This is a genomic window from Merdimmobilis hominis (genome assembly GCF_900104615.1).
GTDB classification, from domain to species: domain Bacteria; phylum Bacillota; class Clostridia; order Oscillospirales; family Ruminococcaceae; genus Merdimmobilis; species Merdimmobilis hominis.
This window is the reverse complement of the sequence record NZ_LT629939.1, coordinates 454,290-499,495: the sequence shown is the minus strand read 5'-3', so window position 1 is coordinate 499,495 and position 45,206 is coordinate 454,290. Positions and strand designations below refer to the sequence as shown.

General features: G+C 56.2%; 44 protein-coding genes. 32 read left to right on the top strand and 12 right to left on the bottom strand.

Translation table 11 applies throughout. The annotated features are described in order from the left end of the window. The 11 genes from BQ5353_RS12975 to BQ5353_RS02325 form a co-directional block, all read left to right on the top strand. Positions 1-484 (top strand): chromate transporter (locus tag BQ5353_RS12975; protein ID WP_162273101.1); only part of this gene is annotated, 484 nt, incomplete at its 5' end. 1 nt (position 485) lies between these two features. After that, positions 486-1,049: a chromate transporter gene (locus BQ5353_RS02370; protein ID WP_054330895.1), complete on the top strand. Its 564-nt coding sequence runs from the start codon at positions 486-488 to the stop codon at positions 1,047-1,049. Between the two features lie 347 nt (positions 1,050-1,396). Continuing rightward, positions 1,397-2,269: a MurR/RpiR family transcriptional regulator gene (locus BQ5353_RS02365; protein WP_071427250.1), complete on the top strand. Its 873-nt coding sequence runs from the start codon at positions 1,397-1,399 to the stop codon at positions 2,267-2,269. Beyond that, positions 2,269-3,504 (top strand): BaiN/RdsA family NAD(P)/FAD-dependent oxidoreductase, encoded by a 1,236-nt coding sequence (locus BQ5353_RS02360; RefSeq protein WP_071427249.1) that lies wholly within the window; start codon positions 2,269-2,271, stop codon positions 3,502-3,504. The genes BQ5353_RS02365 and BQ5353_RS02360 overlap by 1 nt, the downstream gene beginning before the upstream one ends. 31 nt (positions 3,505-3,535) lie before the next feature. Further along, positions 3,536-4,216 (top strand): (d)CMP kinase, encoded by a 681-nt coding sequence (gene cmk, locus BQ5353_RS02355; protein WP_054330897.1) that lies wholly within the window; start codon positions 3,536-3,538, stop codon positions 4,214-4,216. After that, positions 4,200-4,808 (top strand): lysophospholipid acyltransferase family protein, encoded by a 609-nt coding sequence (locus tag BQ5353_RS02350; RefSeq protein ID WP_071427248.1) that lies wholly within the window; start codon positions 4,200-4,202, stop codon positions 4,806-4,808. Before cmk ends, BQ5353_RS02350 begins: the two co-directional genes overlap by 17 nt. Further along, positions 4,801-6,762, top strand: coding sequence for a bifunctional 4-hydroxy-3-methylbut-2-enyl diphosphate reductase/30S ribosomal protein S1 (locus BQ5353_RS02345; RefSeq protein WP_054330899.1), 1,962 nt, complete (start codon positions 4,801-4,803; stop codon positions 6,760-6,762). Before BQ5353_RS02350 ends, BQ5353_RS02345 begins: the two co-directional genes overlap by 8 nt. 99 nt (positions 6,763-6,861) lie before the next feature. Further along, a complete protein-coding gene (locus tag BQ5353_RS02340) occupies positions 6,862-7,836 on the top strand; it encodes a hypothetical protein (protein WP_071427247.1) in 975 nt (324 codons plus the stop codon). A gap of 161 nt (positions 7,837-7,997) precedes the next feature. Continuing rightward, a complete protein-coding gene (locus BQ5353_RS02335; RefSeq protein ID WP_071427246.1) occupies positions 7,998-8,582 on the top strand; it encodes a DUF4358 domain-containing protein in 585 nt (194 codons plus the stop codon). 148 nt (positions 8,583-8,730) lie between these two features. Then, positions 8,731-10,107: an MBOAT family O-acyltransferase gene (locus BQ5353_RS02330; protein ID WP_071427245.1), complete on the top strand. Its 1,377-nt coding sequence runs from the start codon at positions 8,731-8,733 to the stop codon at positions 10,105-10,107. A 15-nt stretch (positions 10,108-10,122) separates the two neighbouring features. Beyond that, positions 10,123-11,247 (top strand): DHHW family protein, encoded by a 1,125-nt coding sequence (locus BQ5353_RS02325; RefSeq protein WP_054330903.1) that lies wholly within the window; start codon positions 10,123-10,125, stop codon positions 11,245-11,247. 148 nt (positions 11,248-11,395) lie between these two features. Here BQ5353_RS02325 and BQ5353_RS02320 read toward each other — a convergent pair whose 3' ends face one another. The 3 genes from BQ5353_RS02320 to BQ5353_RS02310 form a co-directional block, all read right to left on the bottom strand. Beyond that, positions 11,396-11,932 carry a hypothetical protein gene (locus BQ5353_RS02320; RefSeq protein ID WP_083386351.1) on the bottom strand — a complete coding sequence of 179 codons (537 nt, stop codon included), beginning with the start codon at positions 11,930-11,932 and terminating at the stop codon, positions 11,396-11,398. Between the two features lie 67 nt (positions 11,933-11,999). After that, entirely contained in the window at positions 12,000-12,599 is a 600-nt protein-coding gene (locus BQ5353_RS02315; protein ID WP_054330905.1) for a J domain-containing protein, read from the bottom strand. After that, entirely contained in the window at positions 12,592-13,467 is an 876-nt protein-coding gene (locus tag BQ5353_RS02310; RefSeq protein WP_071427243.1) for a DUF5685 family protein, read from the bottom strand. The genes BQ5353_RS02315 and BQ5353_RS02310 overlap by 8 nt, the downstream gene beginning before the upstream one ends. Positions 13,468-14,140: 673 nt before the next feature. Between BQ5353_RS02310 and BQ5353_RS02305 the strand changes: the two genes are divergently transcribed. Continuing rightward, positions 14,141-14,719, top strand: a complete 579-nt coding sequence (locus tag BQ5353_RS02305) for a manganese efflux pump MntP (RefSeq protein WP_321164279.1) — start codon at positions 14,141-14,143, stop codon at positions 14,717-14,719. A 42-nt stretch (positions 14,720-14,761) separates the two neighbouring features. Beyond that, complete coding sequence (locus tag BQ5353_RS02300; RefSeq protein WP_054330906.1) at positions 14,762-15,697, top strand: mechanosensitive ion channel family protein; 936 nt, start codon at positions 14,762-14,764, stop codon at positions 15,695-15,697. Positions 15,698-15,878: 181 nt separating this feature from the next. Here BQ5353_RS02300 and BQ5353_RS02295 read toward each other — a convergent pair whose 3' ends face one another. Next, the gene (locus tag BQ5353_RS02295) at positions 15,879-16,658 is read right to left on the bottom strand and encodes a ZIP family metal transporter (RefSeq protein WP_071427242.1); all 780 of its coding nucleotides are present in this window, start codon (positions 16,656-16,658) and stop codon (positions 15,879-15,881) included. 315 nt (positions 16,659-16,973) lie between these two features. On the opposite strand from BQ5353_RS02295, the gene BQ5353_RS02290 reads away from it, so the two are divergent. Further along, positions 16,974-18,398 (top strand): amidohydrolase, encoded by a 1,425-nt coding sequence (locus BQ5353_RS02290; protein ID WP_071427241.1) that lies wholly within the window; start codon positions 16,974-16,976, stop codon positions 18,396-18,398. A gap of 212 nt (positions 18,399-18,610) precedes the next feature. Then, positions 18,611-20,029, top strand: a complete 1,419-nt coding sequence (locus tag BQ5353_RS02285; RefSeq protein ID WP_054330910.1) for an amidohydrolase — start codon at positions 18,611-18,613, stop codon at positions 20,027-20,029. Positions 20,030-20,077: 48 nt separating this feature from the next. Here BQ5353_RS02285 and trmB read toward each other — a convergent pair whose 3' ends face one another. From trmB to BQ5353_RS02255, 6 genes are all read right to left on the bottom strand, one after another. After that, a complete protein-coding gene (gene trmB, locus BQ5353_RS02280) occupies positions 20,078-20,755 on the bottom strand; it encodes a tRNA (guanosine(46)-N7)-methyltransferase TrmB (RefSeq protein WP_074026298.1) in 678 nt (225 codons plus the stop codon). Between the two features lie 83 nt (positions 20,756-20,838). Then, the gene (locus BQ5353_RS02275; RefSeq protein WP_083386350.1) at positions 20,839-21,693 is read right to left on the bottom strand and encodes a hypothetical protein; all 855 of its coding nucleotides are present in this window, start codon (positions 21,691-21,693) and stop codon (positions 20,839-20,841) included. A 32-nt stretch (positions 21,694-21,725) separates the two neighbouring features. Further along, the gene (locus BQ5353_RS02270) at positions 21,726-22,178 is read right to left on the bottom strand and encodes a PH domain-containing protein (protein ID WP_054330913.1); all 453 of its coding nucleotides are present in this window, start codon (positions 22,176-22,178) and stop codon (positions 21,726-21,728) included. Positions 22,179-22,206: 28 nt separating this feature from the next. Then, positions 22,207-24,930, bottom strand: a complete 2,724-nt coding sequence (locus BQ5353_RS02265) for an N-acetylmuramoyl-L-alanine amidase (protein WP_071427240.1) — start codon at positions 24,928-24,930, stop codon at positions 22,207-22,209. Between the two features lie 24 nt (positions 24,931-24,954). Next, entirely contained in the window at positions 24,955-25,173 is a 219-nt protein-coding gene (locus BQ5353_RS02260) for a hypothetical protein (RefSeq protein ID WP_054330915.1), read from the bottom strand. Between the two features lie 186 nt (positions 25,174-25,359). Continuing rightward, positions 25,360-26,499 (bottom strand): nucleoside recognition domain-containing protein, encoded by a 1,140-nt coding sequence (locus BQ5353_RS02255; RefSeq protein ID WP_162273100.1) that lies wholly within the window; start codon positions 26,497-26,499, stop codon positions 25,360-25,362. A 125-nt stretch (positions 26,500-26,624) separates the two neighbouring features. On the opposite strand from BQ5353_RS02255, the gene BQ5353_RS02250 reads away from it, so the two are divergent. From BQ5353_RS02250 to BQ5353_RS02190, 14 genes are all read left to right on the top strand, one after another. Then, positions 26,625-26,930, top strand: a complete 306-nt coding sequence (locus BQ5353_RS02250) for a YabP/YqfC family sporulation protein (RefSeq protein WP_054330917.1) — start codon at positions 26,625-26,627, stop codon at positions 26,928-26,930. Positions 26,931-26,942: 12 nt separating this feature from the next. Further along, positions 26,943-28,127 carry a sporulation protein YqfD gene (locus tag BQ5353_RS02245; protein WP_071427239.1) on the top strand — a complete coding sequence of 395 codons (1,185 nt, stop codon included), beginning with the start codon at positions 26,943-26,945 and terminating at the stop codon, positions 28,125-28,127. A 207-nt stretch (positions 28,128-28,334) separates the two neighbouring features. Then, a complete protein-coding gene (locus BQ5353_RS02240; RefSeq protein WP_054330919.1) occupies positions 28,335-29,273 on the top strand; it encodes a PhoH family protein in 939 nt (312 codons plus the stop codon). 30 nt (positions 29,274-29,303) lie between these two features. Continuing rightward, positions 29,304-29,804 (top strand): rRNA maturation RNase YbeY, encoded by a 501-nt coding sequence (gene ybeY / locus BQ5353_RS02235; RefSeq protein WP_054330920.1) that lies wholly within the window; start codon positions 29,304-29,306, stop codon positions 29,802-29,804. After that, the gene (locus BQ5353_RS02230) at positions 29,801-30,265 is read left to right on the top strand and encodes a diacylglycerol kinase family protein (RefSeq protein ID WP_071427238.1); all 465 of its coding nucleotides are present in this window, start codon (positions 29,801-29,803) and stop codon (positions 30,263-30,265) included. Before ybeY ends, BQ5353_RS02230 begins: the two co-directional genes overlap by 4 nt. A 140-nt stretch (positions 30,266-30,405) precedes the next feature. Continuing rightward, positions 30,406-31,302, top strand: coding sequence for a GTPase Era (gene era, locus BQ5353_RS02225; RefSeq protein WP_054330921.1), 897 nt, complete (start codon positions 30,406-30,408; stop codon positions 31,300-31,302). 255 nt (positions 31,303-31,557) lie between these two features. Next, the gene (recO, locus tag BQ5353_RS02220; RefSeq protein ID WP_071427237.1) at positions 31,558-32,310 is read left to right on the top strand and encodes a DNA repair protein RecO; all 753 of its coding nucleotides are present in this window, start codon (positions 31,558-31,560) and stop codon (positions 32,308-32,310) included. 42 nt (positions 32,311-32,352) lie between these two features. After that, the gene (locus BQ5353_RS02215) at positions 32,353-34,749 is read left to right on the top strand and encodes an endonuclease MutS2 (protein WP_071428392.1); all 2,397 of its coding nucleotides are present in this window, start codon (positions 32,353-32,355) and stop codon (positions 34,747-34,749) included. 179 nt (positions 34,750-34,928) lie between these two features. After that, positions 34,929-35,408, top strand: a complete 480-nt coding sequence (locus tag BQ5353_RS02210) for an MATE family efflux transporter (RefSeq protein ID WP_082398485.1) — start codon at positions 34,929-34,931, stop codon at positions 35,406-35,408. Between the two features lie 2 nt (positions 35,409-35,410). Beyond that, positions 35,411-35,851, top strand: coding sequence for an MATE family efflux transporter (locus BQ5353_RS02205; RefSeq protein WP_054330923.1), 441 nt, complete (start codon positions 35,411-35,413; stop codon positions 35,849-35,851). A gap of 394 nt (positions 35,852-36,245) precedes the next feature. Continuing rightward, complete coding sequence (locus BQ5353_RS02200; protein ID WP_071427236.1) at positions 36,246-37,481, top strand: MFS transporter; 1,236 nt, start codon at positions 36,246-36,248, stop codon at positions 37,479-37,481. A gap of 186 nt (positions 37,482-37,667) precedes the next feature. Further along, positions 37,668-37,793 (top strand): hypothetical protein, encoded by a 126-nt coding sequence (locus BQ5353_RS13370; protein ID WP_267888271.1) that lies wholly within the window; start codon positions 37,668-37,670, stop codon positions 37,791-37,793. A 222-nt stretch (positions 37,794-38,015) separates the two neighbouring features. Further along, positions 38,016-39,299, top strand: a complete 1,284-nt coding sequence (locus BQ5353_RS02195) for a hypothetical protein (protein WP_054330926.1) — start codon at positions 38,016-38,018, stop codon at positions 39,297-39,299. Further along, positions 39,296-39,958 (top strand): DUF6320 domain-containing protein, encoded by a 663-nt coding sequence (locus BQ5353_RS02190; RefSeq protein WP_071427235.1) that lies wholly within the window; start codon positions 39,296-39,298, stop codon positions 39,956-39,958. Before BQ5353_RS02195 ends, BQ5353_RS02190 begins: the two co-directional genes overlap by 4 nt. 61 nt (positions 39,959-40,019) lie before the next feature. On the opposite strand, the gene BQ5353_RS02185 is transcribed toward BQ5353_RS02190, so the two are convergent. Beyond that, positions 40,020-40,784 carry a PDZ domain-containing protein gene (locus tag BQ5353_RS02185; protein WP_071427234.1) on the bottom strand — a complete coding sequence of 255 codons (765 nt, stop codon included), beginning with the start codon at positions 40,782-40,784 and terminating at the stop codon, positions 40,020-40,022. Positions 40,785-41,063: 279 nt separating this feature from the next. Between BQ5353_RS02185 and BQ5353_RS02180 the strand changes: the two genes are divergently transcribed. The 3 genes from BQ5353_RS02180 to BQ5353_RS02170 all read left to right on the top strand — a co-directional run bounded on the left by BQ5353_RS02180 (position 41,064) and on the right by BQ5353_RS02170 (position 44,610). Next, positions 41,064-41,567, top strand: coding sequence for a hypothetical protein (locus BQ5353_RS02180; RefSeq protein ID WP_054330929.1), 504 nt, complete (start codon positions 41,064-41,066; stop codon positions 41,565-41,567). A 320-nt stretch (positions 41,568-41,887) separates the two neighbouring features. After that, entirely contained in the window at positions 41,888-42,958 is a 1,071-nt protein-coding gene (locus BQ5353_RS02175; protein ID WP_071427233.1) for an AbrB family transcriptional regulator, read from the top strand. A gap of 332 nt (positions 42,959-43,290) precedes the next feature. Beyond that, positions 43,291-44,610 (top strand): cation:proton antiporter, encoded by a 1,320-nt coding sequence (locus BQ5353_RS02170; RefSeq protein ID WP_071427232.1) that lies wholly within the window; start codon positions 43,291-43,293, stop codon positions 44,608-44,610. Between the two features lie 299 nt (positions 44,611-44,909). On the opposite strand, the gene BQ5353_RS02165 is transcribed toward BQ5353_RS02170, so the two are convergent. Beyond that, positions 44,910-45,206, bottom strand: a 297-nt coding sequence (locus tag BQ5353_RS02165; RefSeq protein ID WP_143117253.1) for a LysR family transcriptional regulator substrate-binding protein, incomplete at its 5' end; no start/stop codon positions are given.

Sequence of the window (45,206 nt, the reverse complement as noted above, 5' to 3'; positions counted from 1 at the left end):
CGTGCCGTTGATGAAGGAGCGGTTTGTAGACGACTACCACTGGATTGATGAGGAGGAGATGATGGATCTGGTGGCCATCAGCCAATCCTCCCCTGGGCCGCTGGCCATCAACGCCTCCATCCTGGTGGGCTACCGGATGGCCGGAGTGGTAGGGGCGCTGATCACCATCCTGGCGACGGCGTTGCCGCCCCTGGTGATTATCACCATCGTCTCCTATTTCTATGAGGCGTTCCGCTCCAGCCCCATCGTGGACGCGGCCCTCAAGGGGATGCAGGCGGGGGTGTCCGCCGTCATCCTCAACGTGATTTACACCATGGCGGGCAATGTGATCAAACAAAAGGATGCCCTGGCCATCGGCATCATGGTGGCGGCGTTTGCGGCCACCTACATCTTTAAAATAAACGTTATGTTTGTGGTGCTGGCCTGCGCGGCGCTGGGGGTGGCCCTCTCGCTGTCCCGCAAGCCGGGAAAGGAGGGGGAATAAGATGGTTTTGCTCAAATTGTTTTGGAGTTTTGTCCAGATTGGCCTGTTCAGCATCGGGGGAGGCTACGCCGCCCTGCCGTTGATCCAGCAGCAGGTGGTGGATATCCACGGCTGGCTGACCATGACCGAATTTGCCGATGTCATCACCATTGCAGAGATGACCCCAGGGTCCATCTCCATCAACTCCGCCACCTTTGTGGGCACCAAAATCGCCGGCATGCCGGGGGCGGTCATCGCCACCATCGGCTGTGTGCTGCCCTCCTTTGTCATTGTGTTGACCTTGGCCTTCTGCTATTACAAATACAAGAATTTGACGGTGGTACAGGGGGCGCTCTCCTGCCTGCGGCCGGCGGTAGTCTCACTGATTGCCAACGCGGGTTTGGCTATTTTGCTGCTGGCGGTGTTTGGGGGAAAGACCTTCTCTGGGCAGGTCAATCCTGTCGCCATCGGCATCATTTTGGTCTGCCTGTTCTGCCTGCGCAAATGGAAGCTTTCCCCCATTCAGATCATCGCCGGCTCTGGCGCAGCGGGAGTGGTGATCTATTACCTGATGGGGATTGCGTAGGGGAAATGTGGATTCGGCGCCCTGCCTGCCGAACGGGGGCGAGTAAAAAACTGTGGATGATTGGGGAGGGGGACTGCGCGCTCCCTCCCCTTTTTGCGGCTAGGCGCAGGAAAAGCGCCATTTGAAGATTTTCCAGGCAAAGTATGCACAGGATGATACAAAAATAACAAGAATGCCGCCGCACACCCATTTCTATGGAGATTTTTTCCATTTTTAAAGGGATGAGAGACCATTTGTGCAGGAAGTCTAGCGAAATCCTGCAATTCAACTTGCATTTTCCGGTAGATTGGTATAAGATAGGGATACCACCCCACAAATGGGGAACGACAGGTACAGGAGGATCTTGTATGAGCAAAGATTTACTCTCGTTGATTGAAGATCGGATGCCCGAATTCTCCAAAGGGCAGAAACTGATCGGAAAATTCATCGTCAACCATTATGATAAGGCGGCGTTTATGACCGCTTCCAAACTGGGGACCACCGTCGGGGTCAGCGAATCCACTGTGGTCCGCTTTGCCTCCGAAGTGGGGTACAAAGGCTATCCCCAGCTGCAAAAGGCCCTCCAGGAGCTGATCCGCAACCGGCTGACTTCCGTCCAGAGGATGGAGGTCACCAACGAACAGCTGGGGGAGTCGGATGTGCTCTCAAAAATCCTCTCCTCCGACATCGAAAAAATCCGCAAAACCATGGAAGAGATCTCCAAGGAGGAGTTTGAGGCAGCAGTGGAGTGCATTGCCGGGGCGAAATCGGTGTACATCATGGGCAACCGCTCGGCTTCGGCTTTGGCCAAGTTCATCCACTTCTACTTCAATCACATCTTCGACCACGTCAAGCTCATCGAAACTTCGGGCACCAGCGAGATGTTCGAGGAGATTTTCCGCATGGGGCAGGGGGATGTATTTATCGGCATCAGTTTTCCCCGGTACTCCAAGCGGACGGTAAAGGGGATCAAGTACGCCAAACAATGCGGCGCCAAGGTGGTTGCCATCACCGACTCCACCAGTTCCCCCCTGGCGGAGAACGCCGACCACCTGCTTTTGGCCCGCAGCGACATGGCTTCCTTTGTGGATTCCCTGGTGGCCCCTTTGAGCCTGATCAACGCCATGATTGTGGCGGTGGGGATGAAGCGCAAGGAGGAGATCAGCCAGACCTACGCCAAGCTGGAACGGATTTGGGACGAGTTTGAAGTCTACGAAAAAGCAGAGGAGAACAACGCTTAATGGCAAACCACTTTGATGCTGTGATCATCGGCGGGGGAGCTGCCGGCCTGCTCTGCGCCGGTTTTGCCGCCCGGCGGGGGATGCGGGTGGCGGTGCTGGAGAAAAACGGCCGGCCCGCCCGCAAGGTGCGGATCACCGGCAAAGGCCGGTGCAATGTCACCAACAACTGCGACAACAACGATTTTATCCGGGCGGTGCGGGGCAACGGCCGGTTTTTGTACAGCGCCATCGCGGCTTTTTCCACCGCCGATACCATGGCGTTTTTTGAAGGGCTGGGCGTCCCCCTCAAGACTGAGCGGGGCAACCGGGTGTTCCCGGTCTCCGACCAGGCCACTGACATCGTTGACGCCTTGGTGGGTTTTGCCAAGGATGGCGGGGCTAAAATCTTCACCGGACAAGCGGCGAAGGAGGTCCTCGCCGAAAACGGGCAGGTGACCGGCGTGCTGCTGGAATCGGGGGAGGTCATCCCCTGCACCCGGGCGGTAATCGCCACCGGCGGCAAGAGCTACCCCCTCACCGGCTCCACCGGGGATGGATACCGGATGGCCCAGCAGCTGGGCCACACCATCGCGCCCATCAAGCCTTCTTTGATCCCCATTGTGGCCAAGGAGGGCTACTGCGCCGCCATGATGGGCCTTTCGCTGCGCAATGTCACCTTGAAGGTGTTGGATTCCGGGAAAAAGAAGCCGGTGTTTGAGGAACTGGGGGAGATGCTGTTCACCCACTTTGGGGTCAGCGGCCCCCTGGTGCTCAGCGCATCCAGCCACATGACCGGGGACCTCTCCCGCTACCGGATGGAGATCGACCTGAAGCCGGGCCTCACCGCCCAGCAGCTGGATGCACGGCTGCTGCGGGACTTTGAGGAAAACCGCAACCGGGACTTCGCCAACTCCCTGGATGCCCTCCTGCCCCGGAAGATGATCCCGGTGGTGGTGGAGCTGTCGGGCATCCCGGCGGGGGAGAAGGTTCACCAGATCACCAGGGAGCAGCGCCAGGGCCTTTGCATCCTCATCAAAGCCTTCCCGGTGACCCCCAAAGCCTTCCGGCCCATCGAGGAAGCGATCGTCACCTCCGGGGGGATCAAGGTGGGGGAGATCAACCCCAAAACCATGGAATCCAAACTGGTGGAAGGGCTGTTCTTCGCCGGGGAGGTCATCGACGTAGATGGCTACACCGGGGGGTACAACCTGCAAATCGCCTTTTCCACTGGGTATCTGGCGGCCCAAAATCTGTAGCTGCCTATTTTGTTGTGGGAGGAATTGTTCAGTGACTGCAATTGCAATTGACGGCCCCGCAGGCGCGGGAAAGAGCACCATCGCCAAACAGCTGGCAAAAGACCTGGGGTATATTTATGTGGACACCGGAGCGCTGTACCGGGCGGTGGGGTATTATATGGACAAGCAGGGCGTCGACCTCGGGGCGGAGGACCAGGTGGTTCCGCGGCTGGGGGAGCTGACGGCTGAGCTGAAATACATCGACGGGGAACAGCGGGTGCTGGTGAACGGAGAGGATGTCACCCAAAAGATCCGCACCCCCAAAATGTCCATGGCGGCCTCCAAGGTGTCTGCGCTGCCCGCAGTGCGGGATTTCCTCTTTGAGCTCCAGCGCAAAATCGCCCGGGAAAATGACGTGATCATGGACGGCCGGGACATCGGCACAGTGGTGCTCCCAGACGCCCAGGTGAAAATCTACCTCACCGCCTCTCCCCAGGAGAGGGCCCGCCGCCGCCATGCAGAGCTGCTGCAAAAAGGGGAAAAGGCCTCTTTCGAGGAGGTCTTGGCTGACATCGTTGAGCGGGATTACAATGACTCCCACCGCGCCGTCGCCCCCTTGCGGCAGGCCCAGGACGCCATTTTGGTGGACACTACCCACCTGGATTTGGAGAAATCGGTGGAGCGGATTCACCAGCTGATAAAGGAGAGACAAAGCCATGTGGATCGCCTATAGGTTCTTTTTGTTCTGCGTCTCGGTGGGGCTGCGGTTCTGGTTCTCCATCCACTTTGAAGGCCGGGAGAACATCCCCCATGGGGGCGGCTATATTATCGCCAGCAACCACACTTCCAACATCGATCCCCTGTTGCTGGCCATGGGGGTGCCCCATCCCATCAACTACATGGGCAAAGCGGAGTTGTTCCAAAACCCCATTTTAGGGGCGCTGTTCCGCTCTATCCACGTGATCCAGGTGGAGCGGGGCAAAGGGGACACCGGCGCGGTGGAGGAGTGTGCCAAACTGGTGGAAAACGACCATGTGCTGGGCATTTTCCCCGAGGGGACCCGCTATAAAATAGGGGAGCCGGGGCGCCCAAAATCCGGCATGGCCCTCATCGCCAAGATGACCCAGGCGGACATCCTGCCCTGCTGCGTGCTCTATGAGCCGGGCAAGAAGTTCCGCTCCAAGGCGGTCGTCCGGTTTGGGGAGCTCATCCCCTTTGAGGAGCTTGGCTTTGAGACCGACTCCCCCCGGGAGATCAAAACCGCCACCAAGAAGGTGTGGGGAACCATACTGGGTTTGATGGGATTGGAGGAAAGCCATGATTAAAGTGGCAAAAAGCGCTGGGTTCTGCTTTGGGGTGGACCGGGCGGTCAACCTGGTTCTTAAAGACGTGGAAGCGGGCAGACCGGTGGCCACCTTGGGGCCCATTATCCACAACCCCCAGCTGGTGGGGGATCTGGAGCAACAGGGCGTTTTGACGGTGGACCGCCCAGAGGACTGCCCTCCCGGGTACACTTTGGTAATCCGCTCCCACGGGGTGCCGGGGGCGGTGTACGACGCCCTCATTTCCCGGGGAATCCCCTATGAGGACGCAACTTGTCCCTTTGTGGCGAAGATCCATAACATTGTGGCACAGGAGGCCCAAAAGGGCCATCGGGTACTCATCGCCGGGGATAAAAACCACCCGGAAGTACAGGGTATTGCCGGCCACTGCCCTGGGTGGCACCGGATTGTCAAAGACGCATCAGAACTGGAAAAATGCTTGATACAGGAAGGCAGTTTTGATCAATTTGTCTATGCCTTGGTGGCCCAAACCACCTTTCATACAAAAGAATGGAAAAAATGCGTGAATTCCATAAAAAAGGTGTGTACAAATCCCGTAATATTTGATACAATATGTAATGCTACAGCGTTGCGCCAAAAAGAGGCAGAGCAGCTGGCAAAGGAATCCGACCTCATGGTGGTGGTCGGAGGGCGGCACAGTTCAAACACGGCCAAACTCAGGGACATTTGCAGCAGCTACTGCCGCACCATCCTGATCGAGACTTCGGCGGAATTGGCTGGCCTTGATTTGAACGGCGTGCATCGGATTGGCGTTACGGCCGGAGCTTCCACTCCGGCTGGCATAATTAAGGAGGTACGAAAAACAATGAGTGAGATTCTGAACGAGAACAATCAGATCCAGGAAGAAGAGCTGAGCTTTGAGGAAATGCTCAACCAGTCCTTTAAAAGTACATATACAGGGGAGAAGGTAACCGCAGTTGTCACCGGCATTGCGCCCAATGAAATTTCGGTTGACATCGGCACCAAACACGCCGGCTATGTCCCTCTGTCCGAGCTGACCGACGATCCCTCTGCTAAAACTGAGGATCTGGTCAAGGTTGGGGACAAGCTGGACCTGATCGTCCTGCGGGTCAATGATGTGGAGGGCACCTTGATGCTCTCCAAGAAGCGCCTGGATGCCATCGCCGGCTTTGAAGCTGTCTGCGATGCCGCTGAGTCCGGCGCCACCCTGTCCGGCGTTGTCACTGAGGTGGTCAAGGGCGGTGTCCTTGCCCTGACAAACGGGGTGAAGGTGTTCATCCCCGCTTCCCAGGCAACCATGAGCCGCGCCGACAACCTGGAAGACCTGCTCAAAAAAGAGGTTGAGTTTAAAATCCTGGAAGTCAACCGCCAGCGCCGCCGCGCTGTCGCCTCTATCAAGGCTGTCCTCAAGGAGCAGAGAAAAGTTCTGGAGGATCAGTTCTGGAGCGAAGTAGAGATCGGCAAGAAGTACAACGGCGTTGTCAAATCCTTGACCGATTACGGCGCATTCATCGATTTGGGCGGCGTGGACGGCATGGTCCACATCTCCGAGCTGAGCTGGAGCAAGATCAAACATCCTTCCCAGGTTGTCAAAGTGGGCGACATGCTGGAAGTGTATGTAAAGGATATTGACACCGAGAAGAAGAAGATTTCCTTGGGCTACAAGAAAAACGAGGACAATCCCTGGGAGATCATGAAGCGGGATTACAATGTCGGCGACGTGGTCAAAGTGAAAATCGTCTCCCTGACCACTTTCGGCGCCTTCGCCCAGATCATTCCCGGTGTGGACGGTTTGATCCACATCAGCCAGATCGCCCGCGAGAGAATCGCCAAACCTTCTGATGTCCTGTCTGTTGGCCAGGAAGTTGATGTTAAGATCACCGAGCTGGACTTTGACAGAAAACGCATCAGCTTGTCCATCCGCGCTCTGCTGGATGAAGAGTCCGCTGAAACCGAAGAGGTTGTGGAGGACTAATTCCCCAAAACTCAAAAGCGGAAGAACCAAATCGTTCTTCCGCTTTTTTCCTGTCTTGGCAGGCAAATAATTTGTTGATTTTTTGAGGAGGGCGAATACATGAAGAAGGCCGACTTTGCCGCATGCGCAGAACAGCGGGGATTGCGGGTAGTCAACAACATAGCCTATGGTGTGGTGGGTAACTACCCTGTCCAGGTGCAGCTGGTGCAGGACGCCAATCTCCAGGTCGTCGTATCTTTGGAAGAGGGCGGCGAGGGCCTGGATAAAACCAGCTCTAAGGAGATTGTGAAGGAGATCCGGGGGGAGCTACAGGTGAAGGCCACCGTAAGCCTTCATAATGGGCGGCTGACCGCTTTGGTGGGCAATCCTTGGGGCAAGGCGAAGAAAGTGGAAGAGGGTTTGGACGACCTGTTGTCGGTTCTTCCCGCGGTGCTGCACCGACGCGGGATTTCCCCGCAGAAAACCTGCCCCATCTGCCACCGTGAGGACTGCGAAATGCTGGCCGCTTTCGATGGGTCCTATCAGCCTATCCACCAGGGATGCCTGGAGGGAATTGCCCAGGCTGCAGGGCAAAAGATGGCCCAAAACCAGGAGTCGGGAAGCTACCTCACCGGGTTGTTGGGAGCGATTATAGGCGGCTTGTTGGCCACAATCCCAGCAGTGGCAGTCATTTGGTTCACCGAGACGGCCTATTCGCTTCTGTACTTCCTCATTCCGTTGGGGGTCTATCACGGATACCGGCTGGCCCGGGGCAAAATGGATGGAATTGTTCTGCCGCTGACCTGTGTCCTCTCTATTGTCTTCGGGGTGGCGACCGACATCATGAATCTGGCCATATCCATGGTGGCCAATGAGATCCCCTTGAAATACCTGGGCGTCATGCTCACCAACGGCGAGGTCCAAAGGCTTTTGATGGGGGATATGGTTTCTTCGCTGCTGTTTGTTGCCTTGGGAATCGCGGTCACCTGGAATCAGATCAGCCGCACTGCCCGCAGCAGCATGGATGATGCCCTCGCCATCCAGCAGTCGGCCATGGTCAACCCCCTTGCGGGACAGGATGCAAACCGGTACTGATCTTGCTTTTCCTAGAATAATTCTGCTCTTCCCGTCAAAACTAGAAGTGATGCAATAAAGAAAGAAAAATTTGCCACTGATAGCATATCCGCGTGGCAGCGGATCGACACAGATAGTATGCCCGCGGAATACCATTTGATGAAAAGAGGGAATGATTTTCTATGAAAAAAGTTACAGCTATCATCTTTGCGGCGATGCTGATCGCCTCGGTTACCACCGGTTGTTTTGGCAGAGATGACAATTCCAGCTCATCCAGCATGTCCAGTTCTTCCAGCAGCATGTCCAGCTCCTCGGAATTGACCGCTTCTGAACGGCTGGCCGCCGCCCATAAGGCGGTCCGGGAAGCCTATGGCGAGGATTATATCCCCTCACAGGCCATTGAGAAAGAAGCCCTGTCGGAAGTCTACGGTGTCAACCCGGACGATGTGGAGGAGTTCATCGGCGAAGGCCCTATGATGAGCGCCCATGTGGACCAGTTTATCGCCATCAAAGCCAAGGATGGCAAAGGAGCTGATGTGGAGAAGCAGCTGAACGCCTATCGGGACAAGCTGCTGGAGGACACCACACAGTATCCTTCCAACATGGCAAAGATTCAGTCCAGCGCCGTGACCCGGTATGACGACTACGTGTTTTTCACCATGCTGGGCAAAGCAGACGATGTTTCGGAAGATGAGGAGAGCGCTTTGGAATTCGCCAAAAACGAAGCCAAAAAAGCGGTGGATGCCATCGCCAATCTGTTTCGGTAATTCCATCTATTGATTTCCTAAGAACCACCCAGCCGGCCCGGCCCTTTCGCCGGGCTGGCTTTGTGGTTGCTTTTTCAGGCAGATTCATATAGGTGCATATGCATCATTGACTTTAACAACTGGCCCAATAGGCGCAGGGAGGCAACCGATGGTTTTTTCTAGCATTTTGTTTTTATTCCGTTTTTTGCCGGCGGCGTTCTTGGTCTACTATATTACGCCGCGGCGGTTTAAAAACGGTGTGTTACTTATTTTGAGCCTGATCTTCTACTCCTGGGGGGAGGCGCGGTATTTCCCCATTATGATCGCCTCCATCCTGGTGGATTATTTTTGCTCCCGGGGGATTGAGTCCCACCGGGACAATCCCAAGCTCTGCCGGGTGTTCCTCATCCTCTCGGTGGTGTTCAATCTGGGTATGCTTGGTTTCTTCAAATACACCAACTTCTTTGTGGAGAATCTCAACGCGCTGTTTGGCCTCTCCCTGCGGGGGATTTCCCTGCGGTTGCCTTTGGGTATTAGCTTTTACACCTTCCAGACCATGAGCTACACCATCGATGTGTACCGGGGCAAGGTGAAGGCGGAGACCAACATCATCGACTTCGGCGCTTTTGTAGTGCTGTTCCCACAGCTGATCGCCGGCCCCATCGTCAAATACACCGATATAAACCGGGAGCTGAAGGAGCGGCGGATGGATCTGGTCCAGATCGAGGACGGCATCAAGTATTTTATCCTGGGCCTTGGCAGCAAGGTTCTCATCGCCAACAGCATCGGCATGCTCTGGACCGAACTGGAGGGGATGGGCTTTTCCGGGATTTCCACCCCCTTGGCGTGGATTGGAATCCTCGCCTATGCCCTGCAAATTTACTTTGACTTTTCCGGGTATTCCCTAATGGCCATTGGGCTGGGACGGATGCTGGGGTTTGACTTCCCCAAAAACTTTGATTTCCCCTATATCTCCAAAAGCATCACCGAGTTTTGGCGGCGCTGGCATATGACGTTGGGTTCCTGGTTCCGGGAATACCTCTACTTCCCTCTGGGCGGCAGCCGCAGGGGCCCGGCACGCACCTATTTCAACTTGTTTGTCGTGTGGGCTGCCACCGGCTTCTGGCACGGGGCCAACTGGAATTTCATCCTCTGGGGGCTGTATTTCTTTGTCCTCTTGGTGATTGAGAAGCGCTGGTTCCTCACCCGTCTCAACAGCAGCAAAGTGGTGTGCCATGTGTATCTGGCCATCGCACTATCCATCAGCTGGGTGCTGTTTGCCATCACCGACCTTTCCTTGGTGGGGCAGTACCTCTCCCAGATGTTTGCCTTCCAGGGGGGCTCCGACTGGATCTACTACCTGCGCAACTACGGGATCACCTTCTTGGTGGCCATGGTTTTGGCCACCCCGTGCCTCAAACCGCTGTATCAAAAATGGGAGAACAACCTGTGGTTCTCCATCCCGTTCTTCGGGCTGATTTTGGTGCTGTCGGTTGCCTATCTGGTGGATGCATCCTACAACCCGTTCCTCTATTTCCGGTTTTAAGGAGGGTGACAACCGATGAAAGAGATACTTCGCTATCCGCTGGTGCTGCTGTTTGCCCTGTTCATCCTGGGCTGCACCGCCATGGACTTGACCCAGACCAACCGGGAATTCTCTGAGATGGAGAACCGGTACCTTCAACAGAAGCCCAAGTTCACCGTCAAGACCCTCCTCAACAACACCTACACCCAGAAATATGAGGAGTATATCAACGACCAATTCTTCAACCGGGACAGCTGGATCACCATAAAATCCATGGCGGAATCGGCCATCGGAAAAATTGAGAACAACGGCATTGTCTACGGCGCCGACCACTATATGTTTGAGAAGTACCGCACCTTGGATGAGAAGCGGTTCTCCGACAACATCCGCTATGTAAAGGAATTTGCCGAGAAATACCCAGACCGGCATATCTCTCTGATGATCGTCCCCAGTTCCTACATGGTGCTATCGGAGAAACTCCCCACCGGCCTTGGCAACCTGGATCAGTACGCCCGTATGGAGGAGCTGTTTGCCGGGGCCGCTGCCCCCAACCTGACAGCTGTAGATCCCACAGCCCTGCTCACCGCCCACAAAGAGGACTCCATCTACTATAAAACAGACCACCACTGGACCTGCTATGGGGCATACCTGGGCTATCTCTCCTATTTGGAGAGCGTCGAGGGAAAGACCCCAGTGGAGTATGAGAGCCTTCCCAAGCATCAGGTTGCTGATTTCTATGGAACCTACTACAGCAAGGCCAAGCTATTTAACACTGTCCCGGACGTGATTGAATGGTTTGATCCGGCGGTGGAGCAGGTGACTATTGATGGGGAAGAGGTGGACGGCCTCCACGACCTGCAAAAATTCGAGGAGCGGGATAAATATGGCGCCTTCCTCCGGGGAAACAACGGCTTGACGGTGATAAAGAGCAGCGCCGGCCCCGGGGATGGGAGCCGCATCCTGGTCATTAAAGATTCCTATGGCAACAGCTTTGTGCCCTACCTGCTGTACAACTATGATGAGGTGCAGGTGGTGGACCTGCGGGCGATGGCCGGCAAGATGAGCGATCTGTTGGCGGAGAATGACTATGACGACATCCTTCTCCTGTACAGCTTCATGAACTTTGCCAGCGACCAAAACATCCCCAAACTGCGCTATTAAGGAAAGAAGGCATCCACAGTGGTGGATGCCTTCTTTTTGCGCTGAAATGGAGTGTCCGGTTCTCCATAGCGGCAGCTGAGGTGATGCCCCTTTGCTGTGACAGCAAAAAAGCCTCCACAGCAGTGGAGGCTTGGGCGGGAGAGAAAGGTCAAATCTTCCGCAGAACCTTAACCCGGAACCAACGGACATAGAAGGTGACCAAATTGGTCAGCGCCCGGTCGTAGAGGAAGAAGACCAGGTTGCCCATCCCCAAAAGGATGGCGATGGAGTACTTGCCAAGTTCGCCCAGCTCCTCCAGGATGTCCGGCAGGCCCAAAACATAGATAATCACCCAATAGGTGGCGATTATGGCCAGGTTGAAGATGCCGTATTTGGCGAGGAGTTCCAACAATTTGGGGCGGATCTGCTCCAGTTTGGCCTTAATCACCGGGTAGTAGCCGAAAAAACACAGGAACATCAGCGCGGCCTCCTTGTCTGGGGAGAGGAACAGGGAGAGGAGGGAAACGCTGACATACACCAAGGCCGCCGTTTGGGTACCGTTCTCAATGACCACGGCAATCAGCACGATGCCGGCCATAGCGGGCAGGGCATAGGTGGTGAAGGGGATCATCCCGGTGAGGAACATCAACAGGAGGCAGAGGGCGGATGCCAATCCCCCCACTGCTACTTGGGTGCTTTTTTTCACGAGTATCCCTCCTTCCTAAAACGAAAAGACAGGGGCCGCTAGGCCCCCGTGCCGTCAAAAAATTGGGTTAAAAACACCGGCATAAGTCGCAGCCTGCACATTCACAGCAGCAGTCAGCGCAGTATAGAGAGGCGCAGACGTCACACAGATCACAACCCGCCACATGGGTGGTAGTGGTGTGGTACCCACCCCCATAATAAGGGTTGCCGCTTTGCCGCTGATAGGCCATCCGATTGAGGGCATCCCGATACTCTTGGTTGGAAGGGTTCAGCTGGTTGGCCCGCATGAAGTAATTCATCGCCTCGTTGAGCCAGCCCCTGGCGTAAAAGGCACGGCCCTTGAGATAATACCACTCGGCGTCCCGGCTGGCAGCGGGGATACCGTCCAAGATCTCCTCCGCATCGGTGATGCGGCCGGCGTTGAGAAGGCTTCGCACATCGCTGAACTGGGAGGAACCGCTGTAGGAACCTCCGCCGGATTTGCGCTGCCGCTGGATTTCATCGTAGGCGGCGTTGATCTCCTGCATTTTTTCTGCGGCCAGGTCGGCCAGAGGGTTGTTGACATAGGCGTCGGGATGATATTTTTTGGCCAGGTCCCGGTAAGCGGCTTTAATCTCTGCGTCGCTGGCGGTGGGGGATACCCCTAGTACCTTATAGGGATCACTCATCCTTCTGCCTCCGTTTCATAATAATTTGGTTGACGCTGTTTTTCATCCCCAGGTGGACCACATTGGATAAAATGGGACCAAACCGGGTAAATTCCAATAGATCGATGGCTTTGCATGCCTCGGCGATGGTGAGGTATAAGGAACCCACCGCCTGGCGCCGGACAGCAGCGGTTTTTTCCTCATCCCCAGCAGTCAGCCCCTCTGCCAGGATGAAGGGGTTGTAGCGATGCTTTTTTAAATCGGATTCGATGTCGTCCAACGCGTCGCAAAGATAGACATACCGGCCCATAAGGTACCCCAGCCGGTACAGCACCCGGCGGGAAAGCTCATCTGGCCCCTGCATCTCAAAAAGGCGGGCTAAAAAAATGGCGGTTGGTTCACTGGCCTCGTCCACCGAAGAACAGCCTGCCGCTTCCAAAGCCTGTTGCCGCGCCATGGTTTCCCCCAGTATTGTGTCCACTTCCGGGTGGTTTACCATCGCTTTTTTGCGTGCGCGCCCCACAAACGGAAGGACAAGATAGCCCAGGATGCGGCCTTTGAGGCCATCGTCTGCCATATTGTCCCGCACCTTGTGGTAGAACATAATCATCGCCGCGTCGGCGGCAAAAGAAAGGCCGCCGCAGGGGAAGAAGCAGGCTTTTTTCTTCAGGGGGTTCACAAAACACCGCTGGCGGGACCAAGAGGGCTCGTCCTCTGTAAGGCCCATGCCAAGCATGGCCAAAAAGGTGAAGTCGTAACTAAGGGTCAAGCGGGAAAAAGGCCCAAACGAACGACCCAGCTGTTTGCACAAACCGCAGTAAACGGCTTTGTAGGTGTCAAACTCTGCAATCTTCAGTTCGGGCTGAAAGGGTTTGATGTATCCAAACAAATAGAAAACTCCCAACAGGCCCAAAAGGGCCAGGAATACCAAAATTTCAAGGTGAGGAATGTATTTATTGTACAATAAATTGGTCCAAAATTGATGAAGAAACTATGAACAAGTCGTATCCTTTCCACCGGGGAAAAGAAAACAATCTATGAGAAAATCATTCGACAGCGACTCCGGTTTTGTGGTACAATGATCGCAAAGCGATCATTGGGGAAGAAATTCTCTCTCCATTGTTACAAGCGCCGCTTGTAACATGCACAAAATTGCTTCCTGCCACACAGTGGCACGCAATTTTGAGGGGCCGCCCTCCCGCCGCAAAGCGGCATCGGAATGTTTCCGGTCTGTGCAGGCTTTGAGGCATTATTGCCGCAAGGCGATCCTTGGGGAAGAAATCCTTGGTTTACTGCCACAGGTTTGGGACATCCCTGCGGAGGTGACCCGAGGCGAGCCATGGATCCCATCCAGGTTTAAAAAGAGGATAGGCCGATTTTCACAGGGCTATTCCACTTGTTTTAAGGCTTTAGGGCCCTATAGCAGAGGCAACTCTCTGTGCGGGATGGGGAAAATCTTTTCCCCGGGGGGCTCTAAGGGGAAACCTAGATCTTAACCGTTCCACATATACATGAAAAAAGCCGAGGGAGGAATCTTCATCGGGGAATATCATCGGGAAGGTGTGGAACAATCGTTGGGATTGCTGTTGTTGTTTTTGACGGCGCTTGGCCTCTCCATGGACGCCTTTGCCGTTTCGGTCACTAATGGGCTCTGCCTCAAGGGGAGCAGGGGACGCCATGGCCTGTATACCGCGGGGGCCTTCGGCCTCTTCCAAGGGATGATGCCAGTTCTGGGCTTTTTGCTTGGGCAGGGGTTTTCCCAGCCAGCCAAACAGCTGGATCACTGGATGGCGCTGCTGTTGCTGGGAGGCATCGGCGGCAAAATGGTGAAGGAGGGGATTGCGGAACTGCGCAATCCCCAGGTGAGCCATCCGCGGGTGTTCCGCTGGGGGACACTTCTTCTCCAGGCGGTTGCCACCAGCATTGACGCTTTGGCAGTGGGGATTGGGTTTGCCATGCTGGAGGTGGAAATCCTTCCGGCGGCGCTGGCCATTGGGGCGGTTACCTTTTGGTGCTGCCTAGCGGGCTTTTTTATCGGCCGCCAGTTCGGCGGGCTCCTCAAGGAGCGGGCAGAGATTTTCGGCGGGGTGATCCTCATCCTGACCGGGATTAAAATATGGTTGGAACACACCGTTGGCTAGGACTCATCTAAGTCTAGCTGTGTGGGAAAGGAGGGGTATGGTATGCAGCTGTCAGCTGTAAACGTCGGCGAGCAGTTTAAAGCCCATTTGGATGATCTTCTGCTGTATTTGGGGGACAATTTGGGGACGCTTTTGTGGAAGGCGTTCCTCATTCTGTTAATTCTCTTTTTGGCGCGGGTGGTTCTCAACCTGATTTCCCGCCAGACCAAGCGGGTGATTGACAGCAAGAGGTACCACCGAAGCGAGCAGCAGGGCCGCCGGGTGGACACCATGATGACCTTGGTGCGCAGCGTGGCCCGGTATACCGTTTATTTTGTGGCGTTCTTGCTGGTGTTGGGGCAGCTGGGCGTAGGGGATTATATGGGAAACCTGCTGGTCACCGCCGGCGTCGGAAGCCTTGCCATCGGCATTGGCGCCCAAAGCCTGGTGAAGGATGTGGCAACGGGCTTCTTTATGATGTTTGAAAACCAATTCTCCGTTGGGGATTACATCAAGCTGGACACGGTGGAGGGGACGGTGGAGGCCACTGCTATGCGGGTGACCTATCTGCGCACCTTCCGCGGGGAGCAGATCATCATCCCCAACGGAACCATCAACCGGGTGATTAACTACTCCAGGGGGAATTGCCTAGCTTTGGTGACCGTCCTCATCCGATATGAAGACGACGCCCAGCAGGCGATGGACTGCATCCAGGAGGCCATCACCCAATTTGCCAGCGACCATGAAGAATTGGTTGCGGAACCCCCTGCGGTTCGGGGAATCACCGGATTTACCAACCTAGGAGTGGAGATCGGGGTGATGTGCCGGGCAAAACCCATGCAGTTCTGGGCGCTGGAACGAGGGCTGCGCCTCGCCATAAAAAGGGCACTGGATCAGGCTGGGTTTGTCATTCCCTCCCTGTATGTCTCGCCAGAGAACTCCCAGGCGGGCAGGGCAGAGGTGATCCTCCCCCCTCCCCAGGAAAATCCCCCTGTGTAAAACCGGCAGGCAAGCGATATGGAGGGAGTTCTGTTTTCGGTTGTTTGGGTGGGTGCGGGCCTAGTTGGGTGGACTGGCGTCAAATCGCCTAGACGAAATGTTTCCGATTGTAGAAAAGTTATAAAAAGGGCGGAGCCTTCGATAGTCGAAGGCTCCGCCCTTTGGTACAACGGAAAAAGAATTACAACGCGTGGACCATCAAAAGACCTAGGATGATTCCCATGATGGTGAACACCGCCGGTCCCCGCTCCTGGTTGAGCAGGATGACCTGAGGCAGGATTTCACAGTAGGTGACATACAGCATCGCCCCAGCGGCCAGGGCTAGGGAGATGGCTACCAATGCATCTCCACCGCTGCCCAGGTAGGCACCCAAGGCCCCGCCTACCAATGTCGGCGCGCCGGAGAGGGCGGTGAGCAGCACTGCCTTCCACTTGGCCATACCGCCGGCGATCAGCGGGACGCCGATGCTCATCCCCTCAGGGATGTTGTGCAGCGCAATCAGCACGGCCAGGGTCAGCCCCATCTGGGCGTCATGGCTGGCCCCAGAGCCAATGGCCATCCCCTCCGGCAGGTTGTGCAGCGAGATGGCGGCAAACATCACAAGGCCGGACATCAGCATCGACTGCTTCCGCTGGGGGTTGAGGATCTCCTCCTGGTGGTGGAGCTCCTCCAATTCCACATGAGTTTCGGGGGTGCGGGAGAGCCGGTCGATGAGGGCGTTGAGGAACTGGACGATCACCGCGCCCAAGATGATGCTGACCACCACAGTAGAGAGGCTGGCCAGCTCCAGGGATTCGGGGATCAGGTCAAAACACACGATGCTGACCATCACACCTGAAGCAAAGGACAGCAGATAGCTCATCGACCGCTTGGAGCTCTCCCCCAATAAGAGGCCGATCACCCCGCCGGTTCCGGTTCCAATCACCCCCGCCGCACAGGATATCAAAAGGGTCTCTAGCACAGAATAACATCTCCTCCGCCAATGGAATCCGCCGTTGCCTCACCTGGGAAAAGGCTGGAAAATCCCTAGAAAAGGGGGCGTGTCCACCTTAGCAGGAGCAGGGGGAGGCCGCAGAACCACCCTTTCTAATCTCCAGATATTCCCAAATGTGAGCCTAGGCTATCATTTCTGTTTCCCATTCTAGCAGTTTCTGACAGATTCCGCAACTAAAATCCTATGGACTTCTGGGTTTCAGCTATTGACTTTGAAAGTTTATGCGTTTAAAATGTATAGTAATTCAACAATAACCAGGGTTGGGATAGGAGGAAACAAGAGTTGGATAAAGTCGCACAGATCAAACAATTTGTCGAAGATAAAAAGGACTTGATCATCGACACCAGCATGAAAGTGTGGGAGGCCGCGGAACTGGGCTTCCAAGAGACAAAATCCGCCGATGCCATCATCGCCGCTCTTAAGGCGGAGGGATTTGAGGTGACCACCGGGTTGGGCGGTATCCCCACTGCTTTTAAAGGGGTATTTGGAAGCGGCCACCCGGCGGTGGGCATTCTGGGCGAATATGACGCCCTGCCCTCCCTGAGCCAGAAGCCTGGATGCACCCATCACGACGAGCTGGTCGCCGGGGGCAATGGCCACGGATGTGGGCACAACGCCTTGGGGGCGGGCTCCCTGGGGGCTGTCATCGCCGTCAAGGAATACATGGAGAAAAACGGCCTTAAAGGCACTATTGAATACTATGGCTGCCCCGGCGAGGAGACCGGCAGTGGCAAGATGTTTATGGCGCGGGAGGGTTGCTTTGACCATCTGGATGCCGCCTTTACTTGGCACCCCGGCAACGCCAACTCGGTTTGGGGCATCAGCAGCCTTGCCAATGTGTGCATCTTCTTTAAATTCAAAGGGAAGACCGCCCACGCGGCAGCAGCTCCCCACCTGGGCCGCAGCGCCCTGGATGCCTGCGAGATCATGAGCGTGGGTACCAACTACCTGCGGGAGCATATGCTCCCCGAAGAGCGGGTCCACTATGCTTACACCGATGTGGGTGGTCCCGCCCCCAATGTGGTGCAGGACCACGCCTGTGTGTTCTACTATATGCGCTCTCCCCGGGTCTCCCAGGTGCTGGCCCTCTGTGAGCGGGTGAAGGACATCGCCCGCGGCGCAGCCCTCATCACCGGCACCGAGCTGGAGATCCAGATTTCGGACGGCCTGTGCGATTACCAGCCCAACACGGTGCTGAGCAAAGCCCTATCCGACGCTTTTCTTGCCACTGGGGCCCCGGAGTTTGACGACGCCGACAGGGCTTTGGCTGCCCAGTTCCGCAAGGGCTACAGCGACGACGAAGTGGAAGCTTCCCTCAAGCGGCTTCGCCCCCAGTACACCCCCGAGCAGATTGACACATACCGCACGGCACCTCTCGTGGAAGAGGTAGCACCCTTTGTCAAAACCGACTATGTGCAGCCCGGTTCCACCGACGTGGGAGATGTCAGCTATGCCTGCCCTACCGCCCAGCTCAACGCGGCCTGTTATGCCAATGGGACCCCTGGCCACTCTTGGCAGGTAACCGCCCAGTGCGGCTCCTCTATCGCCCACAAAGGCCTCTTGGCCGCGGCAAAGGCCATGGCCCTAGCCTCGGTCAACGTAATGGAGGACCCCGAGACCCTCCAGGCAGCCCGGGCGGAATTCAATAAACTGGCAGGTGGGAAATACATCTGCCCTGTGCCGGATGACGTGGTACCCCTGCTGTAATTTTGTAAAAAACAAGTGCCTCCGCATGGAATGCGGGGGCATTTTTTCTACGGGTAAGACATACAATCAACAGTGCTAAAGTTCGTCTATTATCACAGAATAAATAAAAATGATTAACGCGATAAATATTTTGTATTGACATTTCAACAAAAAGGCCGTACACTAAAGATACAAGCAAATCTGAATTAAATGAAAGGGAGGAAATTGCACAAATGACTAGAGTTGAAGAAATTAAAAAAATAGTCGAAGGCAAAAAGGACGTTCTGGTTAACCTGAACGACGAGATTTGGGCTACCCCTGAACTGTACTTCCGTGAGGAAAAATCCGCTGCGGCGCTGATCCGTGTTCTGAAAGAGCAGGGTTTTGAGGTAGAGGAAAACGTTGACGGCATCTCCACTGCGTTCATCGGCACTTATGGCAGTGGCCATCCCATCATCGGTATCTTGGGCGAGTTTGATGCCCTGCCTTCCCTGAGCCAGGAAGCATGCAAAAATGTACATAGCCCCATTGAAGCGGGCGGACCTGGCCATGGCTGCGGCCACTGCGCACTGGGTGCTGCTGCTCTGGGTGCTGCTATTGCGGCAAAAGACTATATGCAGGCTCATGGCATTAAAGGTACAGTAAGATATTACGGCTGCCCTGCTGAAGAAGCTGGTTGGGGCAAAATGTTCCTGGCGAGAGACGGTTACTATGATGATCTGGACGCCTGCTATACCTGGCATCCCGGCAACTGCAATACCGTTCAGTCCGCCAGCAGCTTGGCGAATATGTGCGCCTACTTCACCTTCAAAGGCAAGACCGCCCATGCCGCTGCTGCTCCTCACCTGGGCAGAAGCGCCCTGGATGCCTGCGAGATCATGAACGTCGGCGTCAACTACCTGCGTGAGCATGTAATTGCTGAGGCTAGAATCCACTACGCATACCAGGATGTGGGCGGCCCCGCTCCCAACGTGGTGCAGGATCATGCCCAGACCAAATATTTCATCCGCGCCCCCAAGATTAAACAAGTCCTTGAGATTGCTGAGAGAATCAAAGACATCGCCCGCGGCGCAGCCCTGATCACCGGAACCACCGTCGAGATGGACTTCCCGGCCGGCATGTGCGATTATGTCCCCAACGACGTTCTGTCCGGCGTTCTGTCCGATGCTTTCCTGGCAGTGGGCGGCCCCGAGTTTGACGATGCGGACCGCGCTTTGGCTGAGAGCTTCTATAAAGACCTGAACGACAATGAGAAGGAAGCTGCCCTGAAACGTTTGGCTCCCAACTACCCCGATCCTGACAAATACCGCGGTGTTGCCCTGATTGAGGATGTTGCTCCTTACGTGAAGAGCGATTCCTACGGCTTCGGCTCCACCGACGTTGGCGATGCCAGCTACGCCTGCCCCACCGCTCAGTTGAACGCTGCTTGCTATGCCAACGGCACTCCCGGCCACAGCTGGCAGATCACTGCACAGAGCGCTTCTTCCATCACCCACAAGGCGATTTTATGCGTAGCCAAAGTTATTGCTCTGGCCACCATCAATTCCTTGGAAGATCCCGAGATGCTGAAGAAAGCTCACGAAGAGTATGTCAAAGTCACCGGCGGCAAGTACATCTGCCCCGTTGGCAAAGATGCCAAACCCAGAATCTAACACAGAATTGGAAAATGGCTCCCCCAATTGGGGGAGCCATTTTTGTGTTTATTCCGGTATTTTCTCTGTAGAAGGCATAGCCTCTGGAAGCGGGCCCATGGTGGCAACGCAGCGGTTGATAGGAACTCCCTCGCTGTGGAATTTGGCCTCATAATCGGTCATAATGCCGCAGATCCCTTGGGCGTGGAGGTCGTTGGTGACCTCAGACAAGGTGAAGCCAGCGGCAGGGAACTCCTCCAGAGAGAAATCGAACAGGGGGCGGTTGTCGGTTTTAAAGTGGATTTGCCCGCCCTCTTTGAGCACCTTGCGATAACCCATCAGGAAGTTTTTATGGGTCAGCCGCCGTTTGGCGTGGCGTTTGCTGGGCCAGGGGTCGCTGAAGTTGAGGTAGATGCGGTCCACTTCGCCGGGGGCAAACAGGTCGGAGAGATAAGCCGCATCCCCGCAGACAAAGGCGACGTTGGTCAGCCCGGCCTCTATCGCCCGCTCCATGGCAATGAGGGCGGCATCGGGGGACCGCTCCAGCCCCACCAAAAACACATCCGGTTCATTTTGGGCAGTTTTGACGGTGAAAGCGCCCTTTCCACAGCCGATTTCCAGCCGCAGTTCACAGCCGGGGCGGAACCGCTCCCGCCAATGGCCCCGAAGTAGGGCAGGCTCCCGCACCCAAACGGCCTGGCACCGCTCCATCCGGGCGTCCCGGTTTTTCTTTTTGCGCATGCGCATGGGTTTTTCGCCTCGTTTCATCAAAAGAAATCGGTTCCCATTGTACAATGGGAACCGAAAAATGTCAAAGGCTTTTCTTGCGATTATAAAAAGTGCAGAAGAAAGCCGTATTGCTGGGATAAAAGGAAGAATCCCAACCCCCAGCTGGCCAGATTTGCCGCTGCCCCATAGGCGGTGCGCCTGGCGGGTGAGCGGCCTTTTAGGAACCGGCGGTAAAGAAGGGCCTCCGCTGCTAAAATGGCGATCTCCACCGGGAATTGGGTGAAGTAGGCGGCCAACGGACCTTGTTTTAGAAGGGTCGCCCCCAACGTGGCGGTGAGGAGCAGCTGGGTTGCCAGGTTGACCAGGAAAAAGACCTTCCCGTTCTCCTTCAGGGAGAAACCGAACAGAAGGAGAATCACCCCCTCAACAGCCAGCGTGGGGATATAGGTGGAAAGGAATTGGACAAGATAAGCGATCCACAGGGGTGGGCTGGTCAGTTCCCCAGTGGCGTAGTCAAAGGTCACCGTCCCCTGAAGGACCTGACGTGTGCGCGGCTCTGAAACAATGACTTGGCCGTTTTGGGCAGCTACAATGATCCGGTAGGTACTGGGCAGCCCAAAGTAGGAAAAGGTGTGAATCATGGCGTCCCCATTGGGCTCCCCGGTCAATTTCCCGAACAGAGGGATGCGGGTGCCGCCGGCCAAAGCCGGGAACCAGTCTTCCCCCTCATACTGGAAGAGGCAGGAGAGGATGTCCGGATCCAGGGTGTACCTCTTTTCCCCCAGATTGTCATAATCCCCTGGGGATTGGGTGAGCAGGTCTAGATAATAGGGCTCGTCCGGCGGGTTGGTAAGGCGGATGGTCAGGCGGTCCTTGGGGCCCATGTCCCCAAAGGCCACTGCGGAACAGCAGAGCAGGGCAAATGCCATCAGAAGAACACGCTTCCAGGTTTTCATCAAATCGCCTCCCGGCATCAAGGAAAGGTGGGTTAGCGTTTGGCGGTGGAGAGCTCTGGGTGGTCTTTGGCAAACTGGATGTGCAGGTTCAGCTCCTTCAAAAACTCCTCCTCCCGCATGGGGGAAATCTGGAGGATCTGGGGGCCGTCAGGGCGGAGGAACTCAATGCGCAGCCGCTCTTTGGAGAGGGCGGGGGCAAACTTGCGGCTCTGGATGGCATCCACCGCCACAATTTCCCCGTAGTCAAACAGCTTATTGAAGAAGAAGCCGCTCTTGACCCGCAACCCCTCTTTTTCCAGCCGGTAACAGGTGTCGAAGATGGGCCCGATGAAGTAATAGATGCAGACAAAGGCGATGACTGCGCTGAGCAGATAGAGGGGCAGGCTGCGCTTGGCAACCGCAACCACAATCACCACCGCGGTAAAGGCGGAAAACAGGATGGCAAAAAAGTTGCTGGACGGGTCGATTTTGCTGGGAAAATGCATACAAAAAATCTCCTTTTTTAAAACATAGCTATAAGCATGCCACCAGAGCTTCCGCGATGGCAGATGCCTCTTTGCCGATGGAAAAGGCAGTGGCAAGATCGGAGTATTCCCCCGGGTTGGGCAGGTACCCCAATTCCACCAGCACCGAGGGGGCATAGGTCATCCGGGTGACCCGGTAATAGCTCTCCATGGCCCCGCCCATGGGCCGGCCTGCCGCGGCGGAGAGGCGCTGTGCGATCTCTTCGGCTAACTTTTGGGAGGGGTGGGGCTCATGGTAATACACCTCCACGCCGGACGCTTTGCCGGAATCCACCTGTTCAGCGGTGCTGTTGTGGTGCAGGGAGAGGAAGAAGTCCGCCTCCGCCTTTTCCGCCAAACGCATCCGGTCGTTTAGGGAGATATGGCCGTCCTCTTGCCGGGTGAGGATCACCGAAGCCCCCAGCTGTTCCAACCGGAAGGAGAGGGCCTTGGCCACCGCCAGATTGAGCTCCGCCTCCATGGGGCCGTTTTCCCCTGGGACACCCAGTGCGCCAGGGTCTTGGCCGCCATGGCCTGGGTCCAGAACCACCTTGACCCCCGTTAAGGGCTTGCCGTAGATGCTGGAAGGCTCCGGTCGGCTACGGCAGGTGAGAAGGAGGTCATTCCCCTGGTAAGAGAACTGGTATCCCCACAGCTGCTGCCCCTCTTGTAAGGTGAAGATGAGGCGGCAAACGCTTCCCTCCCGCTCCGCTTTGGCGGTGGCAAAGAGGGAATCCTCCGGCAAAGTGGGGTCGGGGAGGCCTTCGGTCTCATACAGAGTCAGGGTGAGGGATGTCCCGTCAAACTGGGTCTCCACCGGCACCGGAACAGTGGAGAAGAGCAAGATTTCCTCCCGGCGCCCCTCCTTATAGTGGGTGTAGCCCCCCAAGCGCCCATGGGTTTGGGGAGGCGGGCCGGTCAGCACCTGGCAGGCGGATTTTTTGACCATTCCGCCGGCGATCTGATAGTGGGATTCCGTCTCGTCCAAGATTTCGGCGGTCATCCCTTCCTTGACGGTGAAGCGGAAGTCCCCCTCCACCGGAGGATCGCCGTAGACAGCGGTGAGGTAGTCGGTTAGACGAAGGGAAGGTTTGGCGCCCTCTCCGGCCAAGAACACCTCCCCGGAGGAGTCCACCCGGGAGGATTTCCCCTGGTAGGTGAGCTGGTAGGTCACCGGCCCGATGGATTGGGTTTCCCCGGGGAAACCCGCTGGGGCGAGGAAACTCCCCTCAAACCTAGCAGGCAGGCCATCGGCTTTGGGTTCCACCTGGGAAAGGGGGATCGCCGTCCCGCCCACAGAGGCAGTGACCGAACCGCCGGACGGGGCGGTGCAGAAGAGGGTAAGCCGCTCCCCAGACCAGGCCAGAGCAGAATCCTGGGGGTAAGGGGAGAGGATTCCCCCGATGGTGGCAGCGGGCTCGGCCTGGGTGATAACCGCAGTGCAGGTTTCATCCCCTTGGCGCAGGGCGAACCGGTTTTCCCCTGGGGAGAGGGGGAGAAGGATCCCGAACAGGCCGGTGCGGGGGTCGGATGGGATTTCTTCCCCATCCAGGAGAACCGGCTCACCGGGCCGGGATGTCCCCATCAGGTAATAGTTGGAGAGGGAAGTCCGCAGCGGGGCTTGAGGGCGGGTGATCTGGAACTCCTGGGAAATGGGGGTGAGATTCAGGTCAGGGATTTTTACTTGGTAGGCGAGAAGCAGCTCCGCTGTGCTTTGGTAGGGTTCCCGAAGGGCGGTGTAACTGTCCAGCAGAAAGCCGCTGCTGCCCAGCTCCCAGCCGATCTCCCACTGGGCGGCCAATTCCCCAGGGGAGGAGAATTCCCCGCTGGAATCCGAGGGGATGAAAAGGCGCACCGCATCGGTCTGGGTGTAAAAGGGAATTCCCCCCTCCTGGGCGGCTTCTGCCCAAGGGCGAAGGGATTCCCGCACAGCCCGGCCGTCTGCCCCGGTGGCATGGGTCACCTGGGGAAGGAGAAAATCCACCGTCCCCTCCTGGGCCAGTTGAAAAAGAGCAGGGGCGAGGGGGGAATCATCCGCTACCAGTACCCCCAGAGGAGTGGACGGCAGTTTGGCTTTGGTGGACTGGAGCAAGGCGGTGAACCGGCCCTCATATCCCGTCAGGGAAAGGAGGGGTTGGTGATCGGCCTGGTGGTAGGCGATCCCCGCCAGTGGGTAGCGGGCAGCTAACTCTGCCGCCAGGTCGGAGACGGCGTTTTCCACCTCTGCCCGGTTGGGGTCCAGATAGACGGTACGGCCAAGGGTAATCCGGTTTTGTGGGTCGGCGGCGGGCCCCGATGTGGGGAGAGGTTCCGCCACATCCCCCACCAGGTAGGGATTGATCACCGCAACCACCCGGATGGAGCGCTTGTCCGCGAGGCGGATCAGGGTTTGCAACGGATCGAAGCGGGGGGTGGAGCCTCCGGCTTTGACCCAACTCCGGCTGGCGGGATAGCTTTTGGAGAGGAACAGCCCATCCGCCGAGGGCACCACTTCAAAAAAGATGGTGTTGATCCGGTTTTGAGCGGAAAACTCCACCATGGTTTGGAGCTGCCGCTTCAATTCCCGGGGCGATTGGCCCGGCGCCGTGGGGAAATCCCGGTTGTTGCGGGTGCGGATCAGCATGCCGCGCATGGAATCCGCCGGTTCCTCCGGTGCGGCAAAGGCCACCGGGCTGGGGAGCAGGGAAGAAAACAGCACAAGAAGCAGGGTGAGCGCGGTCAGGAATCGCTTCAAGGGGGACACCTCCCAGGCCAAGATTTACAATTCAAACTCCGATGGATCGTATTTGGGGAGGGGCCTGGCCCGTTTGGGCACCCGTTTCAGCGGCGCATACACAAATTTACGGCAGCTGTAAAATGGGGCCACTACCCCTTTGGATTCACATAGCACCATGTTCCCGTCTTTGGAGGCGGTCCCCCGCTCGCAGTACCCGCAGGCGGGTTCGATGTGGTTGCCAAACAGTTTGGTGCGAAACATTGCTAATCCTCCATTCAGCCCCAAGGGGCGGCGAAAATCGAAGAGAAATTACTTTTTTATTGTACCAGATTGCCCCGGAAATTACTATGGTCCCCCTTGGAAATTCCACAGGGCTTTTGAATGGCGCAAAAGAAGAAGGACCGCTTAGGCGATCTGCCCCAGCGGTCTCTCTTTTAAAAAACAGGGTCACTTCTTGGCCTGCAACGGGGCGGTGGAAGCGGTGAGCAACAAAATGGCGCACATGGCCAAAATACACAGCGCCCGCAGCACTGACGTGGGGGAGACTTCCAGCGACAGACGGGCCGCGGTGCCCAAGGCGGTCATCACTTCCCGGCCCCACTTCAGATACAGGGGGTAGGCGATGGCCGAAGTCAAAAAGGCGTGGGCAAACCGGGAGAGGACAAAGGGGGAAAGGCGAACCCCGCTGCCCCGCAGGCAGGAGGCCACCTGGAAGATGACCGACACGCCGGAGAAGGAGATGAGCAGGCTGATCACCACAAAGGGGAGATCCCCCTTGAGTCCGGCGGCGGCCACACAGCCGCTGGTCACTTCCAGCAGGCCGCCCAGCAGGGCTTCAAAAAGGTTGGGGTCCGCAAGGGAGGAGGGGGCGATTTTGGCCAGCAGGCAGGCGATTCCGCTCAAGACCCCGCTGGAGCGCAAAAGGGCCAATATCCCAGAAAAGGCGGTGATGAAGGCGCACAGGCCGAACATCCCGGAAGCGGCCCCGCTGACCGCCTCCACAAAGGCGGCGGAGAAGGGAAGACCCACCCCACCGGTCTCGCCCCGGGAGATTTTTGCCCGGCGGGAGACGATCCCCCCAATGAGGAAGGCGGACACAATCTGGGCAAAAAGGAGAATCCACCCCAGCCGGGGGCTGCCCAGCAGCGCCACCCCCACGGTGCCGATCAAAAAGGAGGGACCGGCGTTGACCGAGAAGCAGAGCATCCGGGCAGCGGTCTCCTGGGAAAGCTTTTTTTCCCTCACCAGGGAGGCGATGGTCTTGGCCCCCACCGGGTAGCCGCCTACAAAGCTCATCAGTACAGTGGCCCCCAGCTCCGGCGGCAGGTGGAACAGGCGGCGGGTGATGGGGGAAAGAGGCCGGGAGATCAGCTCCGACAGGGGAGAGAGGGCCAAAAAGCTGGAGAGGATCATAAAGGGGAACAGGGATGGAATCACCACATTGGTGCAGATGGAAAGCCCTTCCCGCACCCCATCCCCTACTTCTTTGGAGAGGACCAGGAGGGCTGCGGCCAGCAATAGGAGAATCCCCGCCCCCAGCAGGGAAGGGGCCCGGCGGAGGAGAAAACGGTGTTTTTTCTTCGGCATGGCTTGCATCAACAATCACCTCGTACTTGTTTGTATGCGGCCAGGCTGTGGAAAATGCCGGTTTGCTCCCTCAGCCATAAAAACGGGCTTTGCCGCATATAGTGACTTAGAAAGGAGGGATGGACATGAAACGGCAGAACAAGCGCCCCCGCAAGGAGTCCCCCAAGGAATCGGGCAAACTCCGGTTGGCCGGCATGCTGGAAATGCCGGCGACCTCCCTTTCGGGGATGGCGTCGCTCCAGCTCTCCGGCAATCGGGAGGCAGTGGTGGAGGGGTGCCAGGGCATCTTGGAATACGGGGAGGATACCGTTCGGCTCAGCACCGAGGGGATGGTGGTCCGCTTCACCGGCCGGGACCTGCAAATCCGCTGCATGACCCAGGAGAGTGCAGTGGTTACCGGCTTTATCACCTCCATTGAATTTCTCACCTAAGGGGGAGGGGCTATGTTTTTTGTTAAGCTGCTCCGCTTTTTGCGGGGCACCGTTTTATTTAAATTGACCGGGGGATTTTCTGAGCGGTTCATTAACTTGTGCGGCCGCGGGGGAATCCCCCTGTGGGATTTTACTGCCCATCCGCTGGGCTTTTCCGCACACACCACCGCCAAGGGCTACAAAAGGATGCGTCCTTACGCCAAAAAGACCGGGGTGAAAATCCGCATCCAAAGAAAGGAGGGGGTGCCCTTCCTCCTACACCGGTACCGCAAACGCACCGGCCTTCTGGCGGGCCTTCTGGCCGCAGTGGTGCTTCTTGGCTATATGAGCGGGTTTGTCTGGAAGATTGAAGTCACTGGCAACGAGGCCATTTCCACCCAGGAGATCCTAGCTGCCCTTGACGAGCTGGGCTTCCGGGAGGGCACCCGCAAACATGGGGTGGACGCCCGGGAACTGGAACAGCGGATGATCCTCAAGCTGGGCGGCCTCTCCTGGATCGGGGTCAATATCCAAGGCTCCACTGCCCGGGTGGAGGTGAGGGAACGGACCTTGCCACCGGATTTGATCGACCAGGACGATGTGCCCACCAACGTGGTGGCCGCCGAGGATGGGCAGATCATCTACCTGGAGGTTTACGACGGCCAGGCAGTGGTGGCCTTGGGGGATACGGTGATGCAGGGAGATCTGATTGTCAGCGGCATCACCGAGGATAAACATGGGAATTCTGCCCTGAAACACGCCAGGGCAAAGGTGGTGGCCCAGGTGGTGGGGGAGAAGGAGATCCGCATCCCCTTGGAGGAGACCCTGCGGGTGCCCACCGGGGAGGAGAAACAGCAGAAATTCTTGTCTCTTGGCTCCTTTCAGCTGCCTATCTCCTTTGGCGGGCCGCCGAAAACCGGCTATGAGACCAAAGTGGAGTCCAGCCGGCTCACTGTGTTGGGCAGAGAGCTTCCTCTCGTCATCGAGACCCGGCGGCACTTCCCCTATTACGAGGAAAACGTCCACCTCACCGCCGAGCAGGCCAAGGCAAAAGCCCTGTCGCAGTTGGAAGAATGGGAGAAGGAGGAATACGAAAGGGGAAAAATCATTGACCGCACCTTGAGTGGCCAGGTGGAGGGAAAACATTTTGTATTAAATGCACAATACATAGCCGAAAAAAATATCGAAAAACTACAGGAAATTTTGATAAAGGAATAGCAATTTGTCACACCTCTGTGTTATAATAACGATAAAAGCATGGATTTTGTCTGCTTTTCTACAAAATTTGCCCCATGGAACACTACATTTTACCATCTGCTGGGTTTTTCCCGGTGGACGCTCGACGATACACCCCAAAACCAAAGCCAGCCTGGGGCTGGCTAGAAGGAGGAATCCAGCATCGAACAGGTCGTAAACATCGAACGGATGGAACATGCCCTCGCGCTGTTCGGCAGCTTTGATGGGAATATAAAAATTGTGGAAGATGCGTTCTCAGTGACCATCGTCGCCCGGGGTACCGAAGTAAAGATCTCCGGCGATCCGGAGAACGTCTACCTCGCCTCCAAAACGGTGGAGGGGCTTTTGACCCTTATTGACAAGGGGGAGGCCATCACCGACCAGCGGGTCCACTATGTCATCGGCCTGGTGCGGGAAGGGACTTCCGACCAGCTCTCATCCCTAGCCAGCGACGTGGTCTGCATCACCGCCAAGGGAAAGCCCCTGAAGGCTAAGACCTTGGGCCAGAAAAAATATGTGGACGCTATGAAGAACAACACCATCACCTTCGGCATCGGACCCGCTGGCACCGGCAAGACCTATTTGGCGGTGGCCATGGCGGTTCGCGCTTTCCGGGCGAAAGAGGTCAACCGGATCATCCTGACCCGGCCGGCGGTGGAGGCTGGGGAGAAGCTGGGCTTCCTGCCCGGAGACCTGCAAAATAAGGTGGACCCCTATCTTCGCCCCTTGTACGATGCCCTCTTTGACATGCTGGGGCCGGAGAATTTCCAGCGCTACCAAGAGAAGGGGAACATCGAAGTCGCGCCCCTGGCCTATATGCGCGGCCGCACCCTGGACGATTCGTTTATCATCCTGGATGAGGCCCAGAACACCACCCCTGAACAGATGAAGATGTTCCTGACCCGGCTGGGGTTCAACTCCAAGGCGGTGATCACCGGGGACATCACCCAGATCGACCTGCCGGACACCAAGCGGTCCGGCCTAGTGGAGGCATCCAAGGTGCTCAAACATGTAGACGATATTTCCATCGTCTACTTCACCGAGAAGGACGTGGTGCGCCACCGCTTGGTACAGGCCATTATTAAGGCTTATGAGAAATACTACGATGAAAGACGCCGCCGGGATTAGCACCGGCTTAGGATAAATGGAGGATGTAACATGGCCCAGAGTGTGAAAGTGGTAATCACCAATCGGCAGAAAGACGTAAAAATCCCATCGGGTATCCGGCTGCTGATCCGCCGCTGCTGCCACGCGGTTTTGGCGACCGAAGGGTTTGAAGGCCCCGCTGAAGTCAGCGTCAGCTTTGTCAACAACGAGCAGATCCGAGAGCTGAACAACGAGTTTCGCCACAAGGACGCCGCCACCGATGTCCTCTCCTTCCCCTTGGGGGAGAACGGGGTGTATGACATCAATGAGGAGACCGGCGCCTACCAGTTGGGCGATGTGGTGATCTCGGTGCCCAAAGCCATGGAGCAGGCGGAGCAATATGGCCACTCCCTCCAGCGGGAGATGGGCTTTTTGACCGTCCACTCCATGCTGCACCTGTTGGGGTATGACCATGAGGCCGGAGGCCTGGAAGCCCTGCGGATGCGGGAAAAAGAGGAGACAGTGATGAGTAAGCTGGGCCTGGCCAGAGACCAGAGCTATACCATGCAATGATCGGGCTCCTGAGAAGCTTCGGGTACGCTTTCCAAGGGGTGGTAGCCTGTCTCTTGGGGGAACGGAACTTCCGCATCCACACCCTGGCAGGCGCCATGGCAATTGCCATGGGGGCCTACTACCGGCTCTCCGGCACCCAGTGGGCGGTGCTCCTTTTGGCCATCGCCTTGGTGCTTTGCTGTGAGGCGGTCAACACCGCGGTGGAAGCTGCTGTGGACCTTGTCTCCCCTGGGGAGCACCCCCTTGCCAAACTGGCCAAAGACTGTGCCGCTGGGGCGGTGCTTCTGGCGGCGGCGGGTTCCGTTGGGGTGGGGTTCTGCCTTTTCGGGGACCTGGGGTCTTTATTCGGCTTTTTCTCTTTGTGGGTGGCTTCCCCTGCAAGAGCAGTGGGAAGCGCCCTTTTGTTGTCCCTCTGCCTCCTCTATGTGTTCTGCCCGCCCTGGTGGGCGAAGAAGAGGTAGGTCCCCGTAAGGGGAAGGACGTCCCTTGTTTTCCAAGCTGTTTGCCCCGCAGGGAAGCATCCCTGCGTTTTGGCTTTCTACATTATGATCAACTCCGGCCTAAGGCCGGACCGCTTCACGCGGAGAAAGGAGGCTGAACTGTGGAAACACGTTCTGCTTTTATTGCCATTGTCGGCCGCCCCAACGTGGGCAAATCCTCCCTCCTCAACGCCATGGTGGGGGAGAAGGTGGCCATTGTCTCGGACAAGCCCCAGACCACCCGCAACCGGATTGTGGGCATCCTGACCAGAGGGGAGACCCAGCTGGTATTCATCGACACCCCCGGCATGCACAAGCCACGTACCAAGCTCAGCGAGTTTATGGTGCGCCAGGTGCGCCGTTCGGTGGCCGACGTGGACGCCGCGGTTCTGGTCACCGAGCCGGAAAAGGAGGTCACCAAAGCCGAGCGGGAACTGCTGGACAACATCAAGGCCATGGGAATTCCAGCTGTTTTGGTCATCAACAAAATTGACACCTTGAAGCGGCGGGAGGACATGCTGGAAAAGATGCAGGCCCTCTCTGCGGAATATGAGTTTGAAGCGGTGGTGCCCCTCTCAGCCCTCACAGGGGATGGGGTGGACATCCTCCTCGCCGAGCTCTCCCAGCTGGCGGAGGAAGGCCCCCACTTCTTTGACGACGACGATTTCACCGACCAGCCCGAGCGGGTCATCGCCGGGGAGATCATCCGGGAAAAGATCCTCAACAACATGCGGGAGGAGATTCCCCATGGCACCGCCGTTTCGGTGGAGTCCATGAAGGAACGGGAGGATAAGGACATCATCGACATCGACGCCGTTATCTACTGCGAACGGGACAGCCACAAGGGAATGCTCATCGGCAAACAGGGTTCGATGCTCAAAACCATCGGCTCCCAAGCCCGGGAGGAAATCGAGGCGTTTTTGGATGCCAAAGTCAACCTGAAGCTTTGGGTCAAGGTGAAAGAGGATTGGCGCAACAAAGAGGGGCTGATCAAACAGTTCGGCTTCACCGAAGAATAACGTCCCAAAAAAGTTACAAATATTTACAATTCCCCGCGCCAAGCCTTGGCAGGGGAACCGACAAGAACTACCGGTAATATTCTATCACCAAAGGCAAACAATCTTATTAAAGAGGAATGTGCGAGGTGAGAGGGATGAATCCGGATACCGCATGGCGGCGTTTTGAAGCCACCGGAAAAATAGAGGACTATCTGCAGTACAAGCAGACCGAGCAGGGGGGATGGCAGTCCGCCCAGCCGGCCGGAGGGGACGGCAATGCAGATCACAACCTATGGAATGGTCCTGCGGGAGAAAACCATTGAGGATGACCGCCTGCTGACCATTCTGACAAAGGAATACGGCGTGATCTTCGCCTATGCGAGAGGGGCCAAGCGGCTGCGGGGGAAATTGGTTTCCAGCACCGAGCAGCTTTGCTACTCTCGCTTTGTGCTGTTCAAAAACAAGGACCGTTACTCAGTGGACAGCGCCGAGGCGGACACCATCTTTTTTGGGGTGCGGCAGGACATTGAAAAGCTGGCCCTGGCCTCCTATTTCTGTGAGCTGTGCATCCAGGCCATCCCACGGGAGGAACCGGCGGAAGAGTACCTGCGCCTCCTCCTTAACAGCCTCCACTTCCTGGAAAACGGGAAGCGGAGCCCCCTTTTTTTAAAGCCGGTTTTTGAGCTGCGACTGTTGACCTTGGCTGGGTTTATGCCTGACCTGCTGGGCTGTCGGGAGTGCGGCACCTTTGAGGACCCCCAGATGAAGTTCCTGCCCCGCACCGGGGAGCTCCTCTGTGGGGCGTGTGCCCCAGAGCCGGGGGAGGGGGTTCCCATCCCGGTGCCTCCAGGGGTGCTGACCGCCATGCGCCACATCATTTATTCGGAATTTGACAAGCTGTTCCGCTTCTCCCTGGATGAAGGGGGGCTGCGGCAGCTGGCCGCCGTCAGCGAGAGTTATCTGATCGCCCAGCTGGACCTTCGACTGCCCACGCTGGATTTTTACAACTCTCTGTTCCGCGGCCGCTAAAGACAGATTTACCCAAAGGGGGTACCAACAATCATGGAAACAATGGAACGACACTACCGAGCACTGGAACTGGATAAGGTGCTTGCTATGCTGGCCAGCCACGCCACCTGCGAGGACAGCCGCAAACAGGCCCTGGCCCTGCGGCCGATGACCGATTTTGAGGAGGTCCGGCGGGAGATGGCTATGGTCGGCGACGCCAACAGCCTGACCAACCGCTACGGCACCCCTACGGTGCTGGATATGAAAAACTGCGACGGCCCCCTGCGCCGGGCGGAGATGGGTTCCTCCCTCTCCCTGCGGGAGCTGCTGGACGTCTGCCATGTGCTCAAAGCCATCCGCAACCTGGCCAGCTGGAAACGCCAGTCTCAGGAGAGCGAGACCAGCCTGGATTACCTCTTTTCCAACCTGTTCCCCAACCGTCCGCTGGAGGACCGGCTGGAAAGCGCCATCCTCTCGGAGGAGGAGATCGCCGACAACGCCAGTCCGGAACTGGCCCAGATCCGGCGGAAGATCCGCAGCACCCAGACGGGGGTCCGCACCCAGCTGGACAAGATGATCAAATCCCCCACCTACGCCAAATTTTTGCAGGAGCAGATCGTCACCATGCGGGACGGCCGGTTTGTGGTGCCGGTCAAATCGGAGCACCGGGGGGAGATCCGGGGCTTGGTCCACGACACCTCCTCCAGCGGAGCCACCGTGTTTGTGGAGCCTATGGCGGTGGTGGAAGCCAACAACGAGATCCGGGTGCTGCAAAGCAAGGAAAAGCAGGAGATCGACCGGGTGATCGCCAAGCTCTCCGCCGAGGTGGGCCAGGCGGCTTCCGCCATCAAACACAGCTACGATGTGGCGGTGGAGCTGGATCTCCTCTTTGCAAAATCCCGGCTGGCCGACCGGATGAAAGCATCGGTCCCCGCCCTCAACCAGGAGGGAAGGGTCAACCTGATCAAGGCCCGCCATCCCCTCATCGACCCGGATAAGATTGTCCCCATCGACCTGAACTTGGGGCTGGAATTTGATACCTTGGTGGTCACCGGCCCCAACACCGGCGGTAAGACGGTGGCCCTCAAAACCCTGGGCCTCCTCACCCTGATGGCCATGTGCGGCCTGATGATTCCGGCGGCGGAGGGCAGCGCCCTTTCGGTGTTTGACAAAGTCCTGGCCGACATCGGCGACGAGCAGAGCATCGAGCAGAGCCTCTCCACCTTCTCCGCCCACATGACCAACATCATCGACATCCTGGACAAGGCGGATTCCTCCACTCTGGTCCTCATCGATGAGCTGGGGGCGGGCACCGACCCGGTGGAAGGCGCCGCCCTGGCGGTTTCCATCATCGAGAAGCTGCGCTCCCTGGGGGCCAAGGTGGTCTCTACCACCCACTATGCGGAGATCAAGATGTACGCCCTCCAAACTGAGGGAGTGGAGAACGCCAGCTGCGAGTTTGACGTAGCAACCCTGCGGCCCACCTACCGGCTGCTCATCGGGGTGCCGGGCCGCTCCAACGCCTTTGCCATCAGTGAACGCTTGGGCCTGACCGGGGATGTCATCGATAGGGCCAAGGAGCTGATCTCCAGTGACAACACCCGGTTTGAGGATGTAGTCTCCGAGCTGGAGGCCGCCCGGCAGGGCCTGGAGAAGGAGCGCAGCCAGGCTAGTATTCTGCGGGCCCAGGCCGAGCGCACCCACAAAGAGATGGAGGAGTACCGGCAGAAGCTGGAAAAGGACGCGGAGCGGGAGATTGAAAAGGCACGTGCCCAGGCCCGTTCTATTGTGGAGCAGGTCAAGTTCCAGGCGGAGCTGGTGATGGAGGAAATCGAGGAGCTGAAAAAGCAGAAAAACAGCGCCGATATCGCCCAGCTGGCCAGCAAGGCCAAGGCCCAGTACCGCAGCCAGATGAAGAAATTGCAGGATATGGCCGACCCGGTCACCGGGCGCAAAAGGGAGTCCAGCTACCGCCTGCCCCGTCAGCTGAAACGGGGCGACCTGGTGATCATCAACGAGCTGAACAAGGAGGGGACGGTCCTCTCCGACCCGGATTCCAGCGGCAACGTCATGGTCCAGGCCGGAATTCTAAAAACCCGGGTTCCAGTGGGCGGCCTGCGGCTCATTGAGGATCAGGAGAAGAAGAAGATCACCTACAACGGCGGCGGGAAAAGTGGCGTCTCCTACCGGGACGTCAAAGCCAGCGCCGGCCGGGACGCCAAAACGGAGGTGGATCTGCGGGGTATGACCACCGACGAAGCCCTTTTGGAGTTGGACCAGTATTTGGACGGCGCCGTCCTCGCCGGGCTGAACACTGTGACCATCATCCACGGCAAGGGGACCGGCGCCCTGCGGGCTGCGGTGCACCAGCACTTGCGCAAGCACAAGGCGGTTCGCACCTTCCGCCTGGGGGTGTATGGGGAAGGGGAATCCGGCGTCACTATCGCGGAATTAAAATAAATTAGTTTCTATCGTGAACTAATTAAATCTATGCTATGACAGACAGGCGGCCCGTTATAAGGCTGCCTGTCTTTTTTTGTCTGCGGGTCGCCGTGCGCCCTTGGGGAATGAGGCGTAAATGGGAGACAATCCCCCAGTGGGATTGTCGTTTTTCAGCAAAGGAGTGAGTGGTTTGGGACATGACACAAGGCAAGCCGATGAAGCTGATCTTCGACTTTGCCATGCCGATGATGATCGGCAGTTTGTTCCAGCAGCTTTACAACACGGTGGACGCGGTGATTATGGGGAAGTATGAGGGGCCGGATGCACTTGCCTCCATCGCGGCGGCCTTCCCACTGATGTTCTTTATGATGTCGGCGATCACCGGCATGACCATGGGCGTCTCGGTGATTATCTCGCAGCTGTACGGCGCGGGGGATCAGGAGCAATTGAAAAAGGCCGTATCCACCTCGATGATCTTCCTGGTGGGGATGTCGGCGGTCATAACCGCCGTGGGGCTTGTGATCATCATCAAGGAGCTCACCTTTGATAAGGAAATGTTCCGCCATATTGTCAGTTTCAGTGTCCCCACCGCCATCCAGCAGAGCATAGTATCCTTGGGAATGATGTCGGTGCAGGGGACTTTGAACGGTCCCAAAAGGGCCTGCGGGGAACCTTGAAGATGTCCGTCGCCTTCTGCGTAATGGCTTCAGTGATCATGGTGGCATTTTCCCACCAGCTGCTGAGCATCTTTATGGGCGAGGGAAATGAGGTGGTGATCGCTGTGGGCGCAGAATACCCGACTGTGATGGCCTCCTGTTATTTCTTGATGGCCACTATGTATGCATTTTCCGGCTTTTTCCGGGGATCCGGCTACACCCGGATGGCGCTCTATATGAGCATTACCTCCCTGGGGGTGCGGATTGTCACCTCCTACGCCTTGGCGCCTACCATCGAGGCCAGCGCCATTTGGTGGGGTTTACCGGTGGGCTGGCTGACCACCGTGCTGCTGGGGATATTCGCTTACCGCCAAGGCAAGTGGAAGAACTTTGCCTTGGTGAAATCTAAGCACAAGGAATGGGAAGGCGATGTGCCGGGGGAGATGTTGGTAGAAAATGAGTAATTTTCCCCAGGGATAGAGCGCCCTCACAAAAGAAAAGGAGCATTTTGCCTTCTGTCCCCCCATATATCCTACTACTGGGGGACGGAAGGCTTTTCTCAAAATGGAAGCCAATTTTTTCATATACGGCCTTTTTCCAGCCCTTGGCTGAAACAGGGAAATGAGGGGGGCACCCCAAAAATGGGTTCTTACAAAACAGGAGGAATCCAACTTAAACCGGCGAATTTTCTAAAAAACGAATATTGTTTTCATCATTTTAACAATTTTGTAAAAATTCTATTTGGATGGGGAGAAGATTATGTTATACTAGGGTAAAATGTGTGAAATCAATGGGCTGTTTTGCCAGATTTCCATCGGACTGCCAATCCAACAAAAAACCGGAATAGGAGTGTTAGTCATGTCATCCAACGATTTGGAAAAGGAGGTTGGGATACCGGCTGCGGCAGAAGCTGCCGTGGACGACTTTGAGCCGGATCCCACTACCATCCCCATCTGGAGTAAGAATTTAGTTCTAGCCATCTTGTGTTCCATGTGTATCGGCCTGGCAGGTCAGATGCTAAACCCAACCCTGCCTCTTTACACGGTTGAAATTGGCTTCCCGGAGCAGATGGCCGGCATCATGCTCACAGCATTTTCCATTGGCTCGCTGTTGTTTCGTCCCATCGCCGGTCAGCTGGTGGACTACATCGGCCGCCGGAAAATGGTGTTATGCGGTTCCCTTTTGGTGGCGTTCTCCTTCCTTTTGTACTTAATGTCCACCAACTTTTATATGATTCTCTGTGTCCGCGTTATGCAGGGCATCGGTTTCTGCCTGACTAATACAGGAATTGGCACTGTGGCATCAGACATCATCCCCAAGGCCCGTATCACCGAGGGTATCGGCTACTATGCGTTGGCGGGGGCTATTTCTATGACTGTGGGCCCGGCAGTGGGCTTGGAGCTGAAAAACATGTTCTCCATGCGGGGCGATTTTATCGGCGGCCTCCTGTTGGCCAGCATTTGCATTGTGGCCAGCCGCTTCATCTCCTATGAGGAAAAACTGAAAACCCGCAAACCTGGAGAGAAGATCAAAATCAGCCTGTTTGAGAAAACCTCCCTGCTGCCTGCCAGCATGATCTTTACCGCCACTGTGGCCCAGACTTCCCTGACCGCTTACCTCGCCTTGTACGGCCGATCCATCGGCCTGGAGGGGGTCAGCAGCTTCTTCCTCTTCACATCAGTTGGAACCATCTGTGCCCGTGCTTTCGCAGGTAAGGTCACCTACCGCCTAGGGGAGAAAAAGGTGCTGTGGGCCGCTGTTTTAGTGACCACTTGCTGCTTCTTTGCGGTTTCGTTTGCCAAGACCATGCCGGTGTTGATTGCCATCGCCATTGTCTATGGCTTCGGTTACGGCGTATTGTATCCGGTGACCAATGCCATGTCCATCCGCAACGCCATCCCGGAAAACCGCGGCGCAGCCAATGCCACCTACTCGGCGTCCTTTGACCTGGGGACCATTGTGGGCGGCTCGGTGTGGGGGATCGTAGTCGCCAACCTGAACTATCCCTGGATGTACAGATTGGCGGCGGTCCTTACGTTGTTCATCATTCCGCTGACATTGATTTACCAGCGCAAATTTGTGGAGTGGAGATAAATCTTTGACAAGATTTGCGGGGGAAGAGGATACTATCCTCTTCCCCTTTTTAGAAGGGAGCTTTTCTCCCTTTTTACTTTTGGACTGATTGGTTTCAACTCCGGCAGGTACACCAAGCATTGATGCGGACAGAGAAATATGATAAAGTAAATTGAACTGAATGATAAATAAGGAGCGTTTGGTTGTATGGAACAGAATGAAAAGCAATTATCCTCTAAACAGAAACGAAACATCTTGTTTGCAACTTTAGCAGGACTTGGCATTGGCGGTTTATTGGGAATCGTGGCATATTATCAACATTGGCTTGGATAAAGTATTTTTACAAATTTCGTTTCAGCGAGCAGATGTTTTCTGTAAATATACCTCCCTTCGTCAAAATGATGAAGGGAGGTTGTTCATTTTCTGAATCAGTCCAAAGGGTAAAAGGGAAGGATTTTTTCCCACATTGACAGGAGTTCCGGCAAGTGGGTATAATAGAAAATACGCTAGGCGCCTGTTTGGCGCGGCTATTTGTTAAAAAAGGGGGGACAGAGCTTGGAAAAGCAGATTTCCTGGAGCCGGCTGGACAACACAGCCAAGCTGTTTCCCGCCATCAGTGGGGAACATGCGGCAAATGTGTTCCGCCTTTGGGCGGACCTGGAAGAAGACATCCACCCCAAGGCGCTTCAGGAAGCGGTGGAACAAGCTTTGAAGGACCTTCCGGCCTTTGCAGTAAAGATGCGCCGCGGGGTGTTTTGGTATTACTTTGAACAGAATCCCGCCAAGCCCGTGGTCCGGGAGGAATTCTGTCCCCCTTGCTTCCGCATAGAGCTGCGGCGCAACCGGGGATTTTTGTTCCGAATCACTTATTACCAGAGACGGGTGAATCTGGAGGTATTCCATGCCCTGACCGATGGGAATGGGGCGCTGTATTTCCTCCACCACATCCTTTTTTATTATTTAAAACAGGTCTGCCCGGCGGCATCCCATTGGGAAAAGCCGGCGGAACTGGAGGATGTCTCCGAGCAGGAGATGTGGGAAGATGGCTTCGCAAAGAGCGATGAAGAATCGGCGGGTGCCGCTGGCCAGCCGATGATCTTTGCCCCCCGCGCTTACCACTTGGACGGGGAGATGCTGCCCATCGGCGCCCAGCAGATCACCGAGGCGGTGTTTTCCGCCAAAGAGATTGCCGGCTTGGCCAAAGCTTCCGGTGCCACAGTGGCCCAGTATTTTGCCGCCTTGCTCATCGAGGCAATTTTGGAGGAGAGGTGCAGGGAAGTTCCGCCCAAAGAGAAAATTGTCATTAGCCTTCCAGTCAACCTGCGCAACTTTTTCCCCAGCAAAACCCTGCGGAATTTCTTCATCTTTGTGCGGATTGGGGTGGATGGTTCTCAGGGGAACCCTGGCTTTGACAACATCCTCGCCCAGGTGGGGGAACAGATGAAAGGGGAGATCACCCGGGAGAAGTTTTTGGCCCGCATCCGCCAGCAGCGCCGCTTGGAGGAGATCCCCTTCCTGCGGGTGGTTCCTCGGGTGATCAAGGACTTTTTCATGCGCCGCACCTACCGGCGGGGGGAGCACACCTACACCTGCACCTTGACCAACATGGGCCGGGTTCCAATGCCCCGTGAATTTGTCCCCCATGTGAAGCGGATCGGCACCATGCTGGGGGCTTCCCGCAACAACACGCTGAAGGTGGCGGTTTCCTCTTTGGGGGATGTGATGACCGTCGTTTTCAACTCCACCTGCCGGGAGGAGGACATCCCCCGGTATTTTATCCGCAGGCTGACAGCAGAGGGCCTAGCCGCCGTGGTCACCTGCAACGAGGTGCCGCGATGAAAACATGCAACAACTGCCGTATACAGGTCAACTCCAGCCGGGAGTTCTGCCCGCTCTGTGGCCAGACCATGGCCCGATCCACTGGGGAGGGGTATAGCGCCTATCCCAAGCTGGAGCTGCCCCGCCGCCGGTTTGGCCGGTTAAAACTGCTTTTGATTTTCACCCAGGTGTTTTTGGGGATCACCGTCCTTGTGGATGGGTTTATCCGCAGCACCTCTTATTGGTATCTGGTGTTGTTGGCTGGCTCGGCGTATACTGCGGTGAGCGCCCTCTGGGCGGCCCGGCGAAAAAACAACCCCGGCGGGGTCATCCTCAAAGAAGTGTTGCTGATCTCAGCCCTTTCCTTTTCCGTGGATTATTTCAGCGGATTTTCCCGCTGGTCCACCAATTATTTGATCCCTCTGCTGGTCATGGGCAGTGGGGCGGCCATCACTGCCATTATCCTGCTGCGGCCGGTCTGGTTCCGGGATTATTTCTTTTATCAATTCACCCTCCTGGTAATGGGAGGGTTGTGCATGCTCCTGTGGGTAATGGGCTTAGCCACTGTCCGCTGGACGGCGTTCTGCGCCCTGCTTCACTCCCTTGTCACATTGACCGGCCTGATGTTGTTTGCCGGCGCCGGTACCCGGGAGGAGCTGAAAAAACGGTTCCATTTGTAGCGGACAACATAGAAAAACCGCCCTCTTCCAGTCGCAGGAGAGGGCGGTTCTTTTGGAACTTCTAATTATCGGTTACATAAGTGAGGGTGTAATCAGCCTGCTGGTCAGCCTGTAAGACGGTCACTGTGACCTGTGTACCTTCGGGGCCTAGGAGGCGGTATTGGGGTTCGTGGGCGGCAAGGCGCATCTGCTGCACCGAGAGGCCGTCAATGGCGAGGAGTTCGTCTCCAGCCTGGATTCCAGCCAAGGCGGCAGGCGATCCGGGCTCCACCGACCCAATAAGGACGGTGCCGTCCTCCTGGTTTTCGCAGACGATTCCCACTGCGGCCTCGGTTTTGGCTGCGATCTCGGCGGCGGCATCTGGGTTTTCCCCGGTGAACATGCCGCTGATTTTGCCGTCGGCCATCTCAATGCGAACTTGACAAGGGTAGGCGTCCCGGTCCATACCAAAGACCATAGAAGTCAAATAGTTGGGCATCAGGCACTGAAGGACAGCGTAGTTTTCCCCAGTCTCCACCACTGTAATCTGGTTGTACTCCTGTTGTAAGGCGGAGAGGCGGTCAATCTCCTCCTCCATCTCCTGGCGGGTCAGGGTATGGGACGCCCCGCCCAGCTGTCCGAAGGCGACCTCATCAGCCAGCATGGCTTTGGCGGCCTCCAAATCATCCGCCCCGATGGCGGTCAAATATTGGGTGGCAGCCTCCCCGATGGCTTCGCTGGAAACAGGGGTAGTCCCATCTTGAGAGGGGAGTTCCCGCTGGGAGGAGCAGGCCGAAACCTGCAGTGCCAATAAAACCGTCAATGCGATGGTCAAAAAACGTTTCAAAACAATCCCTCCGTTCCGTTGCTTTTATGGTAGCACAGCGGGGTGGAGAAAGTCAAATAGCGGGGCCAAACCTTCCCAAAAAATTCAAATTTTTGACCGCTTCCCTCGGTTGGGGCGATGGAAAAAACTTGCTTTTTAGGGCAAAATCTCCTACAATAGGGAAAGATGACAAGGGGGAAAGTTGTTCCCCCGCAATAAAATCCCCCCAGCTGGCCACTATTGGGTTGGACGCGCCCAAGATTTCCCCGCTATTGGCGGAATTGATGAGGAGGAACCCAGATGAAAAAAATGCTTGCAGCCCTTGCGTGCCTTGTGATGCTCACAGGCTGTTCCGGACAAAACGCCAAGATCGGGGTGGGGATTTCCACCAGTTTGACCAAGTCTGCCTCCGCTTCGGAGGAGAGCGACGGCAAGGCCGTGGCCGATGTCGCGGTGGCGGCAGTCACCTTGGATAGCAAGGGGAAGATCGTCAAGCTGACCATCGATGCGGTGCAGACCCGGGTGGAGTTCGATGGCCAGGGTGAAATCCTCTCCGACCTGGAGGCGGACGTTCTCTCCAAACGGGAGATGGGGGCAGACTATGGGCTGAAAAAGTCCTCCTCCCTGGGCAAGGAATGGGATGAGCAGATCGCCGCCTTTGAAGAGTGGGCGGTGGGGAAGGACGCCGCTACTGTTTTGGCGATGACCGACCCTTCCCAGGATGAAACCCTCAGCACCCAGGTAGACTTGGATTTGACCCCCTACCTGAAGGCGCTCGAAAAAGCTGTGGAGAATGCAAAATAAACACAAAGAAAAAAATCTGCCCCTCACGGAAAGCCCAAAGCAACGGTGAGGGGCCTTTTGTTGCCTAAAAACTGTTTCCGGAACAATAAAAACTTCACAGTTTTTTAAACTATTATTGTATTTAGAAAGGGAGCAATGGTATACTGAAGGAAATAAAATGTACGGAAAGGCGTTGTATGCGGCTCTCTGTTAGGGGATAGCCGCACCCTTGTATTCCCCTTGTGCGGCCCGGATCATTCCATGGCAACCCTTCTCTCCGGGAGGCAGACGGGGAGGGAGGCGCTGTTCCCCAAATCTAGATGGAAAAGAAGGCGTGGCAAATGGGCAATATCCTACTCACACTGGCGGTGGGCGCATTGGGCGCCATCATCGCCCTGAAGCTGAAAATCCCCGCGGGCGCCATGATCGGCTCAATGGTTGCTGTGGCCATCTTCAGCGTGTTCACCGGCATGGCGTTTTTCCCCAACACAGTGAAGTCGGCCATTCAGACGGTCACCGGCGCATTTTTGGGTATGTCGGTGTACCGCAAGGATTTGAAGGAAATCCGCTCAGTGGCGGTGCCGGCGGTCATTATGATCGTGGGCCTGGCCGTCACCAACCTGCTGATTGGTTTCGGCATCACCATGGTGTCGGACATTGACCTGGTTTCTGCACTCTTGTCCTGCACCCCTGGCGGCGTAACAGATATGTCCATTATCTGTATGGACATGGGTGGCTCCAGCTCCACTGTAGCCCTCCTGCAAACGGCGCGTTTGATCTTTGTCATCGCCTTTTTCCCCGCGATGATGACCTTTATGTCCGCTCATTTTGACAAGGCGGACCACTCCAACGCAGCGGAAGAAAAAGAGGAGCTGTTGGAGGAACAGCAGGAAGAAAAGGTGGAGAAGGACCGTTCCCTGAAGATGATTCTCGTCACCCTCGGCTTCGCGGCCATCGGCGGCATCATCGGCTATAAAATTGGGATGCCCGCCGGCTCCCTGACCTTTGCCATGCTGGTGGTGGCCACCTTCAATGTCTTTACCAGCAAAGCTTACATCCCCATGAAGGTCAAGCTGGCGGCACAGACTTGTTCCGGCGCCATGATCGGCTGCACCATGACCATGAACGACGTGCTGCGCCTCCAGACGATGATCGCCCCCATGATCATCATTGTGGTCGGCTATTTGATTTCCAACATCACCCTGGGATTCTTCATCCGAAAAGTTTCCAATTTGGATTTGACGACGGCTTTGTTTGCCACCACTCCAGCAGGCGTCTCTGACATGGCGCTAATTGCCTCAGACATCGGCGGCGATGCCCCCAAGGTGGCTGTGCTGCAGATTTTCCGCTTGGTGATGGTCATTGCAACTTTCCCCATGATGATTTCCATGGTGGTGAAATTTTTCGGTTAACCATTTGTACATAGGCTAGAACCGGCCCCCGCTCAATTGAGCGGGGGCATTTTGCTTTTCATGCATTTTGTGATGTATTCTCTGGTGTGAGGAACGGATTGGGCGGCTCTACTGGAAGAAAAAAGCCGTTTTTGAGGGAAATAATCAGGAGGAAAACAAGCCCTCAGATTGGGTGTTCCAAAAAATGGGTAGTCAAAATGCACATTATAATTGCATATAAACTGTTTATTTTCGATAATTGCTAACCTTGAAATCCGAACCAATGAGGACTATACTAGAGACCGGCCTGAAAGAGTGGTTGCAAAATATACAAAGAAACGTGAGGGATTTTTGTGGAATCGTATGAGTTTTTGTTTAACGTGGCTTTGGTGTTGCTGACCACAAAAGTGTTTGGGATTATCACCAAAAAGATTGACATGCCCCAGGTGGTGGGCGCTCTGGTGGCTGGCCTATTGCTGGGGCCGACGATGCTCGGCATTATGCACGAGACGGTTTTCCTGGACCAGATGGCGGAAATCGGCGTCATCGTGTTGATGTTTACCGCCGGTTTGGAAACGGATATAGCGGAGCTGAAAAAGTCCGGCAAAGCGTCTTTTGTCATCGCCTGCTTCGGCGTTGTGGTTCCCCTCTTGGGAGGATACTTCCTAGCGGCATTTTTCAGCCCGGAGCCAGATACCTTTTTGCAGAATGTATTTATGGGCGTAGTGTTGACGGCGACATCGGTCAGCATTACGGTGGAAACCTTAAAGGAGATGGGCAAACTCTCCACCCGATCGGGCAATGCCATCTTAGGCGCTGCGCTGATCGACGATATTCTGGGCATCATCGCCCTGACCTTGATCACCAGCCTTTCTGACCCCAGTGTCAATGTGGGGGCGGTGCTCTTCAAAGTGGTTGCTTTCTTTGTTTTGAGTTTGGCCCTGGGTTTATTGCTCCATAAAGGGTTTGAAAAGTGGATGAGCAGCTACAACCGGGATAAAAAGCGGTTTGCCATCATTGCATTTGCCTTCTGCCTGATCTATTCCTTTGTGGCAGAGACGGTCTTTGGGGTGGCAGACATCACCGGGGCATTCATCGCCGGGCTGATTATCTCCAACACCACCCGGGTCACTTATGTGGCGTCCCGGTTTGAGATTATTTCCTACATGCTCCTTTCGCCGATTTTCTTCGCAAACATCGGCATCAAGGTAGAACTGCCGGAACTGACCGCCTCCATAGTGATCTTCTCTGTGCTGCTAGTGGTGGTGGCAGTGTTGTCCAAGGTAATCGGCTGCGGCATCGGCGCCAAGCTGTGCCATTACACCAACGAGGAGTCACTGCGCATCGGCGTAGGTATGGTCACCCGAGGCGAGGTCGGCCTGGTGGTTGCCAGCAAAGGCGTTGCCACTGGGCTGATGCACCCCGACTTTTTCGGGCCGGTGATCATCATGGTGGTGTTCACAGCGGTGGTGACCCCTGTGCTGCTTAAAATGGTGTATCGGGATAAAAAGACCGATTACAGCGACCTGGAATACAGCGAATTGGCGGAACAGTACCAGGAGGTCAAGGATTTCGACCTGGCTGCCCAGGTATTGCTGGATATGCACGACCGGATGCGCGATCAAGGCAAGGAGAAAGAGGAAACTTCTCCTGCCGATACCAAAGTACAATAAGGGTTTCATCCAAAAGCAGCCCCTCTGCCCAAAGGCAGAGGGGCTGCTTTTTATTTTTGGTTTATGATTATGCAGGTACAGACAGCAACTGCCATGTAGATTATTGATGTACAAAACCCGATTGCCCGTATCGCTAAATCGTCAGCTGCACAAGGGAAGAAACCCAACATAGCGCCAACATAAAAATGATAACGCCTCCAAAAACGCCGGCAAGCAATACATCTGATTTTGAAATCCAGTTACCGAAGTTAGCCAAAAATATCAGCCAGAAGAGGGCCGTTTCCTTTCGCCTGGGGTGATTAAAGGGGGATTTCCAAAAATTGAAGCAGCCGTTTGCCCGCCGGGGAAATGGGGGCTTTTGCCGGGGTGATCAGGCACATTTTCCGGGGCGGGAAGGGGGGCTGGATGGAGAGCTCGAAAAGGGTGTTTTCCTCCAGCTGCCCTTGGGCGAAGTTGCGCACCACACAGCCAATCCCCATACAGCGCAGGGCAAATTGAACAATCAGCTCGCTGGTGGCCAGCTCGAATTCCGGGTCCAGGGAAATGCCGGCTTTCTCCATGCAGCTGTCTACAAAGCGGCGGGTGCTGGTGCGTTT

Bases quoted from the DNA above. Each gene is read 5' to 3' on its own strand.
- BQ5353_RS02200 (WP_071427236.1), top strand. From the start codon at position 36,246: ATGTCATCCAACGATTTGGAAAAGGAGGTTGGGATACCGGCTGCGGCA.
- BQ5353_RS02255 (WP_162273100.1), bottom strand. From the start codon at position 26,499: ATGCCGAAGAAAAAACACCGTTTTCTCCTCCGCCGGGCCCCTTCCCTG.
- BQ5353_RS02370 (WP_054330895.1), top strand. From the start codon at position 486: ATGGTTTTGCTCAAATTGTTTTGGAGTTTTGTCCAGATTGGCCTGTTC.
- BQ5353_RS02335 (WP_071427246.1), top strand. From the start codon at position 7,998: ATGAAAAAAGTTACAGCTATCATCTTTGCGGCGATGCTGATCGCCTCG.
- BQ5353_RS02205 (WP_054330923.1), top strand. From the start codon at position 35,411: ATGTCCGTCGCCTTCTGCGTAATGGCTTCAGTGATCATGGTGGCATTT.
- recO (WP_071427237.1), top strand. From the start codon at position 31,558: ATGCAGATCACAACCTATGGAATGGTCCTGCGGGAGAAAACCATTGAG.
- BQ5353_RS02180 (WP_054330929.1), top strand. From the start codon at position 41,064: ATGAAAAAAATGCTTGCAGCCCTTGCGTGCCTTGTGATGCTCACAGGC.
- BQ5353_RS02285 (WP_054330910.1), top strand. From the start codon at position 18,611: ATGACTAGAGTTGAAGAAATTAAAAAAATAGTCGAAGGCAAAAAGGAC.
- ybeY (WP_054330920.1), top strand. From the start codon at position 29,304: ATGGCCCAGAGTGTGAAAGTGGTAATCACCAATCGGCAGAAAGACGTA.
- BQ5353_RS02365 (WP_071427250.1), top strand. From the start codon at position 1,397: ATGAGCAAAGATTTACTCTCGTTGATTGAAGATCGGATGCCCGAATTC.
- BQ5353_RS02175 (WP_071427233.1), top strand. From the start codon at position 41,888: ATGGGCAATATCCTACTCACACTGGCGGTGGGCGCATTGGGCGCCATC.
- BQ5353_RS02315 (WP_054330905.1), bottom strand. From the start codon at position 12,599: ATGAGTGATCCCTATAAGGTACTAGGGGTATCCCCCACCGCCAGCGAC.
- BQ5353_RS02300 (WP_054330906.1), top strand. From the start codon at position 14,762: ATGCAGCTGTCAGCTGTAAACGTCGGCGAGCAGTTTAAAGCCCATTTG.
- trmB (WP_074026298.1), bottom strand. From the start codon at position 20,755: ATGCGCATGCGCAAAAAGAAAAACCGGGACGCCCGGATGGAGCGGTGC.
- BQ5353_RS02240 (WP_054330919.1), top strand. From the start codon at position 28,335: ATGGAACATGCCCTCGCGCTGTTCGGCAGCTTTGATGGGAATATAAAA.
- BQ5353_RS02245 (WP_071427239.1), top strand. From the start codon at position 26,943: ATGTTTTTTGTTAAGCTGCTCCGCTTTTTGCGGGGCACCGTTTTATTT.
- BQ5353_RS02350 (WP_071427248.1), top strand. From the start codon at position 4,200: ATGTGGATCGCCTATAGGTTCTTTTTGTTCTGCGTCTCGGTGGGGCTG.
- BQ5353_RS02345 (WP_054330899.1), top strand. From the start codon at position 4,801: ATGATTAAAGTGGCAAAAAGCGCTGGGTTCTGCTTTGGGGTGGACCGG.
- BQ5353_RS02230 (WP_071427238.1), top strand. From the start codon at position 29,801: ATGATCGGGCTCCTGAGAAGCTTCGGGTACGCTTTCCAAGGGGTGGTA.
- BQ5353_RS02270 (WP_054330913.1), bottom strand. From the start codon at position 22,178: ATGCATTTTCCCAGCAAAATCGACCCGTCCAGCAACTTTTTTGCCATC.
- BQ5353_RS02275 (WP_083386350.1), bottom strand. From the start codon at position 21,693: ATGAAAACCTGGAAGCGTGTTCTTCTGATGGCATTTGCCCTGCTCTGC.
- BQ5353_RS02330 (WP_071427245.1), top strand. From the start codon at position 8,731: ATGGTTTTTTCTAGCATTTTGTTTTTATTCCGTTTTTTGCCGGCGGCG.
- BQ5353_RS02190 (WP_071427235.1), top strand. From the start codon at position 39,296: ATGAAAACATGCAACAACTGCCGTATACAGGTCAACTCCAGCCGGGAG.
- BQ5353_RS13370 (WP_267888271.1), top strand. From the start codon at position 37,668: ATGGAACAGAATGAAAAGCAATTATCCTCTAAACAGAAACGAAACATC.
- BQ5353_RS02215 (WP_071428392.1), top strand. From the start codon at position 32,353: ATGGAACGACACTACCGAGCACTGGAACTGGATAAGGTGCTTGCTATG.
- BQ5353_RS02260 (WP_054330915.1), bottom strand. From the start codon at position 25,173: ATGTTTCGCACCAAACTGTTTGGCAACCACATCGAACCCGCCTGCGGG.
- BQ5353_RS02250 (WP_054330917.1), top strand. From the start codon at position 26,625: ATGAAACGGCAGAACAAGCGCCCCCGCAAGGAGTCCCCCAAGGAATCG.
- BQ5353_RS02325 (WP_054330903.1), top strand. From the start codon at position 10,123: ATGAAAGAGATACTTCGCTATCCGCTGGTGCTGCTGTTTGCCCTGTTC.
- BQ5353_RS02340 (WP_071427247.1), top strand. From the start codon at position 6,862: ATGAAGAAGGCCGACTTTGCCGCATGCGCAGAACAGCGGGGATTGCGG.
- BQ5353_RS02360 (WP_071427249.1), top strand. From the start codon at position 2,269: ATGGCAAACCACTTTGATGCTGTGATCATCGGCGGGGGAGCTGCCGGC.
- BQ5353_RS02210 (WP_082398485.1), top strand. From the start codon at position 34,929: ATGACACAAGGCAAGCCGATGAAGCTGATCTTCGACTTTGCCATGCCG.